General features: G+C 70.9%; 52 protein-coding genes, 1 tRNA gene and 1 pseudogene (2 of these 54 cut by a window edge). 32 read left to right on the top strand and 22 right to left on the bottom strand.

From position 1 onward, the window contains the following. From AC3IF1_RS17170 to AC3IF1_RS17145, 6 genes are all read right to left on the bottom strand, one after another. A protein-coding gene (locus AC3IF1_RS17170) for a flagellar hook-associated family protein (protein ID WP_489218594.1) crosses the window boundary here: on the bottom strand, window positions 1-156 show its start. It extends 915 nt beyond the left edge of the window; the window shows 156 of its 1,071 coding nt (coding positions 1-156); its start codon is at window positions 154-156; the stop codon falls past the left edge of the window. Window positions 157-160: 4 nt separating this feature from the next. Continuing rightward, on the bottom strand, window positions 161-1,618 hold the full coding sequence (flgK, locus tag AC3IF1_RS17165) for a flagellar hook-associated protein FlgK (RefSeq protein WP_489218593.1): 1,458 nt from the start codon (window positions 1,616-1,618) through the stop codon (window positions 161-163). Window positions 1,619-1,649: 31 nt separating this feature from the next. Then, window positions 1,650-2,870 carry a flagellar hook protein FlgE gene (locus tag AC3IF1_RS17160; RefSeq protein WP_489218592.1) on the bottom strand — a complete coding sequence of 407 codons (1,221 nt, stop codon included), beginning with the start codon at window positions 2,868-2,870 and terminating at the stop codon, window positions 1,650-1,652. Window positions 2,871-2,972: 102 nt separating this feature from the next. After that, window positions 2,973-4,298 carry a flagellar protein export ATPase FliI gene (fliI, locus tag AC3IF1_RS17155; protein ID WP_489218591.1) on the bottom strand — a complete coding sequence of 442 codons (1,326 nt, stop codon included), beginning with the start codon at window positions 4,296-4,298 and terminating at the stop codon, window positions 2,973-2,975. A gap of 67 nt (window positions 4,299-4,365) precedes the next feature. Next, a complete protein-coding gene (gene flgF / locus AC3IF1_RS17150; RefSeq protein WP_489218590.1) occupies window positions 4,366-5,106 on the bottom strand; it encodes a flagellar basal-body rod protein FlgF in 741 nt (246 codons plus the stop codon). A gap of 1 nt (window position 5,107) precedes the next feature. Beyond that, window positions 5,108-6,478, bottom strand: a complete 1,371-nt coding sequence (locus tag AC3IF1_RS17145) for a DUF1217 domain-containing protein (protein ID WP_489218589.1) — start codon at window positions 6,476-6,478, stop codon at window positions 5,108-5,110. Between the two features lie 226 nt (window positions 6,479-6,704). Here AC3IF1_RS17145 and motA point away from each other — a divergent pair, with 226 nt between their 5' ends. The 6 genes from motA to flhB all read left to right on the top strand — a co-directional run bounded on the left by motA (window position 6,705) and on the right by flhB (window position 11,541). Then, the gene (gene motA / locus AC3IF1_RS17140; protein ID WP_489218588.1) at window positions 6,705-7,589 is read left to right on the top strand and encodes a flagellar motor stator protein MotA; all 885 of its coding nucleotides are present in this window, start codon (window positions 6,705-6,707) and stop codon (window positions 7,587-7,589) included. Window positions 7,590-7,591: 2 nt separating this feature from the next. Next, a complete protein-coding gene (locus AC3IF1_RS17135) occupies window positions 7,592-8,521 on the top strand; it encodes a flagellar motor switch protein FliM (protein WP_489218587.1) in 930 nt (309 codons plus the stop codon). Then, window positions 8,505-8,843 carry a hypothetical protein gene (locus tag AC3IF1_RS17130; protein WP_489218586.1) on the top strand — a complete coding sequence of 113 codons (339 nt, stop codon included), beginning with the start codon at window positions 8,505-8,507 and terminating at the stop codon, window positions 8,841-8,843. The genes AC3IF1_RS17135 and AC3IF1_RS17130 overlap by 17 nt, the downstream gene beginning before the upstream one ends. Before the next feature lie 87 nt (window positions 8,844-8,930). Further along, complete coding sequence (gene fliN / locus AC3IF1_RS17125; protein WP_489218585.1) at window positions 8,931-9,317, top strand: flagellar motor switch protein FliN; 387 nt, start codon at window positions 8,931-8,933, stop codon at window positions 9,315-9,317. A 14-nt stretch (window positions 9,318-9,331) separates the two neighbouring features. Beyond that, window positions 9,332-10,360, top strand: a complete 1,029-nt coding sequence (locus tag AC3IF1_RS17120) for a flagellar motor switch protein FliG (RefSeq protein WP_489218584.1) — start codon at window positions 9,332-9,334, stop codon at window positions 10,358-10,360. A 116-nt stretch (window positions 10,361-10,476) separates the two neighbouring features. Continuing rightward, a complete protein-coding gene (gene flhB, locus AC3IF1_RS17115; protein ID WP_489218583.1) occupies window positions 10,477-11,541 on the top strand; it encodes a flagellar biosynthesis protein FlhB in 1,065 nt (354 codons plus the stop codon). A 194-nt stretch (window positions 11,542-11,735) separates the two neighbouring features. On the opposite strand, the gene AC3IF1_RS17110 is transcribed toward flhB, so the two are convergent. Further along, a complete protein-coding gene (locus tag AC3IF1_RS17110; protein ID WP_489218582.1) occupies window positions 11,736-13,877 on the bottom strand; it encodes a malate synthase G in 2,142 nt (713 codons plus the stop codon). 145 nt (window positions 13,878-14,022) lie between these two features. Between AC3IF1_RS17110 and AC3IF1_RS17105 the strand changes: the two genes are divergently transcribed. Next, entirely contained in the window at window positions 14,023-14,922 is a 900-nt protein-coding gene (locus tag AC3IF1_RS17105) for a LysR family transcriptional regulator (protein ID WP_243968662.1), read from the top strand. 141 nt (window positions 14,923-15,063) lie between these two features. Here AC3IF1_RS17105 and AC3IF1_RS17100 read toward each other — a convergent pair whose 3' ends face one another. The 5 genes from AC3IF1_RS17100 to AC3IF1_RS17080 all read right to left on the bottom strand — a co-directional run bounded on the left by AC3IF1_RS17100 (window position 15,064) and on the right by AC3IF1_RS17080 (window position 19,511). Next, window positions 15,064-15,873 (bottom strand): class II aldolase/adducin family protein, encoded by an 810-nt coding sequence (locus AC3IF1_RS17100; protein ID WP_489218581.1) that lies wholly within the window; start codon window positions 15,871-15,873, stop codon window positions 15,064-15,066. A 905-nt stretch (window positions 15,874-16,778) separates the two neighbouring features. Then, window positions 16,779-18,062, bottom strand: coding sequence for an amidase (locus tag AC3IF1_RS17095; RefSeq protein WP_489218580.1), 1,284 nt, complete (start codon window positions 18,060-18,062; stop codon window positions 16,779-16,781). 50 nt (window positions 18,063-18,112) lie between these two features. Further along, on the bottom strand, window positions 18,113-18,892 hold the full coding sequence (locus AC3IF1_RS17090; RefSeq protein WP_489218579.1) for an SDR family oxidoreductase: 780 nt from the start codon (window positions 18,890-18,892) through the stop codon (window positions 18,113-18,115). Window positions 18,893-18,984: 92 nt separating this feature from the next. Further along, window positions 18,985-19,293 (bottom strand): hypothetical protein, encoded by a 309-nt coding sequence (locus AC3IF1_RS17085; protein WP_243971522.1) that lies wholly within the window; start codon window positions 19,291-19,293, stop codon window positions 18,985-18,987. 80 nt (window positions 19,294-19,373) lie between these two features. Further along, window positions 19,374-19,511 (bottom strand): hypothetical protein, encoded by a 138-nt coding sequence (locus AC3IF1_RS17080; RefSeq protein ID WP_489218578.1) that lies wholly within the window; start codon window positions 19,509-19,511, stop codon window positions 19,374-19,376. A 225-nt stretch (window positions 19,512-19,736) separates the two neighbouring features. Between AC3IF1_RS17080 and AC3IF1_RS17075 the strand changes: the two genes are divergently transcribed. Then, window positions 19,737-19,991 carry a hypothetical protein gene (locus AC3IF1_RS17075; protein ID WP_489218577.1) on the top strand — a complete coding sequence of 85 codons (255 nt, stop codon included), beginning with the start codon at window positions 19,737-19,739 and terminating at the stop codon, window positions 19,989-19,991. Between the two features lie 30 nt (window positions 19,992-20,021). On the opposite strand, the gene AC3IF1_RS17070 is transcribed toward AC3IF1_RS17075, so the two are convergent. The 3 genes from AC3IF1_RS17070 to AC3IF1_RS17060 all read right to left on the bottom strand — a co-directional run bounded on the left by AC3IF1_RS17070 (window position 20,022) and on the right by AC3IF1_RS17060 (window position 21,486). Then, the gene (locus tag AC3IF1_RS17070; protein WP_489218576.1) at window positions 20,022-20,504 is read right to left on the bottom strand and encodes a hypothetical protein; all 483 of its coding nucleotides are present in this window, start codon (window positions 20,502-20,504) and stop codon (window positions 20,022-20,024) included. Next, the gene (locus AC3IF1_RS17065) at window positions 20,501-21,010 is read right to left on the bottom strand and encodes a hypothetical protein (protein ID WP_489218575.1); all 510 of its coding nucleotides are present in this window, start codon (window positions 21,008-21,010) and stop codon (window positions 20,501-20,503) included. Before AC3IF1_RS17065 ends, AC3IF1_RS17070 begins: the two co-directional genes overlap by 4 nt. Before the next feature lie 197 nt (window positions 21,011-21,207). Then, window positions 21,208-21,486 carry a hypothetical protein gene (locus tag AC3IF1_RS17060; protein ID WP_243971512.1) on the bottom strand — a complete coding sequence of 93 codons (279 nt, stop codon included), beginning with the start codon at window positions 21,484-21,486 and terminating at the stop codon, window positions 21,208-21,210. 472 nt (window positions 21,487-21,958) lie between these two features. Here AC3IF1_RS17060 and AC3IF1_RS17055 point away from each other — a divergent pair, with 472 nt between their 5' ends. Together AC3IF1_RS17055 and AC3IF1_RS17050 are read left to right on the top strand one after the other, a co-directional pair. Continuing rightward, entirely contained in the window at window positions 21,959-22,210 is a 252-nt protein-coding gene (locus tag AC3IF1_RS17055; RefSeq protein ID WP_243971510.1) for a pilus assembly protein PilZ, read from the top strand. An 81-nt stretch (window positions 22,211-22,291) separates the two neighbouring features. Further along, entirely contained in the window at window positions 22,292-22,657 is a 366-nt protein-coding gene (locus AC3IF1_RS17050) for a hypothetical protein (protein ID WP_243971508.1), read from the top strand. Here AC3IF1_RS17050 and AC3IF1_RS17045 read toward each other — a convergent pair. Further along, window positions 22,658-22,732 (bottom strand) — tRNA-Val (locus AC3IF1_RS17045). Window positions 22,733-22,999: 267 nt separating this feature from the next. On the opposite strand from AC3IF1_RS17045, the gene AC3IF1_RS17040 reads away from it, so the two are divergent. From AC3IF1_RS17040 to scpA, 9 genes are all read left to right on the top strand, one after another. Continuing rightward, entirely contained in the window at window positions 23,000-23,275 is a 276-nt protein-coding gene (locus tag AC3IF1_RS17040) for a hypothetical protein (protein ID WP_489218574.1), read from the top strand. Further along, complete coding sequence (locus tag AC3IF1_RS17035) at window positions 23,275-25,461, top strand: glycosyltransferase family 2 protein (RefSeq protein WP_489218573.1); 2,187 nt, start codon at window positions 23,275-23,277, stop codon at window positions 25,459-25,461. Before AC3IF1_RS17040 ends, AC3IF1_RS17035 begins: the two co-directional genes overlap by 1 nt. Window positions 25,462-25,617: 156 nt before the next feature. Then, complete coding sequence (locus AC3IF1_RS17030; protein WP_243973702.1) at window positions 25,618-26,949, top strand: MFS transporter; 1,332 nt, start codon at window positions 25,618-25,620, stop codon at window positions 26,947-26,949. Between the two features lie 163 nt (window positions 26,950-27,112). After that, window positions 27,113-28,342: a ubiquinol oxidase subunit II gene (gene cyoA / locus AC3IF1_RS17025; protein WP_489218572.1), complete on the top strand. Its 1,230-nt coding sequence runs from the start codon at window positions 27,113-27,115 to the stop codon at window positions 28,340-28,342. 95 nt (window positions 28,343-28,437) lie between these two features. Beyond that, a complete protein-coding gene (gene cyoB / locus AC3IF1_RS17020; protein ID WP_243973703.1) occupies window positions 28,438-30,438 on the top strand; it encodes a cytochrome o ubiquinol oxidase subunit I in 2,001 nt (666 codons plus the stop codon). 4 nt (window positions 30,439-30,442) lie between these two features. Further along, the gene (gene cyoC / locus AC3IF1_RS17015) at window positions 30,443-31,075 is read left to right on the top strand and encodes a cytochrome o ubiquinol oxidase subunit III (RefSeq protein WP_243906763.1); all 633 of its coding nucleotides are present in this window, start codon (window positions 30,443-30,445) and stop codon (window positions 31,073-31,075) included. Continuing rightward, window positions 31,072-31,476 carry a cytochrome o ubiquinol oxidase subunit IV gene (gene cyoD, locus AC3IF1_RS17010; protein WP_489218571.1) on the top strand — a complete coding sequence of 135 codons (405 nt, stop codon included), beginning with the start codon at window positions 31,072-31,074 and terminating at the stop codon, window positions 31,474-31,476. The genes cyoC and cyoD overlap by 4 nt, the downstream gene beginning before the upstream one ends. A gap of 74 nt (window positions 31,477-31,550) precedes the next feature. Then, entirely contained in the window at window positions 31,551-32,288 is a 738-nt protein-coding gene (locus AC3IF1_RS17005) for an SURF1 family protein (RefSeq protein WP_489218570.1), read from the top strand. Between the two features lie 1,183 nt (window positions 32,289-33,471). Beyond that, window positions 33,472-35,637 (top strand): methylmalonyl-CoA mutase, encoded by a 2,166-nt coding sequence (gene scpA, locus AC3IF1_RS17000; protein WP_489218569.1) that lies wholly within the window; start codon window positions 33,472-33,474, stop codon window positions 35,635-35,637. Window positions 35,638-35,766: 129 nt separating this feature from the next. Here scpA and AC3IF1_RS16995 read toward each other — a convergent pair whose 3' ends face one another. Beyond that, a complete protein-coding gene (locus AC3IF1_RS16995; protein WP_489218568.1) occupies window positions 35,767-36,876 on the bottom strand; it encodes an alpha/beta hydrolase in 1,110 nt (369 codons plus the stop codon). Window positions 36,877-37,093: 217 nt separating this feature from the next. Between AC3IF1_RS16995 and AC3IF1_RS16990 the strand changes: the two genes are divergently transcribed. Beyond that, window positions 37,094-38,728: an alpha-D-glucose phosphate-specific phosphoglucomutase gene (locus AC3IF1_RS16990; RefSeq protein WP_489218567.1), complete on the top strand. Its 1,635-nt coding sequence runs from the start codon at window positions 37,094-37,096 to the stop codon at window positions 38,726-38,728. 150 nt (window positions 38,729-38,878) lie between these two features. Here AC3IF1_RS16990 and AC3IF1_RS16985 read toward each other — a convergent pair whose 3' ends face one another. Beyond that, a complete protein-coding gene (locus AC3IF1_RS16985) occupies window positions 38,879-39,358 on the bottom strand; it encodes a GNAT family N-acetyltransferase (protein WP_489218566.1) in 480 nt (159 codons plus the stop codon). A gap of 272 nt (window positions 39,359-39,630) precedes the next feature. Here AC3IF1_RS16985 and AC3IF1_RS16980 point away from each other — a divergent pair, with 272 nt between their 5' ends. The 3 genes from AC3IF1_RS16980 to rpsD all read left to right on the top strand — a co-directional run bounded on the left by AC3IF1_RS16980 (window position 39,631) and on the right by rpsD (window position 42,364). Continuing rightward, window positions 39,631-40,839, top strand: coding sequence for a DUF2252 family protein (locus tag AC3IF1_RS16980; protein ID WP_489218565.1), 1,209 nt, complete (start codon window positions 39,631-39,633; stop codon window positions 40,837-40,839). 20 nt (window positions 40,840-40,859) lie between these two features. Further along, a complete protein-coding gene (locus AC3IF1_RS16975; protein WP_489218564.1) occupies window positions 40,860-41,555 on the top strand; it encodes an MgtC/SapB family protein in 696 nt (231 codons plus the stop codon). Between the two features lie 191 nt (window positions 41,556-41,746). Then, entirely contained in the window at window positions 41,747-42,364 is a 618-nt protein-coding gene (rpsD, locus tag AC3IF1_RS16970; RefSeq protein WP_243973712.1) for a 30S ribosomal protein S4, read from the top strand. A gap of 66 nt (window positions 42,365-42,430) precedes the next feature. On the opposite strand, the gene AC3IF1_RS16965 is transcribed toward rpsD, so the two are convergent. After that, window positions 42,431-42,739: a hypothetical protein gene (locus tag AC3IF1_RS16965; RefSeq protein ID WP_489218563.1), complete on the bottom strand. Its 309-nt coding sequence runs from the start codon at window positions 42,737-42,739 to the stop codon at window positions 42,431-42,433. A 141-nt stretch (window positions 42,740-42,880) separates the two neighbouring features. Between AC3IF1_RS16965 and AC3IF1_RS16960 the strand changes: the two genes are divergently transcribed. The 5 genes and pseudogenes from AC3IF1_RS16960 to AC3IF1_RS16940 all read left to right on the top strand — a co-directional run bounded on the left by AC3IF1_RS16960 (window position 42,881) and on the right by AC3IF1_RS16940 (window position 46,013). Next, the gene (locus tag AC3IF1_RS16960) at window positions 42,881-43,234 is read left to right on the top strand and encodes a DUF2293 domain-containing protein (protein ID WP_489218562.1); all 354 of its coding nucleotides are present in this window, start codon (window positions 42,881-42,883) and stop codon (window positions 43,232-43,234) included. 83 nt (window positions 43,235-43,317) lie between these two features. After that, on the top strand, window positions 43,318-43,527 hold the full coding sequence (locus AC3IF1_RS16955; RefSeq protein WP_243973715.1) for a TOBE domain-containing protein: 210 nt from the start codon (window positions 43,318-43,320) through the stop codon (window positions 43,525-43,527). Window positions 43,528-43,612: 85 nt separating this feature from the next. Next, on the top strand, window positions 43,613-44,674 hold the full coding sequence (tsaD, locus tag AC3IF1_RS16950; protein ID WP_243973716.1) for a tRNA (adenosine(37)-N6)-threonylcarbamoyltransferase complex transferase subunit TsaD: 1,062 nt from the start codon (window positions 43,613-43,615) through the stop codon (window positions 44,672-44,674). Further along, window positions 44,671-44,994 (top strand): annotated as a pseudogene (locus tag AC3IF1_RS16945) (GNAT family N-acetyltransferase); the annotation flags it as partial. The gene tsaD and the pseudogene AC3IF1_RS16945, both read left to right, overlap by 4 nt. A gap of 26 nt (window positions 44,995-45,020) precedes the next feature. After that, window positions 45,021-46,013, top strand: coding sequence for an NAD(P)H-dependent glycerol-3-phosphate dehydrogenase (locus tag AC3IF1_RS16940; protein WP_243973717.1), 993 nt, complete (start codon window positions 45,021-45,023; stop codon window positions 46,011-46,013). Between the two features lie 124 nt (window positions 46,014-46,137). On the opposite strand, the gene AC3IF1_RS16935 is transcribed toward AC3IF1_RS16940, so the two are convergent. Then, complete coding sequence (locus tag AC3IF1_RS16935; protein ID WP_489218561.1) at window positions 46,138-48,504, bottom strand: bifunctional diguanylate cyclase/phosphodiesterase; 2,367 nt, start codon at window positions 48,502-48,504, stop codon at window positions 46,138-46,140. A gap of 271 nt (window positions 48,505-48,775) precedes the next feature. Between AC3IF1_RS16935 and AC3IF1_RS16930 the strand changes: the two genes are divergently transcribed. Beyond that, the gene (locus AC3IF1_RS16930) at window positions 48,776-49,192 is read left to right on the top strand and encodes an EVE domain-containing protein (protein WP_243973719.1); all 417 of its coding nucleotides are present in this window, start codon (window positions 48,776-48,778) and stop codon (window positions 49,190-49,192) included. Window positions 49,193-49,214: 22 nt separating this feature from the next. Here the strand turns inward: AC3IF1_RS16930 and AC3IF1_RS16925 are convergent, their stop codons facing one another. Further along, complete coding sequence (locus AC3IF1_RS16925; RefSeq protein ID WP_489218559.1) at window positions 49,215-50,750, bottom strand: sensor histidine kinase; 1,536 nt, start codon at window positions 50,748-50,750, stop codon at window positions 49,215-49,217. A 264-nt stretch (window positions 50,751-51,014) separates the two neighbouring features. On the opposite strand from AC3IF1_RS16925, the gene AC3IF1_RS16920 reads away from it, so the two are divergent. The 3 genes from AC3IF1_RS16920 (at window position 51,015) to AC3IF1_RS16910 (ending at window position 54,473) form a co-directional block, all read left to right on the top strand. Then, complete coding sequence (locus tag AC3IF1_RS16920) at window positions 51,015-51,470, top strand: (2Fe-2S)-binding protein (protein WP_489218558.1); 456 nt, start codon at window positions 51,015-51,017, stop codon at window positions 51,468-51,470. Between the two features lie 50 nt (window positions 51,471-51,520). Then, window positions 51,521-53,719 (top strand): xanthine dehydrogenase family protein molybdopterin-binding subunit, encoded by a 2,199-nt coding sequence (locus AC3IF1_RS16915; RefSeq protein ID WP_489218556.1) that lies wholly within the window; start codon window positions 51,521-51,523, stop codon window positions 53,717-53,719. 136 nt (window positions 53,720-53,855) lie between these two features. Then, window positions 53,856-54,473: a uracil-DNA glycosylase family protein gene (locus AC3IF1_RS16910; RefSeq protein WP_489218555.1), complete on the top strand. Its 618-nt coding sequence runs from the start codon at window positions 53,856-53,858 to the stop codon at window positions 54,471-54,473. Between the two features lie 210 nt (window positions 54,474-54,683). Here AC3IF1_RS16910 and glgX read toward each other — a convergent pair whose 3' ends face one another. Then, window positions 54,684-55,355 carry the 3' portion of a glycogen debranching protein GlgX gene (glgX, locus tag AC3IF1_RS16905; RefSeq protein ID WP_489218554.1) on the bottom strand. Its footprint extends 1,458 nt past the window's final position, so the window shows 672 of its 2,130 coding nt (coding positions 1,459-2,130); its start codon lies beyond the right edge, outside the window; its stop codon occupies window positions 54,684-54,686.

The following is a 55,355-nucleotide window of genomic DNA, read 5'->3' as shown; positions in this document are numbered from 1 at the left end:
GAGCCCGGTCCGATAGCCGAGCTGGAGGCCGACATCGGCGTAGCGACCGTCGTTCGTGCTCTCGAAATTGGCCTTGTCGAGGTCCGATTGCAGGCGGTTCATGTTCGACCGCGGCGTATTCAGGAAGCTGGCCGTTGAAATGTAGTTCGTCCGCATCGGACTACCTCACCGCGTCGAGCAGGGATTGCAGCATCGCGTTGACCGTCGCGATGAGCTTGGCGGAGGCCGCGTAGGACTTCTCGAGCTGGAGCATGGTCGCGATCTCGTCGTCGCGGTTCACGCCCGTCGCGTTCGAGAGGGCCGTCGAGGTGCTGCTCAGGACGGCCGATTCATTGTCCACCTGGACGGAGGCCGCCTTGCGGGCGGCTTCGAGCCAGCTCGCCGACGACTGGGCGGCCGTCATCACCGAGGCCGAGAGCGGCAGCTCGGTATCGGTCGGGAAGGCCCGGTCCGCCCGGAGCGCTGTCTGGAGGGCGCGCAGGTGATCCGAGAAGGCGGCGGCCCCGGTGGTGTTGTACTGGTATTGCGTGCCGGCGTTCATGCCGCCGTCGCGCAGGGTGAACGGATTTCCGCCCTGCTCGGGATCGGCCGCCGCGTTCACCCGGAGGCTGGCCGCCAGCCCCGCGGTCCCGGCCGCCGGCAGGCCCGGGCCGCCGGAATAGGTCAGGAGGCCCGCCAGGGCCGTCCCGGTCGCTGAGGTCTTGTCCGTCTCGGCGAACGCCGTGATCATGCCGCCGGCGAGCGCGTCGAACTGCTTCTGATAGGTGACCGCGACCTCGTCGCGCACCGTCATCTGCCTGACGATGCGCCCGGTCTGGAGCGGCATCAGCGACCCGCTGCCGGTGACCTGCACGCCGTCGATGAAGACCGCGTTGCCCGACGTCCCGGCCGCGAAGGCGGAGGTCGGCGCGAAGGTCACCGTCCGGGCGATCTTGTCGAAGAGCGGCGAGCCGTTGTCGGCGTAGATCGCCATGTCGTTGTTGGCCCGGACGACCGTGGTGATGCCGAGCTCCTGCGACAGCTGCGTGAGGATCTTGTCGCGATTGTCCAGGGCGTCGCTGATATCGGCCCCGGCGATCGTGCCGACCATCACCGCCCTGTTGGCCTTGTCGAACTGCGTCAGCAGGTCGTTGATCGTCTGAACGGAATTGCCGATCTCGTCGTCCGCGTTCTTCCGGGCGGACTGGATCGTGCTGCTGGCCTCGTTCATCGACCGGGCCAGGTCCTTCGCGGCCGCGACGGCGGCCTTCGCCAGGTTCAGGTCGTTGGGCTGGTTGGCGGCATTGCCGAGCGCCACGGTGAGGGCGCTGACCTTGGCGGCCACGGAGCCGTCCGCCTGCGTGTCGCCGACCGTCTGCTCCAGGCTCTTCAGGCCGGCCAGGATGGCCTGGCGTCCGGCCAGTTCGGACGTGCTGCCGATCATCCGGTCGAACAGGGCCGTGTTGCTGGCCCGGTTCACCACGACCCGGACCGGCCCGTCGGTCGTGACCAGCGAGGCGATCTTGCGCGAATAGGCCGGATCGGAGACGCCCGCGACGTTGCGGGACACCGTGTCGGTCTGCGTCCCGTTGGCCAGCAGGGATCCGCGCGCGGTGTTCAGGGCGACGGAAAGGCTCATCTCGCGCGTTCTCTCGTTGTCGCGTCCGGGGTCAGCGCTTCAGGTTCACGAGGGTCTCGAGCATCTCGGTGCCGGTCTGGAACACCTTCGAATTGGCGCCGTACCCCGTCTGCGACGCGATCATGGTCGCCAATTCGTCGCCGAGGTCGACCGTGGATTGTTCGAGCTTGCCGCTCAGGATCGATCCGCGGCCGTCGATATTGGCGAATCCGGTCCGCACCACCCCGGAGGTGCTGCTCAGGTCGTAGACGTTGCCCGCGCGCGGGGTCAGGTTGTCCGGGCTCGCCACCGTCGCCAGGGGGATCCGGTAGGCGGCGTAGCGCGAGCCGTCCTCGTAGACCGCGTAGACCGTGCCGTCCGTGCCGACGTCGGTGCTCTTGACCGCACTCGGCGCGTTGCCGTCTATCGCCGTGGTCTTCATGCTGTAATCGCCCGCGTTCTGCGTGATCGCCGACAGGTCGAGGGTGAAGGACTGGCCGTTGGGAACGGTCCAGGTCAGCTTCGGGGTGCCGGTCGGCTTGCCGGACCCGTCGAAGGTCATCGGCGCGGTGGCGAGCTGGGTCGGCGGGGTCGTGCTGCGGTCGTAGGCGGCGGCCTGCCACGTGCCGGTGCCGGTCTTCAGATAGTAGATATCGGCATTCACGGAGCGGCCGGCATTGTCGTAGGTCGTGATCGAGTACGTCTTCGTGTAGTTGTTCGGCCCCGCGGCGCCCGTGCCGGTCGCGGCGTCGATGTAGAGGTTGCCCGCCAGGCTTCCGGCCGTCGAGGGGGAGGTCTTCCCCGAGAAGCTCGCCATGTTGACCGGCACGAGGCCGTCATAGCTGTTCAGCGACACCTTCGGATCGCCGTTGGCGAGGCTGTAGCCCTGCAGCGTCATGCCGGCGGCATTGACCAGGGTGCCCGTCGGCCCGTCGACGACGAAATTGCCCGCCCGGGTGAGGTGCGGCGTGCCGCCCCGGTCCTTGACGAGGAAGAAGCCCTCGCCGTTGATCGCGAGATCGGTGCTCGACGTGGTCGCCATCGTCGTGCCCTGGTTCTGGATGCCGCCGATCCCGTACCGGATGACGGTGTTGACCGATCCGGCATTGTAGGACCCGGCATTCGAATCGGTCAGCATGGAGGAGAATTGCGCGTTTCCGCGCTTGTACCCGACCGTGTTCTGATTCTGGATGTTGTCCGCGACGACGCCCAGCCGGTTCGACTGCGCATTCATTCCGGACACGCCGGCGTTCAGCACCCCGTACAGACCCATGGTCGGAAGCTCCTCGTCGAAAATTCTGTCTCAACTCAGATCAGGACTCGCTTGCGCGAGGCTTTCGCTGCCGCGATCCGCATCACGCCCGCCGCACCGCGCTCAGGCCCGCAGGGCGTTGGCCAGATCCAGGAAGGCGTCGTGGCTCTCCGGCTCCGTCGGGTCCTGCCGCAGGGCGGCGTAGATCTTCGGGATCAGCATCACCGCCTGGTCGAGCTCGGGATCGGTCCCGGCGTGGTAGCCGCCCATCAGGCGCAGGTCGCGGGAATCCTCGTAGCGCGCGATCATGCTCTTGAGCGTGCGCACCAGCTCGCGCTGCTGCGGGGTCCAGACCAGGTCGGCGAGGCGCGAGATCGAGCCGAGCAGGTTGATCGCCGGGTAGCGGCCCTGGTCGGCGATGGCCCGGTCGAGGACGATGTGCCCGTCGAGGGTGCCGCGGATGCTGTCGGCCACGGGATCGTTGTGATCGTCGCCGTCGACCAGCACCGAGAAGATACCGGTGATCGTGCCCCCGCCCTCCGGGCCCGGCCCCGCCCGCTCCAGGAGGCGCGGCAGGTCGCCGAACACGCTCGGCGGGTAGCCCCGCGCCACCGGCGGCTCGCCGGCCGCCAGGGCCACCTCCCGGGCGGCGTGGGCGAAGCGCGTCACCGAATCGATCACGAGCAGCACCGACTGGCCCCGGTCCCGGAACGATTCGGCCACCGCGACCGCGAGCATCGGCGCCTGCCGGCGCATCATCGGGCTCTCGTCGCCGGTCGCCACGACCACCACCGACCGCGGCCGGCTCTCCAGGATCGGGCCCTCCAGGAACTCCCGCACCTCGCGGCCGCGCTCGCCCACCAGGGCGACCACCACGGCGTCGAAGCCGGAGCAGCGGGTGAGCATCGACAGCAGCGTCGTCTTGCCGACGCCGGAGCCCGCGAAGATGCCGATGCGCTGGGCCGCGCAGAGGGGGGTGAACAGATCGATGGCCCGCACCCCCGTCCGCAGCGGCCGGTCCACCCGGGCCCGGAGCAGGGCCGGGGTCGGATCGGCGTCCAGCGGCATGGCCCGCTCCCCCCGGGGCAGCGGGCCCTTGCCGTCGATGGGCTGCCCGAGGGCGTTGATCACCCGATCCTTCCACCCCTCGCACGGGCGGGGCAGCGAGGCCGCCACCCGGTAGGCCGGCGCTCCGAGGCCGGCCTCGATCCGGCCTTCGAAGGGCTTGAGGATCACGCCCTCCGCGTCGATCCGGACCACCTCGCCCTCGATCGGCCGCCCCGCGGATTCGATCCGCATGCGGTCGCCGAGCCGCAGCAGCGGCGTGGCGATGCGGATCCGGCAATGGCCGAAGCCGATCTCGCGCACGGTGCCGCCGACCCGGACGAGGGGGGCCTCGTCCCGGTCCCCCAGCGCGTCGGCCAAGCGATCGAGCGCGGTCATGGCCATCCCCGCACGCCCCATCCCCGCACGTCCCACGCCTGCACGCCCCATCCCCCGGGGCCGCCGGCGGCGTTCACGAGGTCGGGCCGAGGCCGCGGATCGCGTCCTGCAGGGACGATTCCGTCTCCGCCACCGCGGACGCCGCGCTCTGGAAGGTGCGGGTGATCTCGATGAGCCGCGACATCTCCATCACCGGGTTGACGTTGGCGCCCTCCTGGAAACCCTGCTGCACCCGGACCGTGGTCTCGCCGCGCTGGTTGAAGTCGAGGATCGGCTGACCCGGCAGGTTCGACGTCACCGCGCCGCCGGCGACGCGGGTGAGCGTGGCCGTCGGGGGGAGGCGGAACACGCCGAGGGCGCCGATCTGGTTGACGCCCTGAGTGATGATCCCGTCCTGGCCGATCGTGATCGCCGGTCCCTCCGGATCCACCGTCAGGGGCGATCCGCCGGGATCCAGGATCGGGCGCCCGCTGAGATCCTCGAGGTCGCCGGCCGCCGAGATCTGCATGCGGCCGTCCCGCGTATAGACCGGGCCCTGCGGCCCCCGCACCGCCAGCCAGCCGTCCCCGTTGAGACCGACATCGAGGGGCGAATCGGTCTTGGTCAGCGGGCCGCCCTTGCGCGACAGGAAGGTGTCGCCCGGCGTCGCGAACGCGACCTCGCGCCGGCCCGCCTCCGACAGGATCGTCCCGAACTTCACCTCCTCGGCGCGGTAGCCCGCCGTGTTCAGATTGGCGACGTTGGTCGCCACCGTGGTCAGGCGCTGCTCGAGCGCCATCTGGGCCGAGAGCGAGACGTAGAGCGACGACTGCATGTCACAGGCCTCCCATTCGGATGCTCTGCAGCTTGATCAGCACGTCCGAATCGAACCCGGATACGGAATCGGTGAGCATCGACAGCGCCGGGGGCGTCGTCGGCGCGTCGTTCTTGGCGTCCCACAGGATGGTGAAGCGCTTGATGAACTGTTCGAGCTTGGCCGGATCCCTGAGGCTCGCGAGGTCGACCTTGCGCTCGATCAGCCGGGCCTGCGTATCGAGGCTGCTCTTGGCCGCCTCCGGGGGGAGGCCGATCGCGGTGCGCACGACCTCGGCCAGGGCCGCGTCGGCCAAGAGGCCGTAGGCCGATTTGACGCCGCCCACCTTGCGCCGGAAATACAGGGCGAGCCGGGTGCCTTCGTTCTCGTTGCCGGCATCCGTCTCCAGGGATTGCTCGACATAGGTGGTCACCGTGGCCGCCTGGGCATCGGTGCGCAGGCCCTGGAACTTGTCGAGGAAGGCGTTGAGCGTCTTCGGGTCCCGCAGGCTCGCTACGTCGAGCTTCTGGCTGATCAGCTTGGCCTGGTCGTCGGAACTCCGCGCCGTCAGGTCGGCGGGCAGGCCCAGGGTGCTCCCCACGACGTTGGCCAAGGCCGGGTCGTTGACGATGTCGGCTGCGGAGTTCACCGTCCTCAGCTTGACGCGGGCATAGTCCACCAGCTTGCCGACCTCCGCGTCGGACGCCGCGTAGGTTCCGGCCGCGCGGTAATAGGGATCCATGATGGCCGCCCGGCCCTGCCGGCGGGCCGCCAGGAAGCGATCCAACACGTCGACCATCTGCCCGGGATCCTGGAACGTCGCCGCGTCGAACTTGCTCTCGATCTGCCGGGCCTGCGTGTAGGCGTCGTCGTCGTCCGAGGCCGGGGGCAGGCCGACCGCCGTCCGGACGAAGCTCGAGACCTTGGAATCCGCGACGATATCGTCGGACGTGTGGATGTATTGCGCCATTTTCTGAATGTACTGCGTAATATTGTCGGTCTCGGTATCGTAGTCGGTCCGGCGCTGCTGCACGGTCTTGATGCCGCCGAACTGCTCGATGAGCTCCTTCATGTCCGGATTGTCGTCCAGATTGAGCGGCTTGGTCGGATCGTCGCCATACGACCGGAAGTTGAAGGCCGCCGCGAAATCCTGGTAGCGGGAATCCTGCAGGCGGTCGACCAGGGCATGTCCGCTGCTGTCGGGCTCGCCCAGGAGGACCTTCCGCATGAAGCCCTTCGAGGAGATCATGTCGTCCAGGCCGTAGGCCTTCATGGCGAAGGTGAAGAGGCGGCTGTTGCCGAGGAAATCGTCGATCGTCTTGACCTTGCCGATGTTGTCTTGGAAGTACTGAATATCTTTCTTTGTGCTGGCTTCGGACTCTTTTCGAGTCATTGTCGCAGTTAAATTTGAGGTGATGATTTTATAGTCAGTGAAGGTCGAAGTCATGATGCTGGCCCTTCATCTGCGGGATGGCCGGATTCCATGGGCCTGATCTTGACAGAAACCTGGCCTGATCGGAAGTCGGAATGTGGGTCCGGGCGGAGATGCTGCTCCAGCCTTGCGCAAGCCTGGCGCTCTAGGACCCGAGGGCTGTTCGCATGGGTTGAGGGCGCCGCGCGTGAGTATCATCATCGGCTTGCTGATCGCGGTCGTTTGCGTCGGCGGCGGGTTCGCGGCCATGGGTGGCCATCTCACGGTGATCTGGCAGCCCTTCGAGTTCATCATCCTCGGGGGCGCGGCCCTCGGCGCCTACGTGGTGGCGAACTCGACCAAGGTGGTTCTGGGCACGGGCGCGGCGATCATGGACGCGGCCCTCGCCCGCGTTCCCAAGGAGGAGGATTACCTCCAGCTCCTCGGCCTGCTGTTCGCCCTGACGCGGGAGCTGCGCGCCAAGCCGCGCAACGAGGTGGAGGTCCACCTGGAGGATCCGGACAATTCCGAGATCTTCAAGGCCTATCCGCGGGTGACGCGCGATCCGGAATTGCGGCTGTTCATCTGCGACTACGTGCGTCTCATCCTCATCGGCAATGCGCGCTCCTACGAGATCGAGGCCCTGATGGAGGAGGAGATCGTCACCCATCGCCAGGACAAGCTGAAGGTCTACACCGCGCTCATGGGCGTGGCCGACGGGCTGCCCGCGCTCGGCATCGTCGCGGCCATCCTGGGGATCGTGAAGGCGATGGGCGCGCTCGATCAGTCGCCGGCCCTGCTGGGCAGCCTGATCGGTTCGGCCCTGGTGGGCACCTTCACGGGCATCTTCGTCTCCTACGGTCTGGTCGGGCCGCTGGCCAACAAGATCAAGGTCGTCCGCGAGACCCAGGCGCGGGTCTACATCATCGTGAAGCAGACCCTGCTCGCCTACATGAACGGCGCCCTGCCGCAGATCGCCGTCGAGCACGGCCGCAAGGCCATCACGGCCGGCTATCGGCCGACGATCGACGAGGTCGAGAAGGCGACGATCACGGGCGGATCGCGCAGCGACGCCGCGCGCGAGGCGGCCTGACCATGGACAAGCAACAGGCCGCCGCCGACATCCGGGACCGGCTGCTGGACGCGGCCGGGCTGTCCCTCGAACGCCTGCCGATGCTGCACGTGATCCTGGACCGGGTCGCGAACTTCTGCGCGGATCAGCTCCGGCATTTCGCGGCGTCCCCGGTCTATTTCTCGCTGAGCAACGTCGAGAGCCAGCGCTTCGGCGACATCCTCGAACCCTACGAGTCGAACGCGATCGCCGGCATCTTCCACGCGCCGGAATGGGACAGCCACATCCTGGTCGGCTTCGACCGCGACTTCATCTTCACGATGGTCGAGGTCATGCTCGGCGCCGACGGCTCCGAGCCGCCCCTCGACGAGGAGCGCTCGTTCTCGAATATCGAGATGCGGATCGCCCAGCGCCTGTTCGAGCAGATCGGCAAGGCGCTGCAATCCGCCTTCGCGCTGGTGGCGGACACGCCGTTCAAGCTGGAGCGGACGGAACTGCGGATGGATTTCGCGGTCATCGGCCGGCAGAACAACCAGGCGGTCGCGGCGAAATTCCTCCTCCAGGCGCTCAATCGCGGCGGCGAGATGTTCATCGTCATCCCGCAATCCGTCCTCAACCCGCTGCGCCAGAGCCTGGCGCGGATCCTGGTCGGCGAGAACTCGGCCCGGGATTCCCGCTGGAACAAGCAGATCGCCGGCGAGGTGCATAAGACCCCGGTGACGCTGAAGGCGATCCTCGAAGAGAAGCACCTGACGCTGGGCGAGATCGCCGATCTGAAGGTCGGCGAGGTGCTGGAGCTCCGGGCCACCCCGCGCAGCCGCGTCAAGCTCGTCGGCAACGACCGCGAGCTGTTCTGGTGCGACGTCGGGCAGGCGGATGGCAGCATCCTCCTGCGCGTGGACCGGTTCATCGATCAAGACCAGGAGTTTATCGAAGATGTTCTCGCCCGCTGAGGCCCTGCTCTTCGCCGCGCTGGTCGCGACGACCGCCTGCCTCGTGCCGATGTACATGCGGCTCAAGCGTCTCGACCGGTACCACGCGCAGTACCGCGACATGGTCGATTGGAGCGCCTGCGCCCTGGTCGGCGCGAGCAATGCCGTGCAGTCCTTCGCGCAGGACGGGCGGATGGTCCTCGAGGATCTGAGCCGCGAGATCGAGTCCGCAAGGGCCGCCCTCGACGAACTCAAGGCGGAGCGGCTCCGGCTGACGAGCGCGGCGCAGGCCGCCGACACGCCCCAGGAACCGCCGGTCGGCGCCAGCCTGACCGGCGCCTGAGGCCGGCGCGCCGCCCGTCCCGAGATCGTGCCCAGAGACCGTGCCCCGCGGCCGCGCCGGGCGCATCCCCTTCCCTAGGAGTGCCCGATGTCACCGCCCCCTGACCAGCCGAACGCCGATTCCGCGACCGGCCACAGCGAGAGCCTGTTCGCCAAGATCGAGGCCCATGCCGCCGAGCAGCGGGCGGAGGACGAGCGCCTGGGTGCCGGCCGGAACCTCGATTCGATCCTGCGGATCCCGGTGCTGATGCAGGTGGTCCTCGGCTCGGCGACGATGCCGGTCTCCAACCTGATGAAGCTGGGGCGGGGCGCGATCGTCCCCCTGGACCACCGCGTCGGCGAGCCCGTGGACGTCGTCGTGAACGGCCGCATCATCGCCCGCGGTGAGGTCGTGGTGGTCGAGGACGACAATTCGCGCTTCGGTGTGTCCCTCACCGAGATCGTCGGTTCCACCGTGGCCGAACCCAACGGCTGACAGGAAGCATCGCCATGGCCGCCGGTCCTTTGACCAAGCCGAACGTCAGGGTCTTGACGCCGTCCGAGCAGGTCGCCGCCGTCCTCATCTCGATGAACAAGGCCACCTCCAGCCGGCTGATCAAGTACTTCGACGGTACGGAGCTGAAGCAGATCACGCGCGCCGTCGCGCAACTCGGACCGGTGCCGCGCGATCAGCTCGAGGCGCTCATCGAACAGGTGGCCGCCCTCTTCGCCGACGGCGCCAACCTGATCGGGACGGCGCGGGAGATGGAGAAGCTGCTGGAGGGGGTCCTGCCGGCCGAGCAGATCTCCGAGCTCATGGCCGACGTCCTCGGCGCGGGCGAACGCTCCATCTGGGACCGGATCTCGAACGGATCGGAGACCGCGCTGGCCTCCTTCCTCATGAAGGAGCACCCGCAGACGGTGGCCCTGGTCCTGTCGAAGGTGAAGCCGGCCTGCGCCGCCAAGGTGATGGCCCAGCTTTCGATCCCCCTGCGCAACGGCGTCATGCGGCGGATGCTGACGTTCAAGCCGATCGTCGAGGCGACGATGAAGCTGATCGAGCAGACGATCCATGAGGACTTCATGATCAATCTGGCGCGCAACGCCGCGGCGGACACCCATTCGCGGATGGCGGACATCATCAACAAGATGGAGCGCCAGAGCATGGAGGAGGTCCTCGACAACCTCTCGCAATCGCGGCCGAAATCGGCGGAGATCCTGAAGAGCCTGCTCTTCACCTTCGACGACATCGTCCACATGACGCCGCGGGCGCGCACGACCCTGTTCGACCAGATCCCGCACGAGAAGGTCATCCTCGCGCTGAAGGGCACGAATCCCCAGCTGCGCAGCGTCGTGCTCAGCGGCCTGACCGCGCGCGCCCGGCGCCTCGTGGAGCACGAGCTGGAGGGCGGCGAGCCGGCATCCCAGCGGGACGTGCTCGAGGCCCGTCGCTCGATCACCGATCAGGCCCTGGAGATGGCGGCCCGCGGCGAGATCGAGCTCAACGCGGCCGATTCGGAAGACACCTACATCCGCTAGAGCCGTGCCCGATCGCGCCGCGATCGGGCACGGCACCGGGCTTCCGCTCGACCGCCCGCCGTCCCGCCGAATCGATATCCGCTCCGGTGGAGCGCGCTGGAGACTGACCCGCCGCGATGTCCGACGACGACAAGGAGAGCAAGACCGAGGCCGCGAGCGACAAGAAGATCGGCGAAGCGCTCGCCCAGGGGAACGTGCCGTTCTCCCGGGAGGCCCCCGTCTTCGCCTCGATTCTGGGCCTGCTCGTCTTCCTGGTGTTCGTCGCGCGGGATCAGGGCGCCCCGCTCCTGCAGCGGCTGGCGCTGCTCCTCGAGCAGCCGCGAAACTTCCCCGTGGAGACCAGCCGGGACGCCATGCACCTCGTCCACGCGCTGTCCGTGGAGATGGGGCGGTTCCTGCTGCCGGTCCTGTTGATCCTGCTCGTCGTCGGGCTCGCGGCCTCGATCTTTCAGAACGCACCCCGCATCGTGTTGGATCGCATCCAGCCGCAATGGTCCCGCATCTCGCCCGTCAGCGGCTGGAGCCGAATCTTCAGTGTACAAGGCCTCGTCGAGTTCGGGAAAAGTCTCTTCAAGTTCCTGGCGATCGGCAGCATGTCGTTCATGGTGCTGAGCGCCGACCGGCACGAGATCGTGAATGTCATGTTTATGGACCCGATCGAGCTGCCCGAATTCCTCCTGACCCTGTCGGTCCGCCTGATCTCCGCGGTCAGCGTGGCGACCATCGCCCTGGTCGCCGGGGACCTGGTCTGGACGCGGCTGCGGTGGCAGCGCGACCTGCGGATGTCGCGGCAGGAGCTGAAGGACGAGTTCAAGCAGGTCGAGGGCGATCCGCTGGTCAAGGCGAAGATGCGCTCCCTGGCGCAGGACCGGCTGCGCAAGCAGATGATCGCGGCGGTGCCCCGCGCGACGATGATCCTGGCCAACCCGACCCACTACGCCATCGCCCTGCGCTACGACCAGACCGAGAACGACGCCCCGATGGTGCTGGCCAAGGGCACGGACCTGATCGCCCTGCGCATCCGGGAGATCGCCGAGAAGCACCGGATCGAGATCGTGATCGACAAGGCCCTGACCCGGGCGATGTACGACCATGTGGAGATCAACCAGGCCATCCCGGCGGAATTCTACCGGGCGGTGGCGAACCTGCTGGTCTACGTGATGACGCGCAAGCGGCGCTGAGAGATCTCGGGAGGCCCGGGCTACCGCCCCGACCGGCGTTGCCCGGGCGGTCGCGGGTCGGGAGGTCCCGGTTTCAGAAGCGCCGCGACCGTTTGCGGGTGCCGGGCTGAGCCCTGCGCTCGGGGGCGCCGCCCCCGAACCCGGCCAAGGGGCTTGCCGCCCCTGGGAGACCCGTGATCTCGTCCCGGCCAGCCTCAGGCCTCCCGGCGCTTCGCCTCCCGGCGGAATCGGTGCAGCACGAACTCGGTGTAGCCGTTCGGCTGGTGGGCGCCCTCGAAGACCAGGGCCTCGGCGGCCCGGAAGGCCGGCCCGTCGAAGCCCGGGGCCATGGGCCGGTAGGCCGGGTCGCCGGCGTTCTGGCGGTCCACCACGCCCGCCATCCGCCGCAGGGCTGCGCCGACCTGATCCCGGTCCACGATCCCGTGGCGCAGCCAGTTGGCGATGTGCTGGCTGGAGATCCGCAGGGTGGCGCGGTCCTCCATCAGCCCGACCTCGTGGATGTCGGGCACCTTCGAGCAGCCGACGCCCTGATCGATCCAGCGGACCACGTAGCCCAGGATCCCCTGGCAGTTGTTGTCGAGTTCTTCCTGGATGGCCTCCGGCGCGAAGGCGCCCGCGGCGAGCGGCAGGGTCAGCATGGCGTCCCGGGTCGCCGGTGCCCGGGTGCGGAGCTCGGCCTGGCGGGCGCGGACATCGACCTGATGGTAGTGCAGCGCGTGCAGGGTCGCGGCGGTGGGGGACGGGACCCAGGCGGTGTTGGCGCCGGCCTCCGGATGGGCGCCCTTGGCCTCGAGCATCGCGGCCATCCGGTCGGGGGCGGCCCACATGCCCTTGCCGATCTGCGCGTGGCCCGGCAGCCCGCAGGCGAGGCCGGCATCGACGTTGCCGTCCTCGTAGGCCTGGATCCAGGCGGTCGCCTTCATGGCGTCCTTGCGGACCACCGGGCCGGCCTCCAGGGACGTGTGGATCTCGTCGCCGGTCCGGTCGAGGAAGCCGGTGTTGATGAAGAACAGCCGGTCGGCGGCCGCGGCGATCGCCGCCTTGAGGTTCAGGGTCGTGCGCCGCTCCTCGTCCATCACGCCGATCTTGAGCGTCCGCGGCGCGAGGCCGAGCAGGGCCTCGACCCGGCCGAACAGCGCCACCGCGAAGGCGACCTCCTCGGGGCCGTGCAGCTTCGGCTTGACCATGTAGACCGAGCCGGTCCGGCTGTTGCGCAGGGGGCCGGTGCCGTTCAGGTCGTGCAGGGCGATCAGCGCGGTCACCGCCGCGTCGAGGATCGTCTCGGGGATCTCGGCGCCGTCGAGGGTCACGGCGTCCGTGTACATGTGGTGGCCGACATGCCGGACCAGCATCAGCGACCGCCCGGGCAGGGTCAGGCGCCCGCCGTCGGGGGCCGTGTAGGTCCGGTCCTCCGCGAGCCGCCGCTCGAGCGTGCGGCCGCCCTTGGACAGGCGGGCGACGAGGTCGCCGCGCATCAGGCCGAGCCAGCTGCGGTAGACCGCGACCTTGTCGGCCGCGTCCACGGCGGCGACCGAATCCTCCATGTCCATGATGGTCGAGAGGGCCGATTCCAGCACCACGTCGGCGATGCCGGCCGGGTCGGTCCGGCCGATCGGGCTCGACCGGTCGAGGACGATCTCGATATGCAGGCCGTTGTGGCGCAGCAGCAGCGCGGTCGGCGCCGCGGCGTCGCCGGTGAAGCCGGCGAGGTCCGCCCCGCCCGTCAGGCCGGCGCTGCGGCCGGCGCCGAGGGCGACGGCGAGCCGCCCATCCGCCACGGAGAAGCCCACGGCATCGGCCCAGGCGCCGACGCTGAGCGGCGCCGTCGCGTCGAGGAACGCCCTGGTCCGGGCCACCACCGCGGCGCCCCGGGCCGGGTCGAACCCGGTGCCGGGGGCGCCGTCCTGCGGGATCGCGTCGGTGCCGTAGAGGGCGTCGTAGAGGCTGCCCCAGCGGGCATTGGCGGCGTTGAGCGCGTAGCGGGCGTTGGAGATCGGCACGACGAGCTGCGGGCCGGCGATGGCGGCGATCTCGGCGTCCACGTGCTCCGTGGTCACGCGGACCGTGCCGGGTTCCGGCTGCAGGTAGCCGATCCGCGTCAGGAAGGCCGCGTAGGCGGCCGGGTCGTGCGGCCGGCCGCGATGGTCGCGGTGCCAGGAATCGATGTCGGCCTGGAGCCCGTCGCGGCGGTCGAGGAGCGCCCGGTTGCGCGGTGCCAGATCCCGGACGAGGGCCGCGAAGCCGGACCAGAACTGGTCCGCGTCGATCCCGGTGCCGGGCAGCGCCTCCGCGTCCAGGAAGCTGCGGAGTTCGGCGGTGACGACGAGACCCGACATGGTGATTCCTTCGCGCTGCGGCGGCGCCCTCCGTCAGAAAAAGTCGAACGGCGCGTGAAAATTTTTTGAGGCCTCCAGGGTTAGACCCCTTGGCGCCCGCGAAAAAGGCGCCAAAAGGGATTTGATTCTTTCCGCAGCGTTGAGAATGCACGACCAGAGCGACCTGGAGATCTTCGCCCGGGTGGTCCGGACCGGCAGCCTGACCCGGGCCGGGTCCGAACTCGGCCTGTCGGTGGCGGTGGTGTCGAAGCGGCTGAAGCGGCTGGAGGAGCGGCTGGCCGTGCGCCTCCTGCACCGGACCACCCGCCGCCTGGTCCCCACCGATGTCGGCGCGGAATTCTTCCGGCGGGTGGCGCCGATCGTCGACGCCATCGCGGAGGCCGAGAGCCTCGTGTCGCAGAACGCGACCCGGGCCCGGGGGACCCTGCGGGTGACGGCGCCGAGTTCCTTCGGGCGGCTGCACATCGTCCCGCACCTGCGGGCCTTCTTCGCCCTGCACCCCGACCTCGTGCTCAACCTGGAGCTGAGCGACGATTTCGAATCGATCGTGGAGCGGGGCTACGACCTCGCGATCCGGGTCGGCGCGCTGGCGAGTTCCGGCCTCACGGCGGTGCGCCTCGCCCCGGTGCGGCGGGTGCTGTGCGCGCAGCCGGGCTACCTCGACGCCATCGGGCGCCCGGAGACCCTCGACGACCTGCGCGGCCATGTCTGCCTCGCCACCGAGAACCAGAATCCCTGGCGGCTCATCGGACCGGACGGCCCCTGCACGGTCAGCGCGTCGGGGCCGCTGCGCACCCATTCCAACGAGGTGGTGCGCGAGGCGGTGATCGGCGGCCTCGGGATCGCCCTGCGCTCGACCTGGGACGTGCAGGCGGAGCTGCGCGACGGGGTGCTGGAGGTGGTGCTGCCGGCCTACGCAGCCGCGGCCTCGGCGGGGATCTTCGCAGTCTATCCGAGCCGGGCCTTCGTGCCGGCCAAGACCCGGGCGTTCATCGCGTTCCTGAAGCAGCGCTACCGGTCGGGCGGCACCGGAGCGGAGCCGTGAGCGGGGGCGCCGCGCGCGACCCGTCGCAGGATCGGCGGATGCGGCAGTCCGCAACTGCCCCGCGCCCGCCCTCCCCCGCAGAGCGCGGAGGGCGAGGCGCCCCGGTCCGGACGGTGCCCGTATCCGGGCGCCGCGCGCGCCTCACCCCTGCGGAAAGACATCCGGATCGGTGCGTGCCAGCATCCGCTTGAACGCCGCCCACTCGCTGTCGGGCGCCCCCTGGCGCGCGACGCGGTCGTAGCCGGCGGCGTATTGCCCGGCGGTCTTGGCGGCGACGGCGGAGGAGGGCCGGATCACCGGGGCGCCGGCGGCCTGGACGGCCAGCTGGGCCCGGCACGACCGCTCCAGGTTGTGCATCAGCTTGAACGCCTCGCCGACCGAGCGGCCGCAGGTCAGCAGCCCGTGATTGCGCAGCACCATGACGGGCTGGTCGCCGAGATCGGCCACGAGGCGCTGGCGCTCGTCGAGGTCGAGGGCGATGCCCTCATAGGCGTGGTAGGCGACGCGGCCGGCGAACTGCATCGACCACTGATTGAGGGCGAGCAGCCCCTCCTCCTGGCAGGAGACCGCGACGCCGGCCACCGTGTGGGTGTGGAGCACGCAGACCGCGTCGTGGCGGGCAGCGTGGATGGCGCTGTGGATCGTGAACCCGGCCGGGTTGATGCCGAGCCCCATCGGATCCGCGATCACCCGCCCGTCGATATCGACGGTGACGAGGTTGTCGGGGGTCACCTCCTCGAAGCGCAGCCCGTAGGGATTGATCAGAAACCGGTGCCCGCCCCCCGGCAGCCGCGCCGAGATGTGGGTGTAGATGCTGTCGTCGAGCCCCAGCCGGTGAATCAGCCGGTAGGCGGCCGCGAGATCGACGCGCATCGCCTGGATCTCGGCCTGAAGTTCCGGGCCGGGCTCTTCGGAGTGGTCCGCGACGATCGAGTGGGTGGGTGCGTTCATGCGACGGCTCCCTGATGGTTTTTGGGATCGCCAGTCGGCGCGGACGGTCCCGGGATCCCCGGGCGGACGGCGCATCGCGCGGTCGCGGGCCTGGGACACCCACAAGGTGCACCATGGGGTGCCGGTCGGCAATGCGGGGTGCGAGACGGCGGCGGCCGATTCTCATTCCCACCCGCGCCCTCATCCTGAGGTGCGGCCCAGCCGCCTCGCGGGAGTCCTCCTTCGAGGCCCGCTGGCGCGGGCGCCCCAGGATGAGGGCGCGGGAGCGCCACACCCCCCGGCTCGGGCTGGGCGGCGGCCGGCGGAGGAAATGCCCCGGCCGCTCAAGGCTTTGAGGCCGACCCTGTCCTGGGCGGTGCGGCGGTTTGACGGCGCCCTCCACGACGAGGGGGCGTGCGACGAAGGCTCGCTCGGAAGCGCCGGGGTGCGATGCGCAACCCGGGACCGGCTTAGCGTCATTCGCGCCCCCCGCGTGACGGACACCGGACGCACAATCGGACGGGGACGGGCACCGGCCTGCCGGTGCGCGCGCCCGTCCGCGGGACGCCGGGAAGCCGGCTTTGCAACGTTGCGTTCGGGCTTCGCGGCGTCCCGCGTCTCCCCGGCGGCGGGTTGGGCCATGCCCCCGGCGGCGCGTCGCGCGGGGCCGCGGCGGCGTGGGTGGACGCGGCGCTCTCTCCTCCCCCGTGACTACGAGATCCACACATCGCTAGTCGAGACGCTCTCTCCTCCCCCTTGCGGGGAGGAGCCGGAGGTGGGGGTGGTGCAGGAGGCACCGGAACGCTCGATTCTGAACCACCCCCACCCCTGACCCCTCCCCGCAAGGGGGAGGGGAAAAACGCTTGTCTTTGAAGTCCTCGGCGTTCGACAGCGATGTGATCCAGATCCGGCCGAGGGCCGGTCCCCTACCCCGCCAGCGCCGCCTCGATCCCGGCGCCGATCGCCAGCAGGCGGCGGTCCTGGCCGTTCCGGGCCAGCAGCATCAGCCCCGCCGGCCGGGCGAGGCCGGGCATCGGCAGGGACAGGCCGGTGAGGTCGAAGAAGTTGCCGAAGGCGGTGTTGCGCAGCATCAGCCGGTTCGCCGCCAGGAAGGCCGCGTCGTCGGCCTCCAGAGGGGCGATCCGCGGCGCCGTCGTGGCGGTCGCCGGGAGCGCCAGCACGTCGAGGGGGGCGAGGTGCCCGTCGAGGGCCGCGATCAGCGCGGCGCGGCGGCGCAGCGTCCGGACATAGCCCGCCGCCGACGCGGACCGGCCGGCCATGATCCGGCGGTGGACCCGGGGATCGTACTGCTCGGCCCGGCTGTCCAGCCAGTCGGCGTGGATCGCGGCGGCCTCGATCGCCGCGATGGACCCGTCCGGCAGCGCCGCGTCCATGGCGGCCAGCAGGTCGTCGATCGGGTGGTCGGCCACCCGGGCGCCGGCCCGGGACAGGGCCGCCAGGGCCCGCTCGAAGGCCTCCGCCACCAGCGGCTCGGTCTCGGTGAACAGGACGCCCCGGGGCACGCCGATCCGCAGCCCGGCCAGGGGGAACGCTTCGAGCGGCAGGGGCTCCTCGCCGGCCATCACGGCGTCCGCGGCGGCGCAGTCCGCCACCGTCCGGGCCAGCGGGCCCAGGGAGTCGAGGGCGTAGGACAGGGGGAAGGCGCCGGCCAGGGGCACCCGCCGGGCGGTGGGCTTGAAGCCGACCACGCCGTTGAGCGCGGCCGGGATCCGCACGGAGCCGCCGGTATCGGAGCCGATCGCGATATCGCTCGTCCCCTGCCCCACCGAGACCCCGGCCCCGGAGGACGAGCCCCCCGGAATGCGGTCCGGATCGGCGGCGTTGCCGGGGGTGCCGTAATGCGGGTTGAGCCCGAGCCCCGAGAAGGCGAATTCCGACATGTTGGTCTTGCCGAGGATCACCGCCCCGGCCCGGCGCAGGCGGGCGACCACCGGGGCGTCGGCCCGCGCCGGATCCGCATCCGCCAGCAGGACCGAGCCGGCCCGGGTGGTCTCGCCGGCCACGTCGAACAGGTCCTTGATCGAGACGATCGCGCCGTCGAGCGGGCCCAGCGCGACGCCGTCCCGGCGGCGGGCATCCGCCGCGTCGGCCGCCGCCCGGGCCGCCCCGGGGTAGAGGCGGGTGAAGACCTCCGGATCGCCGGCCGCGATCCGCGCCAGACGCGCCTCGACGGTATCGCGTACGCTCATGATCCTCCCCGCGTGATCCCCGGGCGCCCATGCAAGCGGGGGGCCCGCCTTCAGAACGTGCCGGGATAGGCGCCGCCGTCCATCAGCAGGTTCTGCCCGGTGATGAACCCGGCGTGCCGGCTGCACAGGAACGCGCAGGCCGCCCCGAACTCGTCCGGCTGGCCGAAGCGCCCGGCGGGGTTGGCCGCCGCCCGCGCCGCCAGGAACGCCTCCACGCTGGTGCCGGCCTTGGCGGCGCCGGCCGCGGCGTTGCCGCGGATCCGGTCGGTGTCGAAGGGGCCGGGCAGCAGGTTGTTGATCGTCACGCCGTGCCGCACGGTCTGGCGGGCAAGGCCGGCCACGAAGCCGGTCAGCCCCGAGCGGGCGCCGTTCGACAGGCCGAGTTGCTCGATCGGCGCCTTCACCGCGGCGGAGGTTATGTTGACGATCCGGCCGAACCCGCGGCCGATCATGCCGTCGACGGTCGCCTTGATCAGCGCGATCGGCGCCAGCATGTTGGCGTCGAGCGCCCGGATCCAGGCGTCCCGGTCCCAGTCGCGAAAATCGCCGGGGGGCGGGCCGCCGGCGTTGGTGACCAGGATGTCGGGCTCCGGGCAGGCGGCGAGGGCCGCGTCCCGGCCGGCCGCGGTGGCGATGTCGCCCGCCACCACGGTGACCGCGGCGCCGGTCTCGCGGCGGATGTCGTCCGCGGTCCGCTCCAGCGTCTCGGCGGTGCGCGCCGTGATCGTGACGGCGACGCCCTCCCGGGCCAGCGCCAGGGCGCAGCCCCTGCCCAGACCCTTGCTCGCCGCGCAGACGAGCGCCCGGCGCCCGCTCAAGCCGAGATCCATGTCAGGCCTCCCCGAACCGGCCCCCGTCGCGGGGGCCCCGGCCCCATCCTAGCGCATCGTCCCGGGTCCGGTCTTCGGGATCGGCCTCGCGCTCAGGCGCAGGCCCTGGCGCCGGCGCGCTCGGCCTCCTGGCGGGCGAGGCTCAGGACGCGGCGGCGCGCCTGACCGTCGCCGATGGCCAGCCAGTGGCGCACCAGGTCCAGGAGTTCGCCGGCCTCCCCGTCCGACGGCGCGCCCGGGGCACTCTCGGCTGCGGAGGCATCCGCGAAGAACCGCTCGACCGGCACGTCCAGCTCCCGGGCGAGCCGCTGGAGCAGGGCGTCCCGGGGGCCGGCGGAGCGCCCCCGCACGGCTCCGCCGGGCAGCCGCTGAGCCGGGGGCACGATCGTGAGCAGAGTCATACCCGGAAACGGCGCTGGCCCCGGAGGGTTCAGGACCCCGCCCGGTAGGGTGAAGGGAGTCTTAACGGACCCGGCCGGCCTCACCCCCTGCGCGGGTCGCGGCCACCCGGCGAATCGGGGAACTCCTCCCCCTCCGGCGCGACCCACCCGGCCCACAGGAGGGCCATCGCCCCCGTGAGGAGCGGAAGTGCCGTGCTGAGAATGATGCTGAGCGTCACGGCGATCCTGCCGGCAGACGTCGGGGCGACGCGAGCCGGCACTCTTGTCCGATCACGCGTATGCGCGGGATTAAGCCGATCGGTCGCATTGCGGATACCGCCGCGCAGGCTGCGGACACCCCGCGTCGGCCGGCCCGTCCGTCGTGCCTGGACGGCCATATTCATCGGGCTGTTACACGGCCCGCCTATGGGCGGCCGTCGAGGCGCGTGCGGAGGAGCAGGCGGATGCCGGCGCATTACTGCATCGATCCCCTCGACCCGCATGCCGAGGCGCAGGTGCTCGTCATCTACAGCGACGGCCGGCCGCTCCCCGTGGTCACCTCCGTCCGCGACCGGCAGGGCCATGATCTGTTGCCGGACCTGTCCGATGCCTGTGTCCGGATCCTGGAGCTCGAGATCGCGGTCTATTTCGGCCGCGGCGATCCCTTCGCCTGGGCGTTGCACGCGGTCGACGTGATGGCGGCCCCGGCGCTCGCGTAGAGGGTCGTCCCAAACGGCGCCCCTGACCGCTCAGGCCTGGGCCGCGTCCTGGGTGAGGGTGCCGAATTCGCTGACCATGCATTCGTGCATGCGGCGCAGCCAGGACCGCGCCTCGGCGGCCTGGGCCTCCGCCCGCTCGGCCCGCTCACCCGCCGCGCGGGCCTGCGCCTCGGCCCGCTCCGCCCGTTCCACCGCCTCGCGCAGCAGGGCCTCGGCGTGCCGGGCCCGATCCGTGGCGGCGCGCGCGACCGTCTCCGCCTCGCGGACCGAGCGTTGCGCCGCCCGCACCGAATCCTGGGCGCTCTTCTGCAGGGTGCGCACCCGGGTCGCGACCCCGCGCACGGCGTCCAGGGAGGCCGACCAATCGTCGCCCTCCAGGGCGGCGGCCGGGGCGGGGCCGGAGAACAGCGCCACGACCCGGTCGACCGGATCGCCCCGGCCGTCGCGCGACCCGGCGGCTCCGCCGGAGCGGTTCCCCGGCGACGCGAGCGCGGCGCTGGCGGAGCCGCTCACGCCGCGGCCTGCTCGGTCAGATCGGAGAACTCGGCCAGGATCGCCTCCTGGACGCGTCCGAGCCACGCCTCGGCATGCCGGGCCCGCTCCTCGGCGGCGCGGGCGCGCGCCTCGGCGGCCTTCGCCCGCTCCTCAGCCGCGATGACCTGCGCCTCGGCGCGCATCTGGGCCTCGCGGGCCTGCATCTCCGCGATGCGGGCGCGCTCGTTCGAACTGCTGATGTCCTCCCGGACCTGCTCCAGCACGTGCTCGATGCGCGCCTCCCGTTCCCGAGCCTGCGCCTCGATCACGCGCGCCTGGCGGGCCGCGGCCTGAACCCGGTGGATCAACCCGTCCCAATCCTGGGGCGGCGCGTGCGGCGCCGGGATTTCGGCCGGCTCGTCCATCGACGACACCACCCGCAGGACGCTGCCGAGATTGGCTTCGGCCACGGCGCCGGGCTCCTGCTTGGTCCTGTCCGCGGGCCGGAACCGCGGGTCGTTCAGAAGCCTCTGCAGCTCGCTCACGGACCATTCACTCCCTGCCAGCCGGAACCTGGTATGACTAAACCGTTAAAACTGGTTAACGAAGCCTTAAAATCGGAGCGGCCCAGCGGGAATGTTGTCGTGGCGCCGGTCGTCCCGGCCGAAAGCGCGGGTCGTGCGCCGCGGACCGGGATCTCGCCGGATCATCCGCCAGGATGTCCATCGGCGGCCGCCCGAGATCAGCGCCAGCGCTCTTTCGTGCAGGCCAGGACGTACACGGTGCGCATGCAGCGCTCCTGGTCGACCTGCGCATGCGCGCTGCCCATGCAGGCATCCATGCCCGAGGTGAGCAGCAGACGATCGATGTCCTTCTTGGACTCGCAGGTGAAGATCGGCTGAAAACCCTCGAACTGGCTGACCTGCCAGAAGATCGCCACGACCAGCATCAGGCAGAAGGCGCAGACCAACAGCCGGCTGTCGTAGAACCAGTGCCTGCGCTCGGCAATCATGGCGGCCATGCGACCCTTCCGGTGCCGTTCGCTGAATCCGCGCCAGGCTCGCCGAACCTGAAATTCATGCGCCGCGGCCGTCCTGCGGGCGGTGGGTGCGACAGGGATCGAACCCGCCGGCCCCTACCATGTCGACCCCGCGCCCGCAACGAAACGCGCGGACCGCGCCGGGCTTCGGCCGGGACCCGGCGGCGGGAATGCCGTGAGGATCCGGATCGGCGTGCAGGTCCGGGTGCGACGAGCCCCGGGAGGGCCGCACGGGTCGGGGCCTCCGCCCGCCCAGCGCCCCGCGACCGCACCGATACCGGCCGCCGTGGACCGAGCGCCGCGATCAGGCGGGCCCGAACCCGTCACAGGCAGCGACGGCGTTCATCCGACAGTAAGCACGGGACGAACGATTCCGATGCTTTCCGCCCGTGTGCAACCGCGGAGCAAGAGGAGCCAATATTTAGTGCCGACAGCTTTTTCAGGGATGCACATGATGGCCGAGAAACGTCTAGCCGGTCGGACGGATTGCTTCAGCGCCGGCCACATCCTGGTCGACGATACCGACAAGCGGGTGCGGTGCCTGGTCTGGAACATGTCGGACACGGGCGCGCTGCTCGAAGCCGGCGAGGCAGATGCTGTCCCGGAGGCCTTCACCCTCCTGACCGCGATCGACCAGACCGCGCGGCGCTGCACGGTCGTCCGGCGCACCGGCGCCCGGTTCGGCGTCGTCTTCGCGGAAAGCTGAGCGCCGGAGCATCGACAGACGGGCGCGCCGCGGCCGGTGACCGGACGCAGAAACCGAACCGGGCCGCGGCTCGGACCGTTGATGGCGATGCCCGACCTGACGATCCCGCTGATCTCGGCCGCCGTGTTCATCGCGGTGGGCTGGCTGATCGTCCATGCCGGGCGGGACTATGCCGATGCGATCCGGCACACCCTATCGATCTTCGCCCTGGTCTTCGGACTGCTGGTCATGATCGGCGTGACGGCGAAGCTGCGCGGGCTGCTCGGCGTCGGACGGATGACGCACCGGGTCGAGGCCCGGTCGCAGGTCGATCCGCCGAGCCTTCGCCGGCGGACGGGTCTCGACCCGGCGGTCTGCCAGCACGGCGCCCAGCCCGTCGATCGGACCTGTTCCAGGTTCGCCGAACCTGGGATCACCACTGGGAAACCGGTCGCGGTCCCGAAGTAGTGGTGGAGACGACAGGGATCGAACCTGTGACCTTTCCCATGTCAAGGGAATGCACTACCGCTGTGCTACGTCTCCGTTCCGACCTGTTCAGGTTCGTCGAACCCGAAACCGCCGAAATAGCTTAACCGGATCAGCGACTTATTGGGGGAAACCCCTACCCTGTCAAGGTAGTGCTCTCCCGCTGAGCGACGCGCCCGGGCCGGAGCCGTACGGCTCCGGTGGGCGGGGCCTATAGCGGCTGGCCGGCGGGGGCGCAAGCGGAACCTGTGTTCTGACCGGCGGGCGGGCACCCGCCGCGGGCCGTCCGCCGGCACGAGGTGCACGGGGGCGGTAAAATGCGCTATGGGCCTGCCCCCCGGCATCCGGCCGCGCCGCGAAGCGCCGGCCCGCCGCCTCAAGCTTCGAGACATGCGCCGCTTCATCGACCACGATCAGGGTGATTCGACCCGCGGCCGGATCGCGGCGGACCGTCCCGGCGGCCCCGTCCGGGTCCCGGCCTCAGCCGATGGGCGGCCCGCTTCCGCCGGGCATCTCGGATCGGTCGGGGCGACGATCGGCGGCGATGGGGCCCCGCGGGACCGCGTGCGGGCCACCGCGGCCGACGCGAGCGGGCTCTGATGGTGTCCTCGACCGGGCCGAAGGCCCCCGAATCCCGCCTCCCGCCGGTGCAGGTCGCCGGGCCCTGGCGCGGGCCGCGCCCCCTCGCGGCGCGGGCGGCCCCGGACGGGCTGCGCGTCGCGCTCCCGGGCCTTGCGGGCCGCTGGGTCGAGGTCGTCCTGTCCAACGATCCGGCGGAGGCCCGGGACACCGTGCCGGACATCAGCCTCGTCGGGTCCGATGGCCGGCCGGGATCGCCGCTGCCCCAGGAGGCGCGGGGCGGGGGCGCCTGCGCGTGGATCGGCCGCCTGCCCGAGGACGCGGCCGAACTCCGCGTCGCCGACCCGTCCGGACGGGTGCCGGCCCACCTGAGGCGGATCGCGGTGCGCCGCCTCGCCCGGCCGATCCTGGCCCTGCGCGGCCTCCTGCGCGAGCCCGGATTGACCGTCCAGGCGCTCACCTGGCGCGTCCTCGGCAAGAAGGTCCGGGCCCGGGGCTTCCTCGGCCGGGCCCTGCGCCACCGGCGGGTGACCGGCTACGAGGCCTGGCTCGGCACCCACGCCCTGCGCCGGGCGGAGCGGGACGGGATCGCCGCCGAGATCGCCGCCTGGGCGGACCCGCCCCTGATCTCCGTGCTGATGCCGGTGCACGATCCTGATCCGAAGGTGCTCCGGGCCGCCCTCGCCTCGCTCAGCGCGCAGCTCTATTCCCACTGGGAGCTCTGCGTCGTGGACGACGCCTCCACGCGGCCCGCGATCCCAAAAATCCTGGCCCGCGCCGCCGAGGCCGATCCGCGCATCCGCGTCCATACCCGGTCGGAGAACGGCCACATCGCCCGGGCGACCAACGATGCGCTGGGCCTCGCCCGGGGCGTCGCCTGCGCCTTCATGGATCACGACGACGCGCTCACCGAGGACGCCCTCTACGAGGTCGCCCGGGCGCTCCGCCGCGCTCCGGACCTCGTGCTGATCTACAGCGACGAGGACAAGATCGACGGGCGCGGCCGCCGGTTCGACCCGCATTTCAAGGCCGCCTTCGACCGCGAGCTGCTCTACGCGCAGAACTACATCAACCATCTCACGGTGGTGCGGACCGAGGCCCTGCGGGCGGTCGGCGGCCTGCGCCCCGGCTTCGAGGGCAGCCAGGACCACGACCTGCTGCTCCGGCTCACCGATGGCCTCGATCCCGCCCGCATCCGCCACATCCCGCGGGTGCTCTACCATTGGCGCGCGGCGCAGGGCTCCGGCACCTTCTCGGACCGCTCGCTGGCCCGGGCGGAGGCCGCGCGCCTGCGCGCGCTGGAGGAAATCGTGGCGCCCTGGGGCGGCCGGGCCGAGGCCGGCCCCAACGGCTTCAACCGCCTGATCCGGCCCCTGCCGGAGCCGCCGCCCCGGGTCTCGGCGATCATCCCGACCCGGGACCGCGCCGAACTCCTGTCGGTGACCCTCGACGGGTTGCTCGCGGCCACCGGCTATCCCGATATCGAGGTGATCATCCTCGACAACGACAGCCGCGAGCCCGAGACCGCCGCCCTGTTCGCCCGCTACCGCGACGATCCGCGGGTGTGCGTGGTGCCGGTGCCGGGGGCCTTCAATTTTTCCGATCTCTCCAACCGGGGGGCGGCAGCGGCCACCGGGCCGATCCTGCTGTTCCTCAACAACGACATCGAGGTGCTGGAGCCGGGCTGGCTCACCGAGATGGTCCGCCACGCGGTCCGGCCCGAGATCGGCGCCGTCGGGGCCAAACTCCTCTATCCGGACCGGACCATCCAGCACGGCGGAATCGTGCTGGGGATCGGCGGCGTTGCCGGGCACAGCCATCTCGGCGTGGCCGACGCGGATCCGGGCTACTTCTGCCGCATGGTCATCGCCCACGAGGTCTCGGCGGTGACCGGCGCGTGCCTGGCCATGCGGGCCGACATCTTCGCGCAGGTCGGCGGATTCGACGCGGCCGCCCTGAAGGTCGCCTTCAACGACGTCGATCTCTGCCTGAAGGTCCGCCGGGCCGGCTACCGCATCGTCTGGACGCCCTTCGCCAAGCTCATTCACCACGAGTCGAAGAGCCGCGGGGCCGAGGACACGCCCGAGAAGCAGAAGCGCTTCGAGGGCGAGGTGCTCACGATGCTCGACCGCTGGGGCCCGGAGCTGCGCGCCGACCCGTACTACAACATCAACCTGTCACGGAATTCCGCGCACTACCGCGTCTGAACGGCCAGTCCGACTCGGCGGATCGCGCACGGTGGCATGCATGCGTCAGTGGGTGAACTTGCGTCCAGGGCCGGTTGCGATACCTCTGGACATGCCGCAAGAGGCGGTTCCGGCCAAGGCGTCCCAGGGGGCGCGCGGCGAGGGCGACAGCCAGCGATGAGTGCGAACACACCTACGGTCACGGGCCTCGAGCGCGACGCCCAGCAGGCGATGGGGGACCACAAGGTCCATCCCAACGAGATCGCCATCGGCGTCGTCATCGGCCGCGCGTCCGAATACTTCGATTTCTTCGTGTTCGGCATCGCCTGCGTGCTGGTGTTCCCGAAGGTGTTCTTTCCCTTCGTCGATCCGCTGAAGGGGACGCTCTACGCCTTCGCGATCTTCGCCCTGGCGTTCATCGCCCGGCCGATCGGGACGGTGATCTTCATGGCGATCGACCGGCGCCACGGGCGCAGCGTCAAGCTCACCACGGCCCTGTTCCTGCTCGGCGCCTCGACCGCGGCGGTGAGCTTCCTGCCCCGCTACGACAGCATCGGCATCGCCTCCGTCTACATCCTGGCGGCCCTGCGCGTGCTGCAGGGTCTGGCGCTCGGCGGTGCCTGGGACGGCCTCGCCTCGCTGCTCGCCATGAACGCCCCCCGGGAGCGGCGCGGCTGGTACGCGATGATCCCGCAGCTCGGCGCCCCGCTCGGCTTCATGGTGGCGAGCGCCCTGTTCGCCTTCTTCCTGGTCAATCTCGACGAGGCCGACTTCATCGATTGGGGCTGGCGCTTCCCGTTCTACTGCGCCTTCACCATCAACGTCGTGGCGCTGTTCGCCCGGCTCCGGCTCGTGGCCACCGAAGAGTTCGCCCGGATGATGGATCTCGACCGGCTGCGGCCGGTGCCGGCGCTGGAACTGTTCCGCCACCATGCGGGCGACGTGATGCGCGGCGCCTTCGTGCCCCTCGCCGCCTTCGCCCTGTTCCACCTCGTGACGATCTTCCCGATCGCGTGGCTGGCGCTCAACCCCACAAGCCGCTCCCCCGGCGACTTCCTGATCGTGCAGTTCTCGGGCGCCATCGTGTGCGCCGGCGCGGTCGCCGCCTCCGGGCTGATCGCCGACCAGATCGGACGGCGCAACTGCCTGATCATGAGCGCCTCGCTGATCGGCTTCTTCGCCGTCGGCAGCATCATCGCGCCGCTCCTGTTCGGCGAGAGCGCCATCGGCCAGACCATCTACGTGACGATCGGCTTCATGCTGCTCGGGCTCGCCTACGGCCAGACGGCGGGCGCAGTGACCGCCCGGCTCGGCAACCACTACCGCTACACCGGGGCCGCGCTTACCTCCGACTTCGCGTGGCTGATCGGCGCCGGCTTCGCCCCGCTCGTGGCGCTGTTCCTGTCGCAGCGCTACGGGCTGGCGATGATCGGCGTGTACCTCCTGTCCGGCGCAGTCTGCACCCTCGCGGCCCTGTACTTCGATCGCTCGGAAATGCGTCAGATGTAGCCGGGACGGCGGGCCGCGCGGGCCGCGCGGCCGTCCGGGATCTGACAGGAACGCCGCCTCGCGCGGCACGGCTGAAGCGCCGCGGCAGCGGCATGGCAGAGCGCCGCATTCGCGGCATGGCAGAAGCGCCGCATTCGCGGCCTGGGATGACGAGACGCGTGCTGTGACCTCCACGACCCATCGACCGGACAGGACCGACACCGTGCGAGCCCGGGGCGGTCGCGGGCGGCGCCTCCTGCCGCTCCTCGCCCTGCCGCTGCTGACGCTGCTCGGCGGCTGCAACTTCGTGGTGCTGCACCCGGCCGGCTACGTGGCCGAGCAGCAGCGCAACCTCGTGCTGGCCGCCACCGGGCTGATGCTCCTGATCATCGTGCCGGTGATTGCCTTCACGCTGATCTTCGCGTGGCGCTACCGGGCGACCAACGCGGACGCGGTCTACGATCCCGAATGGCACCACTCGACGCAGCTCGAAGTGCTGATCTGGACCGCACCGCTGATGATCATCATCGCGCTCGGCGCCCTCACCTGGATCGGGACCCACACCCTCGACCCGTTCCGGCCGCTCAGCAAGATCGACCCCAAGCGCGACGTCCCGGCCGGCACCCAGCCCCTCGAGGTCGAGGTGATCGCCATGGATTGGAAGTGGCTGTTCCTCTACCCGCAATACGGGATCGCCACGGTCAACGAGCTCGCCGCGCCGGTGGACCGGCCGATCCAGTTCAAGATCACCGCCACCGACGTGATGAACACGTTCTACGTGCCGACGCTGGCCGGCATGGTCTACGCGATGCCGGGGATGCAGACCCAGCTCCACGCGGTGATCAACCGCGCGGGCGCCTACGAGGGCCGCTCGGCGCATTACAGCGGCGCCGGCTTCTCGAACATGTTCTTCAAGTTCCACGGCCTGACCGATGACGCCTTCGGTCAGTGGATCGCCAAGGCCAAGGCCGAGGGCGGCGAGCTCAGCCAGGAGGCCTACCTCAAGCTCGAGGAGCCGAGCGAGGCCGAGCCCGCGCGCTACTACAAGTCCTACATGAAGGGCCTCTACGACCGGATCATCGGCATGTGCCCCCGGCCCGACCAGATGTGCGTCGGCGAAATGGCGAAGATCGACGCCCAGGGCGGTGCCTCGGGCGAGGAGGCGGAGGCGAACTACAAGCGGCTGCAATACGACAACCGCCTGGCGGAGCGCGGCGTCGAGGGGCCCGGTGCGACGACCCCGGCCTCGGGGACCGGCCCGCACGGGCAGACGCAGCCTCAGGGCATGCGGCCGCGGCCCGACATGGGCAACCCGGATTCCCGCGGGCGGACATCGCCCGAGGACCAGGGCAAGGGCTCCGGCGAGGGCCAGAGCGAGGGCGGTCAGATCGCGCCCAAGCAACTGAACCAATGACGCAGATGAACCAAAGACGACATCGCTCCCCGGAGAGCGAGCCTTACACCGTATGACCGGCGGTCGCCGTCGAACCCACTGAACGGGCCGATCCCATGTTCGCAAATTTGGACTTACAGCAGCTGATCCTCGGGCGGTTCACGTTCGAGCAGATCCCCTACCAGGAGCCGATCCTGCAGGGGACGTTCGCCGGCGTGGCGGTGGTCGGTCTCGCCGTGATCGGCGTCATCACCTATTACCGCTTCTGGGGGCCGATGTGGCGTGACTGGATCACGTCGATCGACCACAAGAAGATCGGCATCATGTACTGCATCTTCGCGGCGGTCATGCTGCTGCGCGGCTTCGCCGACGCGATCCTGATGCGCTCGCAGCAGGCCGTGGCGTTCGGCTCGGAGCAGGGCTTCCTGCCGCCGCACCACTACGACCAGATCTTCACCGCCCACGGCATGATCATGATCTTCTTCGTGGCGATGCCGTTCGTCACGGGGATGATGAACTTCGCCGTGCCGCTGCAGATCGGCGCCCGCGACGTCGCCTTCCCGTTCCTGAACAACTTCAGCTTCTGGATGACGGTGGCCGGCGGCATGCTGGTCATGGTCTCGCTGTTCGTCGGCGAGTTCTCCCGCGCGACCTGGCTCGCCTACCCGCCGCTCTCGGAGGCGTCCATGAGCCCCGGCGTCGGCGTCGACTACTACATCTGGGCGCTGCAGATCGCCGGCATCGGGACCCTGCTCTCGGGCATCAACCTGATCGCCACGATCGTGAAGATGCGCGCGCCCGGCATGACCATGATGAAGCTGCCGATCTTCGTCTGGTCGTCCCTGTGCACCAACATCCTGATCGTGGCCGCCTTCCCGATCCTCACGGCCGTCCTCGCGATGCTGTCGCTCGACCGCTACGTCGGCACGCACTTCTTCACGAACGATCTCGGCGGCAACGCCATGCTGTACTTCAACCTGATCTGGATCTGGGGCCACCCGGAGGTCTACATCCTGATCCTGCCGGCCTTCGGGGTGTTCTCGGAGATCACCTCGACCTTCTGCGGCAAGCGCCTGTTCGGCTACACCTCGATGGTCTACGCGCTGGTGGTGATCACCATCCTCGCCTACCTCGTGTGGCTGCACCACTTCTTCACCATGGGCTCGGGCGCGGACGTGAACTCGTTCTTCGGGATCACGACCATGATCATCTCGATCCCCACGGGGGCGAAGATCTTCAACTGGATGTTCACGATGTACCGCGGCCGGATCCGGTTCGAGGTGCCGATGCTGTGGGTGGTGGCGTTCATCGTCACCTTCGTGATCGGCGGCATGACCGGCGTCCTGCTGGCGGTGCCCCCGGCCGACTTCGTGCTGCACAACTCGCTGTTCCTGATCGCCCACTTCCACAACGTGATCATCGGCGGCGTGCTGTTCGGGATGTTCGCCGGCGTGACCTTCTGGTTCCCGAAGGCCTTCGGGTTCAAGCTCGACGAGTTCTGGGGCAAGGTCGCCCTCGTGTTCTGGGTGACCGGGTTCTACGTCGCCTTCATGCCGCTCTACGTGCTCGGCCTGATGGGCGTGACCCGGCGCATGCAGCACTTCGACGACCCGTCGCTGCAGATCTGGTTCGTGATCGCCGCCATCGGCGCCGCGCTGATCGCCTGCGGCATCGCCTCGCAGATCGTCATGTTCGTGGTCTCGATCCGCAACCGCGACAAGCTGCGGGACCTGACCGGCGACCCGTGGGGCGGCCGGACGCTGGAATGGTCCACCTCCTCGCCGCCGCCGGACTACAACTTCGCGTTCACCCCGGTGGTCCACGATTCCGACGCGTGGTGGGACATGAAGAACCGCGGCTTCGCCCGTCCGATGCAGGGCTACAAGCCGATCCACATGCCCAAGAACACCGCGACCGGGGCGATCCTGGCGGGCCTGAACTTCGCCTTCGGCATCGCCATGATCTGGTACGTGTGGTGGCTGGCGGCGCTCAGCTTCCTGGCGATCTTCGTCGTGGCGATCGCCCATACCTTCAACTACAAGCGTGACTACTACATTCCCGCCGACACGGTCAGTCGGACGGAAGGTCAGCGGACGCGCGAACTGGAGATGGCGTGATCCGATGATGCACGCGGAGACTGCACCCCCCGGCGCCGCGGCGCCGGTCTTCTACCAGACCGACGAGGAGGGCCATCACTCCGAGGGCTCGACCATGCTCGGGTTCTGGCTCTACCTGATGAGCGACTGCCTCATCTTCGCGACGCTGTTCGCGACCTACGGGGTGCTCGGCCGCAGCTACGCGGCCGGGCCGACCCCGAAGGAACTGTTCGACCTGCCGGGCATCGCGGTGAACACCGCCATGCTGCTGTTCTCGTCCATCACCTACGGCTTCGCCATGCTGGAGATGGACCGGGACCGGGTGAAGCAGACGCAGATCTGGCTGGCGGTGACCGGCCTGTTCGGCGCGGCCTTCGTGTTCCTGGAGATCCGGGAATTCGTCCACCTGTTCCATGAGGGCGCACCGCCCTGGCGCAGCGCCTTCCTGTCGTCGTTCTACACCCTGGTGTCGACCCACGGCCTGCACGTCTCCATGGGCATCCTGTGGCTGATCGTGCTGATGGTGCAGGTGCGCAAGCACGGGCTGATCGTCGAGAACAAGCGGCGGCTGATGTGCCTGTCGATGTTCTGGCACTTCCTCGACCTAATCTGGATCGGCGTCTTCACCGTCGTCTACCTGATGGGAGTGCTCGAATGAGCGCCGACGCACACCACCTCACCGGTCACGGCCAGGACACGCACGATTCCCACGCCCATAGCGGCGGCGGGCACGGCACCGTCCAGAGCTACATGACGGGCTTCGTCCTGTCGGTGATCCTGACGGTGATCCCGTTCTGGCTGGTGATGGGCAACGTGCTCGACAACAGCCTCGTCACCACCCTGGTGATCCTGGCACTCGGCGGCGTCCAGATGGTCGTGCACGTCATCTACTTCCTGCACATGAGCACGAAGTCGGAGGGCGGCTGGACCTTCATGGCGCTGATCTTCACCATCACGCTCGTGGTGATCATGCTCTCCGGCTCGGTGTGGGTGATGTACCACCTCAATCACAACATGATGCCGATGGATGCCCACGACGTCATGAACAACGCCCGCTGAGCGGGCGTGCGGACGTGACCCCGTCGGGGTCGGCGGGGAGCTCCGGTGCGGGCCCCTCCCCGGCCCCGTTCTCGTTGCGGCGCCGCATCGTGTTCGGTGTCGCGGCGGCCCTGGTCTGCGTCGTCCTGCTCGGACTCGGCACGTGGCAGGTGGAGCGCCGGGCCTGGAAGCTCGACCTGATCGCCCGGGTCGACGCCCGGGTCCACGCGCCGCCCGTGCCGGCCCCCGGCCCCGCCGACTGGGCGCGTGTCGGCCCCGACGACGCCTACCGGCATGTCCGGCTCTCGGGCAGCTTCCTCCACGACCGCGAGACCCTGGTCCAGGCGGTCACCGAGCGCGGCGGCGGCTTCTGGGTGCTGACGCCGCTGCGCCGCCCGGATGGCAGCCTCGTCCTGGTCAACCGCGGCTTCGTGCCCGGCGAAAACCGGGACCCGGCGCGCCGTGCGGCCGGACAGGTCGCGGGCGAGGTCACGGTCACCGGCCTGCTGCGGCTGACGGAGCCGAAGGGCGCGTTCCTGCGCTCCAACGATCCCAAGGACGGCCGCTGGTACTCCCGGGACGTGGCCGCCATCGCGTCCGCCCGCGGCCTGAGCGATGTCGCGCCCTACTTCGTGGACGCCGACGCGGCGCCCAATCCCGGCGGCCTGCCGGTGGGCGGCCTCACGGTGATCGCCTTCCCCAACAACCACCTCGTCTACGCGATCACGTGGTACGGGATGGCGCTGATGCTCGCAGGGGCTCTGGTCTACGTCCTGCGGGGCGCACGCAGGCAGGACGGGGTTTCCAAAGGGCGCACGCCCTTTGGCGGGTGATCAGGGCAGAGCCCTGATGCCTGGGGCGCTGCGCGCTCTTGTAGAGCCCTGCCCTGGCGCGCTGACGGATTCCCATGTCCCCGTCTGACGCCAGCGCGAACGGTCCCGGGTCTCTCCCTCCCCCCTCTGCGGGGGAGGGTGGCCCCTGCGTCAGCAGGGGTCGGGAGAGGGGAGCGCGGCTTCAGGAGAGGGCGCCTCCTTCAAGACGGGCATAGCCCCATCCTGAGCCGTCGCTCCCCTCTCCCGACCCGCTTCGCGGGCCACCCTCCCCCGCAAAGGGGGGAGGGAAACGCGCGGTTCGCGCTTTTTCCCCCAAAAGGAGAAGCGTGAACATCGTGCCCGCGCAGGGGAGCCGCACTCACGCCCTTGACAACATTCCTATTCTGTGCTCATTAACCGCCACCTGTCCGCGGCGGTCCGGGAGCGATCCCGGTCCGTCCTTCGGGGGCCCGCCCGGTGGCTGACCGGGCGGGTCCGGGGACGGGGCGGTGCCCGCGTCGGTGGCTCTCAGCCGCCATCGCCCCGGGCGGCGTGACCGATACGGGGCGTGTCTCGGATCCGGGCGGAGAAACACCGGGCCAACCCGGCGGGGCTGAGGAAATGCCCCCGCGCCGACCCTCCTCTGGGCCGACCCCAAGGGACCTGCGGACCCGTCCATTACGAGACGGGCAAACGGCTGGAAGGCCACAGACTCACTGCGGGTTCCGGAGGTGCGTGCACCTCGTCCGAGACCGTCTGCAGAGACGTCGCAGGATCGGGCGCGCTGAAAGGCACCGCGACGAGAAAGACGGCACCGGCCGGGGCCCACGCCCGGCCGATGCCGCGGGCGCCGCGGGGATCGGATCCCGCGCGTTCGCTCACCACCTGGGTTCCCGCGGCGTCCCGCGTCCCGCGTGTTGCTTCTTGGGCCATGCCCCCGGCGCCGCGAGGCGGGTGGGGACGATGGCGCGTGTCCGGAACCACGGCCTAGCGTCCGCGCCCAGACAGGTTCTCCTGCCCGGGCAAGCCCCGGGATCGCCAGGGGGAAGCGCGCCGGGTCGGCGCCCGAAACATCCGACAACACCGTGAACGGGCTGCGTCCGGGGCCTCCTGAAATCAGACCGTCCGGCTCGACCACAAGGGAGTAGCCCGCCTCAAGCGCGTCCCTATAATGGCATGACAAACGCCACAACGAGTCAACGCCATGACCTCCCGCATCCCGAACTTCGCCGACATCCCGCTCGCCGGCGAATCGCTCGCGGTCGCGGCGCCCGATCTGGGCGAGCCCTGGATGACGCCGGAGGGGATCCCGGTGAAGGGCCATTACGGGCCGGAGGATCGCGAAGGCATCGAGTTCCTCGACACCTATCCCGGCCTCGCGCCGTTCCTGCGCGGCCCCTACCCGACCATGTACGTCACGCAAGCCTGGACGATCCGGCAGTACGCCGGCTTCTCCACGGCCGAGGATTCGAACGCCTTCTACCGGCGCAACCTCGCGGCCGGGCAGAAGGGCCTGTCGGTGGCCTTCGATCTCGCCACCCACCGGGGCTACGATTCCGACCATCCCCGGGTCTCCGGCGATGTCGGCATGGCGGGCGTGGCGATCGACTCGATCTACGACATGCGCACGCTGTTCTCCGGCATCCCGCTCGACGAGATGACCGTGTCGATGACGATGAACGGCGCGGTGCTGCCGATCCTCGCCCTCTACATCGTCGCGGCGGAAGAGCAGGGCGTGCCGCCGCAGAAGCTTGCCGGCACGATCCAGAACGATATTCTCAAGGAATTCATGGTCCGCAACACCTACATCTATCCCCCCAAGGGATCGATGCGGATCATCTCGGATATTTTTGCGTACACCTCGAAGAATATGCCGAAGTTCAATTCGATCTCGATCTCCGGCTACCACATGCAGGAGGCCGGGGCGACGAACGACCTGGAGCTCGCCTACACGCTGGCCGACGGCGTCGAGTACATCAAGGCGGGGCTGGCCGCCGGCCTGACCATCGACCAGTTCGCCCCGCGGCTGTCGTTCTTCTGGGCGATCTCGACCAACTTCTTCATGGAGATCGCCAAGATGCGGGCGGCGCGCCTGATCTGGGCCAAGCTCGTGAAGGGGTTCGACCCGAAATCCGAGAAGTCGCTGGCGCTGCGGACCCATTCGCAGACCTCCGGCTGGTCGCTCACCGCCCAGGACGTGTTCAACAACGTCACCCGCACCAACATCGAGGCGATGGCGGCGACGCAGGGCGGCACGCAGTCGCTCCACACCAACGCCCTCGACGAGGCGCTGGCCCTGCCCACCGACTTCTCGGCCCGGATCGCCCGCAACACCCAGCTGTTCCTGCAGCAGGAGAGCGGCACCACCCGGATCGTCGATCCCTGGGGCGGCTCCTACTACGTGGAGAAGCTCACGGCCGACATCGCGGCCCGCGCCTGGGAGCATATCCGCGAGGTCGACGGGCTCGGCGGCATGGCCAAGGCGATCGAGGCCGGCATCCCCAAGCTGCGGATCGAGGAGGCGGCCGCCCGCGCCCAGGCCCGGATCGATTCCGGCCGCCAGACCATCGTGGGCATCAACAAGTTCAAGGCCGACGACGACATGGCCATCGACCTCCTGCGGGTCGACAACGGCAATGTCCGCCGCCTCCAGATCGACAAGCTCAAGCGCCTGCGCGCCGAGCGCGACGAGGCCGCGGTCACGGCCCGGCTCGAGGCGCTCACCCGGGCCGCGGACGGCGACGGCAATCTGCTCGAACTCGCCGTCGAGGCGGCCCGGACCAAGGCGACGGTGGGGGAGATTTCCGAGGCCCTGGAGAAGGCCTGGGGCCGGCACCGCGCCGAGATCCGCTCGATCTCCGGCGTCTACAAGCGCGAGGTGGGGGGCATGTCGCCTGTGGTCGAGGAAGTCCGGGCGCTGGTCGAGGCGTTCGAGGAGAATGACGGCCGCCGGCCGCGCATCCTGGTCGCCAAGATGGGCCAGGACGGGCACGACCGCGGCCAGAAGGTGATCGCCTCGGCGTTCGCCGATCTCGGCTTCGACGTGGATATCGGGCCGCTCTTCGCCACCCCGGCCGAGGCCGCCCGGCAGGCGGTGGAGAACGACGTGCACATCGTCGGCGTCTCGTCGCTCGCGGCCGGCCACCTCACCCTGGTGCCGGAGCTGAAGGCGGCGCTCACCGAGCAGGGCCGCGACGACGTGATGATCGCCATCGGCGGCGTGATCCCGCCGGGCGACTACGAGGCCCTGCGGGCCGCCGGTGCCGCGGCGATCTTCCCGCCCGGCACGGTGATCGCCGAGGCCGCCGTCAACCTGATCCGGGCGCTGAACGAGCGGCTGGGGTATGGGGCCCGGCAGGCGGCGGAGTAGGCGGTCCGTTCCATCCTCGCCCTCATCCTGAGGTGCCGCACCGCAGGATGAGGTCAATGGGTTGGAGTCCCACAGGGGGCGACCTGCGGTTGCCGCGCCCGGGATCACGGCGCGGCGAACGAGAAGCCGTCAATTCAGCGCCTGCGGATCCGCCTCCGTGAGGAACGCCCCGACCGCGTGGAGGAACTGCATGCGGTTCTTCTCCATCATCACCGTGTGGGTGCCCTCCCCCAGTTCGACGAAGCGCTTGTAGGGGGCGTGCGTGAGCTTAGTGAAGTATTCCTGGGCCTGGTAGCTCGGCAGATCCGCGTCCCACTCGGCGTGGATGATCAGCACGGGGACGCGGATGTCGCCCGGGTCGTAGAGCGGCTTGCCGGCCTGCCAGTAGTCCTTGGAATCGGCGACGACGCCGTTCGGCGCGCGCAGGACCGGCGGGGTCTGCTTCGCGCCGACCGGATCGGTGGCGAAGGTCGCGTCGGCCCAGAGATCGAACCAGCCGGGCGGGATCAGGTCGGCCGTCTTGTCCTCGGGCACGCCGGTCAGCCAGCGCGCCCGGGCGCTGTCCCGGCTGACGCTGCGATAGGCGCCGAGCGGCCCGTTGCCGCCGATCAGGGCCGGCGTGCGCGCCAGCCATTGCGGCGCGTAGAGGACGAGCCGGTTGACCCGGTCGTTGTGGGTGCTGGTGTAGAGGCCCATGGTCGAGGTCCCCCAGGACCAGCCCATCAGGTCGATTTTTTCGACGCCGCGCCGCTTGGTGATGAAGTCCACGACCTGTCCGACAACCTTGGCGGAGTCGGGGGTCCGCATGAAGGGCGCGTTGTCCGAGGCCGGCGCGTCCATCGCGGCCGGGCGTCCGGACAGGCCGTAGCCCGGCAGGTCCACGAGGTAGACGTCGAACCCCAGCCCCGCGAGATAGTCCATGGCCGACATCCCGCCGAGCGGCAGGTCGAAGGCCGTGGAGGCCGGATAGGTCGCGCCGTGGACGTAGAGCAGGATCCGGTCGCCCGGGAACCGATCGATCCCGGCGGGGCGCTTGTTGCGCACGTAGATCTCGACGCCCGGCTCGCTCCAGGGCAGGCGGAATTCCTCCGTCTCCAGCCGGCCCGACGGGGCCGCCGCCGCGACCGGCGCGGCCGCCACCGCCATCCCGGCGGCGAGGGCTCCGACGAGGTGGCGGCGCGGCAGGCCCCTGCCCGGCTGCGCCCCACCCGGCGGCGTCTGCTGTGATCTGTCCGACATGGCGTTCTCCCGTCCGCCTTGGCCGGCGGCTCGACCGATTCAACCCACCGATGCCGGCCGGCGCAACGCCCCGGGGCGCGGGCCGGTCGACAGGCCGCCGGTTCCGTCGCCCGATCCGGTCAAAGCGCGTGAAAAATACCCGCCCCTGTCGCCGGAACGCGTGACGCCGCGCCTCCGGGCGGGCATGGAGGCGGGAGATCCCGGGAGACGCCCGCCCATGACGACTCCGACCACCGTCACGACCACCCCCTTCCCCGACCAGAAGCCGGGCACCTCCGGCCTGCGCAAGAAGGTGCCGGTGTTCCGGCAGCCGAACTACGTCGAGAACTTCGTCCAGGCGATCTTCGACACCCTGCCCGACAAGGCCGGCGCCACCCTCGTGCTCGGCGGCGACGGCCGGTTCCTCAACCGGGAGGTGGTCCAGACGACGCTGCGGCTGGCCGCCGGCAACGGCTTCGGCCGGGTCCTGGTCGGGCAAGGCGGCCTGCTCTCGACGCCCGCCGCCTCCTGCGTGATCCGGAAATCCAAGGCGCTCGGCGGCATCGTCCTGTCGGCGAGCCACAACCCGGGCGGGCCCGAGGGCGATTTCGGCATCAAGTTCAACGCCGCCAACGGCGGCCCGGCGCCGGAATCGGTCACCGACGCGATCTTCGCGCGGGCCAGGGCGCTGACCGAATACCGCCTCGTCGAGGCCCCCGACCTCGACCTCGACACCCTCGGCGAGACCAAGCTCGGCGCCATGACGGTGACGGTGATCGACCCGGTGGCCGATTACGCGGCGCTGATGCGCACGCTGATCGATTTCGACGCGGTGTCGCGCCTGTTCGCCTCCGGCTTCCGGATGCGCTTCGACGCCATGAGCGCGGTGACCGGCCCCTACGCGGTCTCGATCCTGGAGGGCATGCTCGGCGCGCCTCGGGGGACGGTGGTCAACGCGATCCCGAAGGAAGATTTCGGCGGCCACCACCCGGATCCGAACCCGGTCCATTGCCACGACCTGTTCGAGCTGATGCAGGGGCCCGACGCCCCGGATTTCGGCGCCGCCTCGGACGGCGACGGCGACCGCAACATGATCGTGGCCCCGGGCCTGTTCGTGACGCCGAGCGACAGCCTCGCGCTGCTGGCCGCCCACGCCCACCGGGCGCCGGGCTATGCGGGCGGGCTCGCGGGCGTCGCGCGCTCCATGCCCACCAGCCGCGCCGCCGACCGGGTCGCGGCGGCTTTGGGCATCCGGGCCTACGAGACGCCCACCGGCTGGAAGTTCTTCGGCAATCTCTTGGATGCCGGGCTGATCACCCTGTGCGGCGAGGAGAGCGCCGGCACCGGCTCGAACCACGTGCGCGAGAAGGACGGGCTCTGGGCGGTGCTGCTCTGGCTCAACATCCTGGCGGCCACGGGCGAGCGCGCCGATGCCCTGGTGCGGACCCATTGGCGGACCTACGGGCGCGACTACTACGCCCGCCACGACTACGAGGAGGTGGATGCGGACGCCGCTAACGGCCTGATGGACGCGCTCCGTGAAAAACTCGCCGGGCTGCCGGGGACCCGGATCGGCGACCTCACGGTCTCGACCGCCGACGAGTTCGCCTATCGCGATCCGGTGGACGGCTCGCTCACCGAGCGCCAGGGCATCCGCATCGGCTTCGCCGAGGACGCACGCGCCGTGTTCCGCCTCTCTGGGACCGGCACCGCCGGGGCGACGCTGCGGGTCTATCTGGAGCGCTACGAGAACGCCCCGGACCGGCTCGACCTGCCCGTGGCCGAGGTTCTGGCGCCGGTGGTGGCTGCGGCCCGGGCCCTCGCGGAGATCGAGCCCCGCACCGGCCGGGCCGAGCCGAGCGTGGTGACCTGAGGGGCAGGCTGTCCTGGCGCCGCAGGACGTGGATCTGCCGTCCGCGCGGGCGGAGCGAACCCATCCGGCCGCGCTTCGCTCAGTACGGGCGCGCCGCCCTGGTTCGCGTCGCTGCGCTCGCGACGACGGCGGGATCGATCGCCGAGCCGCTCACGCCAAGTCCCTGACCATATGCACGGTGACGTCGTCGTCCCGCGTCCGGCCCGGGCCGTCATAGGGTTCCTCCCGTTCCACCCGGTAGCCGAGCGACCCGTAGAGGCGCAGATTCGCGACGTATTTTTTATTTGTGTAGAGCCTGAGCCGCGCAAGCCCCGCCCCGGCGGCGATCGACTCGGCCAGTCCCAGGAGGCGGGTGCCGAAGCCCCGCCCCTGGAAGGCCGGATGCACCGCCACGTTGACGACCAGCAGGTCGTCGCCCTCCCCCGTCGTCTCGATCAGCGCAGCCAACGCGTCGCCGACCTGCAGCAGATCGAAGCGGTGGTGCCGGAGGGCGTCGCGGTAATCCGCCCGCATCGGCGTCGGCAGGCGGCCGATCACCGGGATCCACTTGGTGTAGGCCGCCTCGACCAGCGCCCGGATCGCCTCCGCGTCCGCCGGCGCCCCGCGCCGGATCGCGACCTTTCCATCCATCCTGAATCCCCCGGTGGTTGACCCGGACGCGTCCATCCCCTGAAGACCCGCCCGTCGATGGGCTCCGCGTGGGGCCCCGTCGCGTTCTACGCGCACCCGTGTCGGCGGTCCCGGGTCGCGAACCCGCTCCGCCCCTGTGAAAGGGAATTTAGTGTCGGATAGGGAAACCGTCTTCGAGATGACGGTTTCATGACACCGTGGCCGCCGAGGCGGCCCCCGGCCCCGCCGCGCGGCAATGCGGCGCCCATCCTGCACGAGAGCCCACACGCGCGATGAACATCCATGTCCGGTCCGATGACGGCCGTGAGGCCGAGCTGTTGCGGAGCCGGCGCCTGTGCAAGATCGCGGCCTCGCCGCTCGCCTATGTGCGCGGCTCGACGGCCCGGTTCTACGAATGGGTGGCGCAGTTTCCGCCCGGCACCCTGCCGGAGGGGCCGCCGGTCTGGATCTGCGGGGATTGCCACCTCGGCAATATCGGCGCCCTGGCCGATGCCGAGGGTCGGGTCCGGATGCAGATCCGGGATCTCGACCAGAGCGTCGTCAGCAACCCGGCCTTCGACCTCGTCCGGCTCACCCTCTCCCTCGTGACGGCCGGACTCACGGCACCGCTGTCCGGCCTCGTGGTCGCGCGGATGATCCGGGCGATCGCCGAGGGCTACGCCGCGGGCCTGTCCGATCCGGACGAGACCGGCGTCCCGGACGCGGATTCGGTGATCGTCGCCACGACCCGCCGCCTCGCCCATGGCCGGCGCTGGCGCCACCTGTCGAAGGAGCGGCTGCGGGGCAAATCCGCACGGCTTCCCCGGGGCAAGCGCTTCCTCGATCTCCAGCCCGGGGAGCGCACGGGGGTCGAGACGCTCCTGCGCGAGCCCGCCTTCGCCCGGCGGGTCCTCGGCCTCGACGCGGAAGCGCGGATCGACCTCGTCGACGCCGCCTTCTGGATCAAGGGCTGCAGCTCGCTCGGCCGGATGCGCCTCGCGGCCCTCGTCCGCATCGAAGGGGCGCAGGACCGGGCGCGGGTGGCGCTGATCGACGTGAAGGAGGCGGTGCCGCATCTCGCGCCGCTGGCGCCCGGCGCCACGATCCCCGCCGATCCCGCGCACCGCGTCGTAGCGGGCGCCCGGGCCCTGTCCCCGGCGCTCGGCGAGCGGATGATCGCCGGGCAGATCGGCGCGACCCCGGTGATCGTGCGCGCCCTGCTGCCGCAGGACCTCAAGATCGTCGCCGAGCAGTTCTCCAAGGGCGAGGGCGTGCGCGTGGCCAGGAGCCTCGCCGTCGTGGTCGGCCGCGCCCACGGCCGGCAGCTCGCGCCGGAGGCGCGCGCCGCGTGGCGGCGGCAGGTCGAGGAGGGGGGCTGGGACGGGCCCGCCCCGCACTGGCTGTGGTCGTCCGTCACGACGCTGATGGGCCTCCATCAGAGCGGTTACCTCGACCATTGCCGCGACGTCGCCCGCGACGAGCGCCTCGCGCCCTTCCTCTAGATCGGCCTTCCTGTCCCGCCATGCTCGCCGACCCGACCATCGAGACCTTCCTCATCCGGCTCGCCCTGAGCTTCGGCGCGGCCGCCCTGCTCGGGTGGAACCGCGAGGAGCTCGGCCACCCCGCCGGCCTGCGCACGCACGTGCTGATCTGCGTCGCCGCCTGCACGGCGATGCAGCTCGGCAACTGGCTGCTCGTGGAGACCGGCCAGACCGGCAATGGCCTGTTCAAGCTTGACCTGATGCGGCTCGCGCAGGGCGTCCTGGCCGGGATCGGCTTCATCGGCGCGGGCACGATCCTGAAGCAGGGCAACATCGTCCGCGGGGTGACGACGGCGGCGACCGTCTGGCTGGTGACCGTGATCGGCCTGTGCTTCGGCGCCGGGGCGTGGCGGCTCGGCCTGTGCGCCACCGGCGCGACCCTCGCCACCCTGCAGGGGCTGGGATGGGTCGAGCGGGCGCTCAGGCAGCGCAGCTACGGCACGATGACCGTCGCGTTCGACCCCCGCACGACCTCCCACGCGACGCTCCTGAAGGTCCTCGCCGGTGCCGGCCTCGGGATCCGCTCGCGCGTGCTGGAGGCAGATGCCGAGGCGGCAAGCCTGCGCTGCATCGGGGCCTACCGGGGGCGAGAGGCGGCGGCGTGGTCCCTGGGCCTCGTCGAGCGCCTGCGCGGTCTGCCCGGCGTCGGGCGGGTGACCTGGGAGGAGATGGGCTGAGCGGGCGGCGGTTGACCCCGCGGCGCGCCTCCCGTATGGAACCGGCCGTCGACGGGGCTCCTCAACGGGGCCCCGTCGCGTTTTCACGCGCACCCGTGGGCGGGATCCTCCCGCCCTGTCGTCCCGGACCGTGAGCGTCCGGGAAGAGGAGGGCGCGTTCCTCAATCTCGATACCGAGAGGACGCGAATACATGTCGAAGCGGATTCAGGCGAAGCACAAGCTCGACCGCCGCATGGGCCAGAACATCTGGGGCCGCCCGAAGAGCCCCGTCAACCGCCGCGAATACGGCCCCGGCCAGCACGGCCAGCGCCGCAAGGGCAAGATGAGCGACTTCGGCACGCAGCTGCGCGCCAAGCAGAAGCTCAAGGGCTATTACGGCAACATCACCGAGAAGCAGTTCCGCCGCTACTACGCCGAGGCGATCCGCCTGCGCGGCGATTCCGGCGAGAACCTAGTCGGCCTGCTCGAGCGGCGCCTGGACGCCGTGGTCTACCGGGCGAAGTTCGTGGCGACCCCGTTCGCGGCGCGCCAGTTCGTCAACCACGGCCACGTCAAGGTCAACGGCGTGCGGGTCAACATCCCGAGCTACCAGGTGAAGGCCGGCGACCTGATCGAGGTCAAGGAATCCTCCCGCCAGCTCGAGATCGTCATCGTGGCGAGCCAGCTCCCCGAGCGCGACGTGCCGGACTACATCGAGGCCGACCACGCCAAGATGACCGCCCGCGTCACCCGCATCCCCAGCCTGTCCGAGGTGCCCTATCCCGTTCAGATGGAGCCGAACCTCGTCATCGAGTTCTACTCCCGCTAAGGTCTCCCCGGAGACGGTCGCGACGGAGGGTCTGCCCGGATCGGGCGGCCCCTTCGCGTTTCGGGCTCAGCAGCCGTGGCAGATCGAGCCCATCGTGTTGCGCATCCGGCCGTCCCAGGCCTTCGAGCGGGCCTCCGCGGCCTTCTGGGCCTTGATCATCTCGGCCTCGTTCACGGGCGTCGGCGGAGCCGCGGGAGAGGCGGGGGGCGGCTTGGTCTGCCCCGTGGCCGTGAGGCGGCGACCGCCGACCGGGGCCGCGTTCGGCGCCGTGTTCACGCCTGCGCCCGGGGCGACGCTGGCAGCCGGGCTCTGCGCCAGGGCCGGCGCCGTCCCGAGCAGGAGGCCCAGGATCACCGCGTGACGAAGAACTGCCATGGACCTGCTCTCTCCCCGGCGGGGGATCGTTCGTCGCCCCCGCCTTCTTCTCCGGGTGACCTTAACCGATCCGCGTGATGAAATCATGCGGCCCGCAGGTTTGCACCCCGCAGGATCGCACCCCGGACGACCGCTCGCCCGATGAACGATGCCCCGTCACCGCCCGTGAACCGCCGCGAGGCCGTGGCCGATGCCCTCGCCCACCTCGCCCCGCGCCTGCCGGACTTCGAGGCCGATTCCATCCTCGGCCGGGCGCTGGCGAGCCCGGGCCTGCGCGGGGCCACCCCCGGGACCGCTGCACGCCTCGCCCTCGTCGCCTATGCCCGCCACGTCTTCACCGACTACGACGACCTCCTGGCGGAGGGCTACGACCGGGACAGCGCCCGGCACTTCGTCCTCGACGACCTCAACGCCGCGCTCGCCGCCTGGGGCGCCGCCCCCGTCCCGGAGGCCGACCCGGAGGCGGGGGGCGACCCGGAGGACGACCCGCGCTGAACCGGTCGCGCCGGACGCCGTCATGCTGTAGGAACCGCCCCCGAAGCCGCCCCCCGGGCGGTTCGCGGAGTTCGGGCCAGAGCATGAAGATCAGCGCGCGCAACGTCATCAAGGGCACCGTCGTCTCCATCGACAAGGGGGCGACCACGGCCCACGTGAAGATCGAGATCAGCCCTGGCCAGGTGGTGACCGCCTCGATCACCAACGAATCGGTCGACGCCCTCAAGCTCGTCGCGGGCGGCCCGGCCTACGCGGTGATCAAGGCCTCCGACGTGATGGTCGCCGTCGACTGAGCGGCCCCGGCACCGGGCCGGCATTGCACCGGCCCGGTGCCCGGACTACGCCGTCCCGGCAGGCCGCTGACAGAGGGGACGCCCCGTGAAGACCGTGCTCGGCATCGAGACCACCTGCGACGAGACCGCCGCCGCCGTGGTCTCCATCGACGAGGATGGCGTCGGGCAGATCCGCGCCAACGAGGTGCTGAGCCAGATCGCCGAGCACGCCGCCTATGGCGGCGTCGTGCCCGAGATCGCCGCCCGCGCCCATGTCGAGGTGCTCGACCGGCTGATCGCCCGCGCCCTCGACCGGGCCGGGATCGGCTTCCCCGACCTCGACGGGATCGCGGTGGCGGCCGGGCCCGGGCTGATCGGCGGCGTGCTGGTCGGCCTCGTCACCGCCAAGACCCTGGCGCTGGTGACCCGCAAGCCCCTGCTCGCCGTGAACCACCTGGAGGCCCACGCGCTTACCGCGCGGCTGACCGACGGGATCGCCTTCCCCTACCTCCTGCTCCTCGCCTCGGGCGGCCACACCCAGCTCGTGGCCGTGCGCGGCGTCGGCGATTACGTGCGCCTCGGCTCCACGGTGGATGACGCCATCGGCGAGGCCTTCGACAAGGCCGCCAAGCTCCTGGGCCTCGGCTATCCCGGCGGCCCCGAGGTCGAGCGCATGGCCGAATCGGGCGACCCCGAGCGCTTCGCCCTGCCCCGGCCGATGCTCGGCCGGCGCGAGGCGGATTTCTCCCTGTCGGGGCTCAAGACCGCCCTGCGGATCGAGGCCGAGCGGATCGCGCCACTCGCCGAGCGCGACGTCGCCGACCTGTGCGCGGGCTTCCAGGCCGCCGTGGTCGACGTGGTGGTGGACCGCGCCCGGGTGGCGCTGCGGGCCTTCTCGGGGGTCGCCGGCCGGCCGACCGCCCTGGTGGCGGCCGGCGGCGTCGCGGCCAACGGTGCCATCCGGCGGGCGCTGGCGGCTTTGGCCGGGGAGGCGGGCCTGGACTTCGTGGCCCCGCCCCTGCCGCTCTGCGGCGACAACGGCGCCATGATCGCCTGGGCCGGGCTGGAGCGCCTGCGGCTCGGGCTCGTGGACGACCTGACGGCACCGGCCCGGCCCCGCTGGCCGCTCGCCGCCGACCCGGCCCGGGACGCGGTCCCGGCCGGATGACCGACGCGGACCGGCGCGCGCAGTGGCGGGACCTGGTCGCGCGCCGCCTGCCCGGGGCCGCCCGCCCGGACTGGCCGGTGCGGCTGGACCATTGCTTCGCCCGCATCCTCCTCGACAACGCCTGCGGCGGCCCCTGGCGCGACCATGTCCGCCCGCCCGCCCACGCCAACATGCCGCTGGATCGGCTGGAGGCGGCGATCGCCCTGGGCGAGGCGGTCCTCGACGGGACCGCCGATCTCGCCCTGTTGAATCGGCGCTCCCTGGCCTGGCGCGGCAAGATCGCCGGGGCGGCGGGCCCGCCGGGCGTCCAAGCGCCCGACCGGCTCGACCTCGCCGGGGAGGCCCCATGAGCGCACCGATCAACGTCGTCGGCGGCGGCGCCTGGGGGACGGCGCTGGCCAACGCCGCCGCGGCCGCCGGACACCCCGTGACCCTGTGGCTGCGCGACCCGGAGGCCGCGGCCAAGCTCCAGGCCGAGCGTGAGAATCCGCGCTATCTGCCGGGCGTGCCGCTCCATGCCCGGATCCACGCGACGGCGCTCTCCGAAACACTCGCCGGCGCCCGGGCGACCCTGCTGGTCGTGCCGGCCCAGACCGTCCGCGGCGTGCTCGAGGACCTGCGCGGGCCCCTCGCCACGGCCGGTCCGGTGATCCTCTGCGCCAAGGGGATCGAGCGCGGCAGCGACAGCTTTCTGAGCGCGGTGGCCGAGGCGGTCCTGCCGCCGGGAACACCGGTGGCGGTCCTGTCCGGCCCGAGCTTCGCGGCCGACGTCGCCCGCGGCCTGCCCACCGCCGTGACCCTGGCGGCGGCCGATCCCGGCCTCGCCGCGTCGCTCTGCGCCCTGCTCTCGGGCCCGAGCGTCCGGCTCTACCACACCGACGACGTGCGCGGCGTCGAGATCGGCGGCGCCGGCAAGAACGTGCTGGCCATCGCCTGCGGGATCGTGGCGGGACGGGGGCTCGGCGAGAGCGCCCGGGCGGCGCTGATCGCCCGGGCCTTCGCCGAATTGATGCGCTTCGCCCGGGCCTTCGGCGGCCGGCCGGAGACGCTGATGGGGCTCTCGGGCCTCGGCGATCTCGTGCTCACCGCCTCCTCGCCGCAATCGCGCAACTTCGCCTTCGGGCAGCGGCTCGGCGCCGGGGCGGCCCCGGAGGAGGCCGCCGGCGGCAAGCTCGCCGAGGGCGCCTTCACGGCGGCGGCGCTCGCCGGATTGGCGGCGGCCAGGGGGATCGAGATGCCGGTGGCGCAGGCCGTCGCGGCGATCGTGTCGGGCCGGGCCGGCGTCGAGGACGTGATCGCCGGCCTGCTCGCCCGGCCGCTGCGCGGCGAGACCGATTAGGGTTCCCGAAGGTCCGGGACCCCGTGTGGGGCCCGGGCCGCCCGGGTGGCGACTCGGGGACTCCGCCCCCGAGCCCCGCCGAAGGGCTCAGCCCTATGGGAACCCGGTTCGGTGGGTGAGACCCTCAAGCCACGGAGGCCGCCCGCTCCGGCCCGGGCCCGTGGGTGTGGGCGGCGAAGCGCGCGATCGGCGCGGGACGGCCCAGCAGGTAGCCCTGGGCGAGGGTGCAATTCTCCTGCGCCAGGAAGGACAGTTCCTCGGCCGTCTCCACCCCCTCGGCCACCACGGCGAGCCCGAGGCCCCGCCCCAGGCCCAGCACGGAGCGCACGATCGCGGCCCCCTGCGCGTTGCTGTGGACCGCCTTGATGAACGAGCGGTCGATCTTGATCCGGTCGAACGGGAAGGAGCGCAGGTTCGACAGGGACGAGTAGCCGGTGCCGAAATCGTCCATGGCGATCCGTACGCCCAGCGCCTTGAGCTGGCGCAGGGTAAGCAGCGCCCGGGCCGGATCGCGGATCAGCGCGGTCTCGGTGATCTCGATCTCCAGGCGCTCGGCCTTCAGGCCGGTCTCGAACAGGGTGCCGTGGACGAACTGCACGAAATGCGGGTTGTGGAGCTGCACCGCCGAGACGTTGACGGCGATCGCCAGGGGTTGCGGCCAGCCGGCCGCCGCCCGGCAGGCCTCGCGCAGCACCCAGGCGCCGATCTCAAGGATCGCGCCGGTCTCCTCGGCGATCGGCACGAACAGGGACGGGGAGACGTCCCCGCGCTCCGGATGGTGCCAGCGCAGCAGCGCCTCGAAGCCCGTCACCGCGCCGGACTCGATCTGGGTCTGGGGCTGGTAGACGAGTTCCAGCTCGCCCCGGGACACCGCTTGGCGCAGGTCGTGTTCCAGCATGCGCCGGTCGCGGATTTGCGCCCCCATGCTGGCGTCGTAGCGGCGGCAGGTGCCCCGCCCCTCGGCCTTGGCCCGGTACAGGGCGGCGTCGGCGTAGCTCAGGAGCGCCCGCTGATCCTCGGCGTCGTCGGGATAGACCGCGACGCCGATGCTCGTGGCGATCACCGGGCCGGAGGCCGCCGGCACCGCCGCGAGCGTGGCCAGGATCCGCTCCGCCAGCCGCTCGGCCGAGTCGCCGGTCTGGGGCGTCAGGATGGCGAACTCGTCGCCGCCGAGCCGGGCCATCAGCTGCGTGCCGTCGAGCAGGCCGCCGACCCGCAGCGCGAGGTCGCGCAGCATCGCGTCGCCGGCCGCGTGCCCGAACAGGTCGTTGACCTCCTTGAAGCGGTCGAGGTCGAGGCACAGCACGGCGAGCCGGGTCCCGAGGCCATCCGCCGCCCGCATCTCGCGCTCGATCCGCGCGTGGAAGCTGGTGCGGTTGGCGAGCCCGGTGAGGGCGTCGTGGTGGGCGAGGTACTGGATCTGGCTCTCGGCGCGGCGCCGGGCGCGCAGGTCGCGCACCGCGACGGCGTAGTGCGGCTCTCGGCCGTACTCGGCCAAGGGGCGCAGGATCACCTCCACGGGGACGAGCCCCCCGCCCGACGGGACGAGTTCCGCCTCGATCGGGTGGTCGGCCGTCCCAGCCGCGGCCGTGAGGCCCGGCAGGTAGACCGACAGGCGCGTCCCGACCAGGGCGGCCGTGTCGAGGCCGGTGAGCCGGGCGAAGGCCTCGTTGGCGCTGACGATCTGGCCGCTGCGGCACACGACGAGACCCTCGACGGCCGCGTTGGCGAGGCTGCGCAGGCGTTCGCGCTCGAACGCGGTGCGCTTGCGCTCGCGCAGATCCAGCGCGAGGGCGGCGGCGGCCAGCAGCAGGATCAGGCAGCTCGCCAGCGCCACGGCGGTGGCGAGCCATTCGGTCCGGATCGCGCTCTCCGGGATGGCTACGGCCGGATCCGGCTGGACGGTCACCGCACCCATGCCGGTGAAATGGTGGCCGCAGATCGCCAGCATCAGCAGCCCGGCGCCGAGGGCCCGGCCGCGATAGGCGGCCGCCGACAGGCCGACCACCAGGGCCACGGCGCCCAGGGCGCTCCCGATGACCACCGAGAGCGCCACCACCGCGGGGTTCCAGACGAGATGCCCCGGGACCTGATAGGCGGCCATGCCGGTATAGTGCATCGCCGCGATGCCGCCGCCCGCCACGGCGCCGCCGATCGCCGCCCGGATCCGGCCGCCGGTCGAGGCCAGCGCGAAGGCGAGGCCGGTGATCGCGACGGCATCGACGTAGGAGAGGAGCGTCAGCCCGACGCCGTAGCCCGACGGCAGCCCCGGCGCGTAGGCGAGCATCGCCAGGAAGTGCGTCGCCCAGATTCCCGAGCCCCCTGCCACCGCCGCCACGGCGAGCCAGGTGTAGCGGCTCCGGCCTCCGGCGCGGACGGCATGGGTCAGCAGCTCGATGGCCGCAACGCTCGCGAGGGTGCAGACCAGCGCGGCCAGCGCCACTAGCCACAGGTTGTGTTCTCCGACGAAACAGCCGACCACCGTGAGCATGAAGACAACCACAGATAGTTAGAGCATGATCATGTTCGTAATGATGGCAAAGATCATTTAATATTCAGCGAATGACAGATTTTTAAAGATCTCTACAAACATAGATCGGCTTTTCCCCCGGCGGCGGAACCCGAGTCGCGTCCGGTTCCGCGACCCGGCGCCTCCGCCCGACGGCCGCACCCGCGCGGTATCCGGCCTGTTCCCCGGGGACGAAGCTGGGCTATGGCAGGGCCCGCCGCCGCGACGGGCGGGGCCCTGGAGACACGCGGCGATGGCGCACTGGCTGTTCAAATCCGAGCCCGCGACCTGGTCGTGGGACCAGCAGGTCGCGGCCGGGACAGCCGGGACGCACTGGAACGGCGTGCGCAACCATCTCGCCAAGAAGCACCTGATGGCCATGCAGGTCGGCGAGCAGGGCTTCTTCTATCACTCGAACGCGGGCAAGGCGGTGGTCGGCATCGTCGCGGTGATCCGCCCCTACTACCCCGACCATACCGACGAGACCGGCCGCTTCGGCATGGTCGACCTGGCGGCCGTGCGGGCGATGCCCCGCCCCGTGGCGCTGGACGCGATCAAGGCCGACCCGGCGCTCTCCGCCATGGTCCTGGTCAACAATTCCCGCCTGTCGGTGCAGCCGGTGACCGAGGCCGAATGGGCCCGGGTCTGCGCCCTGGGCGGGCTCGATTGAGACCGGTCCCCCGGCGTGCGGGTCAGGCCGCCCGGGTCAGGGCGCCCTTGGCCGGCGCCGGGGACTGCGGGTCGAGGTCGAGGGGCAGCATCGTGTCCATCACCCGGCTGGCCGGCAGCGTCACCACCACCTCGGTGCCCTCGCGGGGTTTCGAGGACAGCTGGAACTGCCCGCCATGCAGTTCCACCAGACCCTTCACGATCGGCAGGCCGAGCCCGGAGCCCTGCTCGGCGGTCTTGATCGCCAGGGAGCCGCGGCCGAACGACGACAGGACCGTGCCGAGCTCGTCCTCGGGGATGCCGGGGCCGCTATCCTTCACCGACACGTATTGCCCGCCCGAGGCGGTCCAGCCGACCTTCAGCCAGATCGCGCCGCCCGGGGGGGTGAACTTCACGGCGTTCGACAGGAGGTTGAGGACGATCTGGCGCAAGGCCCGCTCGTCCGCCCAGAGCCGCGGCAGGGCGTCGTCGACCAGCCCGTGGAAGGTCTGGTTCTTTGCCTTGGCGCGCAGACCCATCATGTGGCGGCACTCCTCCACCACGTAGGCGAGCTGCACCGGCTCCTCGTTGAGCTCGTAGCGCCCCGCCTCGATCCGCGACAGGTCGAGGATCTCGTTGATCAGGTTGAGGAGGTGCATGCCGCTGTCGTGGATGTCGTTGGAGTATTCCCGGTAGGACGGCGCCGTGTGGATGCCGAACACCTCGTTCTTCATCACCTCCGAGAAGCCCAGGATGGCGTTGAGCGGCGTGCGCAGCTCGTGGCTCATGGTGGCCAGGAACCGCGACTTCGCGAGGTTGGCCTCCTCGGCCCGGCGGCGGGCCTCGTCGGAATTGGCCTTGGCCTGCTCCAGCTCGCCGAACACCGCGTCCTTCTCGGCGCGGGAGCGCAGGGCCCCCACCGTCGAGGTGTAGAGGCGGCGGGACAGGCTGAGGAAGAACAGCTGCGCGCCGCCGGCCATCGTGACGAGGAGGAGCCCGTCCATCTCGCGAAAGAAGGCGGCGAGCGACGCGGTGGCCAGCGCCAGCGGTACCAAGGCGGCGACGGCCGCCAGCGGCACCGTCGCGGCCAGCATGGTGGTGACCGCGGAGGCGATGACGAGGCCGAACAGCGCGAAGGTCCAGCCGCCGGTGGCGCCGAGCCCGATCATCGCCGACCACGACAGGCTCTGCAGCACCTCGCCGATCAGGAAGCGGCGGCGCCAGCGCGCCAGCGGGATCGTCGCCGGGTCGGCCTGCAGGAAGCGCCGGCTCAACGTGGTGTTGATCGCGATCAACACGAGCACGGCCAGGGCCCAGGATGCGGTGACCGGCGGCGCGATCCAGAACGTCGCCGCCGTGGCGAGCGCCGCCGCGAGCAGCGCCAGCGCGAGGCCGGCCCCGGCCCGGTACTCGGCATAGTGGCGCAGCAGCTCGTAATCGAAGGCCCGTTCGAGGCCGGTCTGCGAGGTCAGCTTCTCGCGGGCCGAGCGGATCTCGCGGGCGACCCCGAGGCGGCGGGCGGCCTCCTGCGTCGAGGGGCCGCGACCGCGCTGGACCATCTCGACGGTGAGATCGGACATGCGCGTGGTGAGACTCGGGAAGGGCGGTGCCGGCCGGGATTCGCTCGCCGAGAATGCGGCGGATATGTTAAGAAGCACCTGCCGCCATCGCTCGGATCTTAAGGATTCCGGCCTGGACGCGACCGCCGGACATCCGGCCCGACGTGCGCTGGCGCACAGCGTGCAGGCCGTGACGATCGCTAGCGTCGCGCATGGCTCCCAGCGTGCCGCGCGGCGCGCAATCCGGACGCCGCGGCGTCCAGCGCCGATGAGAGGGTGTCGACCATGCCGAAACTCACCGTCAACGGCGTCGCACACCTGATCGACGCCGACCCCGACATGCCGCTGCTCTGGGTCCTGCGCGACCGGCTCGACGCCACCGGCACGAAATACGGCTGCGGCATTGCCCAATGCGGCGCCTGCACGGTCCATCTCGACGGCCAGCCGGTTCGCTCCTGCCAGACACGGCTGGGCGATGTCGGTGCCGCGCAGATCACGACCATCGAGGGCGTGTCGGGCCGGGTCGCCGAGGCGGTCCAGGCGGCATGGCGAAAGCTGGACGTTGTCCAGTGCGGCTACTGCCAGTCCGGCCAGATCATGTCGGCGATCGGCCTCCTGTCCGGCAACGCAAAGCCCAACGACGCCGATATCGACGGTGCCATGGACGGCAACATCTGCCGCTGCGGCACCTACCAGCGGATCCGGGCGGCGATCCACGAGGCTGCCCGAAGCCTCGCCTGATCTCGCCCTGATCGGCCCCTCCCAGCGGTCCTGACCGGAGCCTCGCCGCCATGCTGAACGCCCGTCGACCGAGCCGCCTGCCCGCCCCCCGACCCAGCCGCCGCGGCCTCCTCGCGGGGGCCGGCGCCCTCGTGGTGGCGTTCCGGCTCGACCCCAAATCCGCCCGCGCCGCCGCCGGCCCGAACCTCGCCGACGTCAAGGCGCAGCCCAACGCCTTCGTGCGGATCGCGCCGGACGACACCGTCACGGTGGTGATCAAGCATCTCGACATGGGCCAGGGGAACACCACCGGCCTCGCCACGATCCTGGCCGACGAACTCGGCGCCGACTGGAAGAATGTCCGCACCGCGTTCGCGCCCGCCGACGCGACGCTCTACAACAACAGCCTGATGGGCCCGATCCAGGGCACCGGCGGCTCCACCGCGGTGGCCAATTCCTGGTTCCAGCTGCGCAAGGCCGGTGCCGCCGCCCGCGAGATGCTGATGGCCGAGGCCGCCTACCGCTGGAAGGTTCCGGTCGCGCAGATCACGGTCGAGAAGGGCGTCGTCAGCCACGCGCCGTCCGGCCGGCAGGCCCGGTTCGGCGAGCTCGCGGCCTCGGCGGCCTCCCTGCCGGTGCCTTCGGAGCCGCGGCTCAAGGATCCGAGCGAATGGCGGCTGATCGGCCAGACGATCCCGCGCCTCGATTCCGTGGCCAAGACCGACGGCACGGCCACCTACTCCCTGGATATCCGCCGCCCCGACCAAGTGACCGCCCTGGTGGCCCGCGCCCCGCGCTTCGGCGCCACCGTGAAGGCCTTCGACGCGACGGCCGCCCGCAAGGTCGCCGGGGTGCTCGCCGTGGTGCAGGTGCCGACCGGCGTGGCGGTGATCGCCCGCGACACCTGGGCGGCCATGAAGGGCCGCGAGGCCCTCACGATCACCTGGGACGAGAGCACCGCCGAGACCCGCTCGTCCGAGGCGATCCTCGCCGAGTACCGGGAGCGTGCCAAGGGCCCCGGCCTGACGGCCTCCGAGCGCGGCGACCCGCAGGCGGCGCTCAAGGCGGCCGCCACGGTGATCGAGGCCGAGTTCACCTTCCCCTACCTCGCCCACGCGGCGATGGAGCCCCTGAACGCCACGATCGAAAAGGCGGACGACGGCGGCTACGACGTCTACGCGGGCTTCCAGTTCCAGACGATCGAGCAGGCCACCATGGCGGCGATCCTCGGGGTGACGCCCGACCGGGTGCGGCTGCACAGCAACTGGGCCGGCGGCTCCTTCGGCCGCCGGGCGACCCCCACCGCCGATTACCTCGCGGAGGCCGCCACGGTCCTGAAGGCTTATGGCGAGAAGGCCCCGGTCCACCTCGTCTGGACCCGCGAGGACGACATGGCCGGCGGCTACTACCGCCCGACCGTGCTGCACCGGGTCCGGGCCGGCATCGACGCCAAGGGCGCGGTGGTCGGCTGGGACCACGTCATGGTCGGAAAGTCGATCATGATCGGCTCGCCCTTCGAGGCGATGATCGTCAAGAACGGCATCGATTCGACCACCGTGGAGGGCGCCTCCGACACCCCCTACGCGCTGCCGGCCTACCGGTTCGGCGTCCATAACGGCCGCGAGGGCGTGCCGGTCCTGTGGTGGCGCTCGGTCGGCCACAGCCACACGGCCCACGTGATGGAGGTGATGATCGACGAGCTGGCCCACGCCGCGAACGTCGATCCGGTGGCCTACCGGCTGTCGCTGCTCGCCCAGGCGCCGCGGCTCGCCGGCGTGCTCCGGCTCGCCGCCGACAAGGCCGGCTGGACGGAGAAGCCTGGGGCGAAGGGCCGCGGCCTCGGGGTCGCGGTCCACGAATCCTTCGGCTCCTACGTCGCCATGGTGGCCGACGTCAGCGCGCAGGAGGCCGGGATCCGGGTCAACCGGATCGTGGCGGCGGTGGATGTCGGCGTGCCGGTCAACCCGGATGTGATCCGCGCGCAGGTCGAGGGCGCGGTCGGCTTCGCCCTGTCGTCGGTCCTGCGCAACCGCATCACCCTGAAGGAGGGCCGGGTGCAGGAGCGCAATTTCGACGCCTACGCGCCCACCCGGATGAGCGAGATGCCCAAGGTCGAGGTGCACATCGTGCCGAGCCAGGTGGCGCCCACCGGGATCGGCGAGCCGGGCGTGCCCGTTTTGGGTCCGGCGATCGCCAACGCGGTCTTCGCCGCCACCGGCCAACGCCTGCGCGCGCTGCCCCTCGACCTGTCGGGCGTGAAGGGCGCGTGAGGAATCGCACCGTCCGGCGGCTTCGGGCGGCGTAAAACGTTTGGGCCTTCCCCCAAGGCAAGAGACCCGACTGAAGACGGCGCGGCGCAACACCGCGCCGTTTCTTTTTTGCGCGGCACCGCGCCATCTCCGGGCGATGCCCGCCTTCGAAGACACCGCGACCCGCCTGCGTGCCTGCCGCCTCTGCCGGGACAGCCCGCTCTACGGGCCGCCCCTGCCCCAGGAGCCCCGGCCGATCGTGCAGGGCAGCACCGGCGCCCGCCTCTGCGTGGCAAGCCAGGCCCCGGGCACCCGGGCCCATCGCACCGGCCTGCCCTTCATGGACCCGTCGGGGGTTCGGCTGCGCGCCTGGCTCGGCCTGGACGAGGCGCAGTTCTACGATCCCGCGAAGGTCGCCATCGTGCCGATGGGCGCTTGCTTCCCCGGCCTCGACGCCAAGGGCGGCGACCGGCCGCCGCGCCGGGAATGCGCCGAGCGCTGGCGGGCGGAGCTGTTCTCCGGCCTGCCGGAGCTCGACCTGATCCTGGTGATCGGCCAGTACGCGCAAGGATGGCACCTGGGAAAGCCGGAGGGCGGATTGACCGGCACGGTCCGGCGCTGGCGGTCGATCCTGTCCGCGCCGCGCCGCCCCCGGATCCTGCCCCTGCCCCACCCGTCCTGGCGCAACAACGGCTGGCTCAAGCGCGAGCCCTGGTTCGAGGCGGAGCTGCTGCCTGTGCTGAAGGCCGAGGTGGCGCGGGTGCTGGCGGGATGAGGCTCCGTCGCCGGATCCGCCCCGACTCGACGGTTCGGCGCGCCCGATCCGACCGACACCCCCGCGCGTGGTCGGAAACGCGCCGGAGCGTCTGAAGCTTTGCCGGGTTCCCCCGGAGGATCGCCGAACGGACCCCGCCGACGCGCAGCCAGGCTCAGGACGGGAGATTTCGCCGCTCATCCGGTCGGGATCATGCGGTCGAACCCGCCCTCAACCCCCCGGCACCCACCCGCTCCGCGCGCCCGCCCCTACGCCTGCCGCCGTGAGAACCAGGACCGTGCGGCCGGGCAGCGGCACGGCGGCGCCGGCCGCGTAGGACGGAGCATCCGGCGGGACCGCGCCGGTGGCCGTCCCCGTGTCGAAGACCGGGCTCCACGGGCCGCCGACCACCTGGGCCAGGTGGAAGTCGCAGGCCCCCGCCCCGGCGTTGAACAGCATCAGCAGGCGGTCGCCCGGCTCGCCGTCGTTGCCGATCTGCATGCCGAAGACCTGGAGCCCGTCGTCGGACCAGTGGCGGTCCCCCATCTCGGTGCCCTCGGGGGCGAGCCAATGCACGTCGCGCAGGGGCTCGCCCCGGTCGATCAGCGCGCCGGTGAAGAAGCGCCGCCGCCGCAGGGCTGCCTGAGCCCGGCGCAGCGCCAGCAGGTTGGCGACGAACTCCGTGAGGTGTGGGTCCGGATCGGTGCTCCAATCCATCCAGCTCGTCGGGTTGTCCTGGGCATAGGCGTTGTTGTTGCCGCCCTGGCTGCGCGAGCGCTCGTCGCCCATCAGCAGCATCGGCACGCCCTGGGCCAGCATCACGGTGGCCAGCATGTTGCGCTTCTGGCGGGCGCGCAGGGCCAGGATATCCGGGTCGTCGGTGTCGCCCTCGACGCCGTAATT

It is taken from the genome of Methylobacterium sp. E-012 (assembly GCF_057836545.1).
Note: the sequence above shows the minus strand (reverse complement) of the source record. Positions and strands in the feature narration are given on the sequence as shown.

Bases quoted from the DNA above. Each gene is read 5' to 3' on its own strand.
- AC3IF1_RS17055 (WP_243971510.1), top strand. From the start codon at position 21,959: ATGGCCGAGAAACGTCTAGCCGGTCGGACGGATTGCTTCAGCGCCGGC.
- flgK (WP_489218593.1), bottom strand. From the start codon at position 1,618: ATGAGCCTTTCCGTCGCCCTGAACACCGCGCGCGGATCCCTGCTGGCC.
- AC3IF1_RS17130 (WP_489218586.1), top strand. From the start codon at position 8,505: ATGTTCTCGCCCGCTGAGGCCCTGCTCTTCGCCGCGCTGGTCGCGACG.
- AC3IF1_RS16915 (WP_489218556.1), top strand. From the start codon at position 51,521: ATGCTGAACGCCCGTCGACCGAGCCGCCTGCCCGCCCCCCGACCCAGC.
- AC3IF1_RS17030 (WP_243973702.1), top strand. From the start codon at position 25,618: ATGAGTGCGAACACACCTACGGTCACGGGCCTCGAGCGCGACGCCCAG.
- AC3IF1_RS17085 (WP_243971522.1), bottom strand. From the start codon at position 19,293: ATGACTCTGCTCACGATCGTGCCCCCGGCTCAGCGGCTGCCCGGCGGA.
- AC3IF1_RS17100 (WP_489218581.1), bottom strand. From the start codon at position 15,873: ATGAACGCACCCACCCACTCGATCGTCGCGGACCACTCCGAAGAGCCC.
- AC3IF1_RS16955 (WP_243973715.1), top strand. From the start codon at position 43,318: ATGAAGATCAGCGCGCGCAACGTCATCAAGGGCACCGTCGTCTCCATC.
- AC3IF1_RS17035 (WP_489218573.1), top strand. From the start codon at position 23,275: ATGGTGTCCTCGACCGGGCCGAAGGCCCCCGAATCCCGCCTCCCGCCG.
- cyoC (WP_243906763.1), top strand. From the start codon at position 30,443: ATGATGCACGCGGAGACTGCACCCCCCGGCGCCGCGGCGCCGGTCTTC.
- AC3IF1_RS16910 (WP_489218555.1), top strand. From the start codon at position 53,856: ATGCCCGCCTTCGAAGACACCGCGACCCGCCTGCGTGCCTGCCGCCTC.
- AC3IF1_RS16925 (WP_489218559.1), bottom strand. From the start codon at position 50,750: ATGTCCGATCTCACCGTCGAGATGGTCCAGCGCGGTCGCGGCCCCTCG.
- fliI (WP_489218591.1), bottom strand. From the start codon at position 4,298: ATGGCCATGACCGCGCTCGATCGCTTGGCCGACGCGCTGGGGGACCGG.
- AC3IF1_RS16935 (WP_489218561.1), bottom strand. From the start codon at position 48,504: ATGCTCACGGTGGTCGGCTGTTTCGTCGGAGAACACAACCTGTGGCTA.
- AC3IF1_RS16960 (WP_489218562.1), top strand. From the start codon at position 42,881: ATGAACGATGCCCCGTCACCGCCCGTGAACCGCCGCGAGGCCGTGGCC.
- flgF (WP_489218590.1), bottom strand. From the start codon at position 5,106: ATGCAGTCGTCGCTCTACGTCTCGCTCTCGGCCCAGATGGCGCTCGAG.
- AC3IF1_RS16940 (WP_243973717.1), top strand. From the start codon at position 45,021: ATGAGCGCACCGATCAACGTCGTCGGCGGCGGCGCCTGGGGGACGGCG.
- AC3IF1_RS17145 (WP_489218589.1), bottom strand. From the start codon at position 6,478: ATGACTCGAAAAGAGTCCGAAGCCAGCACAAAGAAAGATATTCAGTAC.
- AC3IF1_RS17135 (WP_489218587.1), top strand. From the start codon at position 7,592: ATGGACAAGCAACAGGCCGCCGCCGACATCCGGGACCGGCTGCTGGAC.
- AC3IF1_RS16985 (WP_489218566.1), bottom strand. From the start codon at position 39,358: ATGGATGGAAAGGTCGCGATCCGGCGCGGGGCGCCGGCGGACGCGGAG.
- rpsD (WP_243973712.1), top strand. From the start codon at position 41,747: ATGTCGAAGCGGATTCAGGCGAAGCACAAGCTCGACCGCCGCATGGGC.
- AC3IF1_RS16980 (WP_489218565.1), top strand. From the start codon at position 39,631: ATGAACATCCATGTCCGGTCCGATGACGGCCGTGAGGCCGAGCTGTTG.
- AC3IF1_RS17160 (WP_489218592.1), bottom strand. From the start codon at position 2,870: ATGGGTCTGTACGGGGTGCTGAACGCCGGCGTGTCCGGAATGAATGCG.
- AC3IF1_RS17090 (WP_489218579.1), bottom strand. From the start codon at position 18,892: ATGGATCTCGGCTTGAGCGGGCGCCGGGCGCTCGTCTGCGCGGCGAGC.
- cyoB (WP_243973703.1), top strand. From the start codon at position 28,438: ATGTTCGCAAATTTGGACTTACAGCAGCTGATCCTCGGGCGGTTCACG.
- AC3IF1_RS17075 (WP_489218577.1), top strand. From the start codon at position 19,737: ATGCCGGCGCATTACTGCATCGATCCCCTCGACCCGCATGCCGAGGCG.
- AC3IF1_RS17050 (WP_243971508.1), top strand. From the start codon at position 22,292: ATGGCGATGCCCGACCTGACGATCCCGCTGATCTCGGCCGCCGTGTTC.
- scpA (WP_489218569.1), top strand. From the start codon at position 33,472: ATGACCTCCCGCATCCCGAACTTCGCCGACATCCCGCTCGCCGGCGAA.
- AC3IF1_RS16920 (WP_489218558.1), top strand. From the start codon at position 51,015: ATGCCGAAACTCACCGTCAACGGCGTCGCACACCTGATCGACGCCGAC.
- AC3IF1_RS16995 (WP_489218568.1), bottom strand. From the start codon at position 36,876: ATGTCGGACAGATCACAGCAGACGCCGCCGGGTGGGGCGCAGCCGGGC.
- AC3IF1_RS17040 (WP_489218574.1), top strand. From the start codon at position 23,000: ATGGGCCTGCCCCCCGGCATCCGGCCGCGCCGCGAAGCGCCGGCCCGC.
- cyoD (WP_489218571.1), top strand. From the start codon at position 31,072: ATGAGCGCCGACGCACACCACCTCACCGGTCACGGCCAGGACACGCAC.
- fliN (WP_489218585.1), top strand. From the start codon at position 8,931: ATGTCACCGCCCCCTGACCAGCCGAACGCCGATTCCGCGACCGGCCAC.
- AC3IF1_RS16930 (WP_243973719.1), top strand. From the start codon at position 48,776: ATGGCGCACTGGCTGTTCAAATCCGAGCCCGCGACCTGGTCGTGGGAC.
- flhB (WP_489218583.1), top strand. From the start codon at position 10,477: ATGTCCGACGACGACAAGGAGAGCAAGACCGAGGCCGCGAGCGACAAG.
- AC3IF1_RS17110 (WP_489218582.1), bottom strand. From the start codon at position 13,877: ATGTCGGGTCTCGTCGTCACCGCCGAACTCCGCAGCTTCCTGGACGCG.
- AC3IF1_RS16965 (WP_489218563.1), bottom strand. From the start codon at position 42,739: ATGGCAGTTCTTCGTCACGCGGTGATCCTGGGCCTCCTGCTCGGGACG.
- AC3IF1_RS16975 (WP_489218564.1), top strand. From the start codon at position 40,860: ATGCTCGCCGACCCGACCATCGAGACCTTCCTCATCCGGCTCGCCCTG.
- AC3IF1_RS17095 (WP_489218580.1), bottom strand. From the start codon at position 18,062: ATGAGCGTACGCGATACCGTCGAGGCGCGTCTGGCGCGGATCGCGGCC.
- AC3IF1_RS16990 (WP_489218567.1), top strand. From the start codon at position 37,094: ATGACGACTCCGACCACCGTCACGACCACCCCCTTCCCCGACCAGAAG.
- AC3IF1_RS17105 (WP_243968662.1), top strand. From the start codon at position 14,023: ATGCACGACCAGAGCGACCTGGAGATCTTCGCCCGGGTGGTCCGGACC.
- AC3IF1_RS17120 (WP_489218584.1), top strand. From the start codon at position 9,332: ATGGCCGCCGGTCCTTTGACCAAGCCGAACGTCAGGGTCTTGACGCCG.
- AC3IF1_RS17060 (WP_243971512.1), bottom strand. From the start codon at position 21,486: ATGGCCGCCATGATTGCCGAGCGCAGGCACTGGTTCTACGACAGCCGG.